Here is a 52588-nt window from a genome sequence, read left to right on the forward strand (position 1 = left end):
ATCTGGGCGCGGGCTTCCCCCTCCGAGACCACCGCATGTGCCGGGGTTCGGCTCGTCGGGGGCGGTGGGCGCCGGGGGGGCCGCGGGGGGGTGCGGGCGCGCGCCCGCACCACCGCGTACGCGTACGAGGTGGATGCGCCCGGCGGCACTCACCTCGGCCCGGGACGGCTTGACGCCGAATTGACGGTGGTTGACGTGCGGTTTCGGAGATTTTCACTTTGTTGTCGAAGCATTGCACCCGGAGCGCGGGGGATTGCGGAGGCGGCGCGCAAGGATGGAAACCGTACGCCGCGTATCGGTATCCATCCATGGGAGTCGAGCATGCCCCACTCTGTCGACCATCTTCCTGTAATAGACCGTGCGGACATCACCGTCGCGCTTGTCGAGATGGTTTCCACCGGCGGACCGGAGGAGCAGCGGTCCCTGGCGGAGGCCACGGCTTCGCATTGGCGTGCCGATGAGTTCCCCGAAGGTCTCGTCTCGCTGAGTTGCTATGTGAGCAGTGACGGAAAATCAATCCTGATCTACGAGCAATGGGCGGAGGTTCCGCCTGGAGGCGGCGACCGTTCGCCCGGCTCCGTGCCTTTCCGTCTTTACAGGGTTGTCCGGCAGCTCAGCCCGCTCGGCCTGCGGCTTCCCTCTCCGGGGCTTCCCCCGTCGGTGATGCCCCCGCCGGTGCGGCGGCCGGTGCCTCCGGGCGGCCTGGGAGCAGCGGGGTGGCGAGGAGGATGACCACGGAGACCGCGGTCACGAACCAGTACACCCCTTGGAACCCGCTGACCGCGTCGGCGGTGGAGCCCTTGTCCGCGTTCATGGTGGCCAGGATGAGGGCGACCACCGCGACGCCCAAGGCGCCGCCGAGCTGGTTGAGGTTGTAGAGCACCGAGCTGCCCTGCGGGACCTTCTCCGGGGGGAGCGTGCGGTAGAGGGCGCCCATGGTGGGGGCGCCGACCGCACCGAGGCCCAGCCCGATGGCGAAGGTACCCGCCGCCGAGAGGAGTTCGCCGCTGGACGCACTGATCTGGGTCAGGGCGAACCCGCCGAGACCGGCGATGACCGCGCCGCCCGCTGCCAGGTTCCTGGCCCCCGTACGGTCGCTGAGCCGTCCTGCAAGGGGCATCGCCAGTGCCGAGCCGAGCCCCAGCGGGGCGACCAGCAGTCCGGCGGCGCGCGCGTCGTGTCCGTGCAGCAGCTGGTAGTAGAGCGGCAGCGCGAACAGGCCCGCATAGGTGGCGAGCCCGACAAGGCCCTGGACCGTCACGCTCGCGGCGAAGCTGCGACTGCTGAAGAGACGGACGTCGATCAGGGGCGGGGTCCGCCGGGCCCGCAGAGCGTGCAGCACGTACGCGACGAGCAGCACCAGCCCGATGCCGAGCGGCACGAGCACGGTGGGCGTGCCGAAGGTGGCGTGCTCTCCGGCCTGGGTGAGACCGAGCACCATGGCGGCGAATCCGGGGGCCATCAGCGCGAAGCCCAGGACGTCGAGCCCGGTGCCGGACTGCTGTGCGGCCTTCGGGTCCGCCGGGATGACTCGGGTGGCCAGGAAGAAGGCGACGATGCCGATGGGCAAGTTGATGAAGAACATCCAGCGCCAGTCCAGGGCTTCGAGAACCACGCCGCCCAGGACGGGACCGAGCACCGGGCCCAGGGAGAGCACGACGCCCATCATGCCCATGACGCGTCCGGCTCGGCTGGGACCCGCCGCGCGGGCGAGGATCACCAGCACGAGCGGATCGAGCACACCGGTCCCGAGGCCCTGCAGGACGCGGAAGGCGATCAGGCTCTCCACGTTCCAGGCGAGGGCGGAGGCCAAGGAGCCGACGAGGAAGAGCACGAGGCCGAAGAGCCACAGCTTCTTGACGCCGAACCGTCCGATCGCCCAGCTGGTGACGGGGATGGTGACGGTGAGGGTCAGCAGGTAGGCGGTGGAGGCCCAGCTGATCGCGGTCAGGGAAGTGCTGAACTCCTCCGAGAGGGTCTCGGCGGCCACGGTCACCATCGTGCTGTCGAGGATCCCCATGATCCCGCCCAGCAGGACCACGCCGATCAGCCGCAACAGCCTGGGATCCAGGCGGTCGTCCTGAGCTTGAGACATGAGGCAACTCCATAGCGAACGCAGCGAAAGCTCTTTTGAACCAGACGGTTCAAGCTAGCGGCCTCCCCCGGCGCTGTGCAACCAGGCGGCCCAATGACTTGGACTGATCGGTTCATCCAGAAGGCTCCGGCGGTAGAATGATTTGGTGACTGAAGTCAGAACGTCCGAGCCACCCCGACGCAATGCATCACGCGGCCGCATCGACAAGCGACGAGCGATCCTCGACGCGGCCTTCCGCGTCTTCGCGCGGGAGGGCTACGGGCAGTCCTGCGTGCAGGAGATCGCCGCCGAGGCAGGCGTCGCGAAGCCCACCATCTACAACCACATGCACGACAAGGAGTCGCTGTTCCGCGAGGCGATGGAGACGGTGGCCGTACGCACGGCCGACCACAACCTTGCCGCGCTGGATCCCCTGCGGGAGCCCTCGGGCGACGTCGGGAACGCACTGACGGAGACGGGCCGGCTGCTGCTGCGGTGCCACTGCGCCGACGAGTCCTGGGCGCTGCGACGACTCCTGTACGCCGAGGCCGCCAGATTCCCCGACCTGCTGGAGTCCGTGCAGCGCCAGGTCGGCCAGCGTCTGGCGGAGACCCTGGCCGACCGCCTTGCCCGGCTGGCTCTGGCGGGGCGGCTGCGAAACCAGGATCCGGACGTGGCGGCCGAGCAGTTCCTCGCCCTGCTCACCGGTCCGGCGGAGGCCCGGTCCCTGCTGGGCACCCGCCCCGTGCCCGAGGGTGAACTGAACGACGTGGTCGAGGCGGCGGTACGCACGTTCCTCCACGCGTACTCCTCGGCGGCACCCACGCCCGGTGTCCGGTTCAGTGATGCCGGCGGTGCGGATGCGGCAGGGGGGCGCGGATGACCACCACCCTGATCACCGGCGCCAACAAGGGGCTCGGGCTGGAGAGTGCCCGTCGCCTGGTCGCCCTCGGGCATACGGTCTATCTCGGAGCCAGGGACGCCGGGCGCGGGCAGCGGGCGGCCGATGAGATCGGTGCGCACGCTGTGCATATCGATGTGACGGACGATGACGCCGTCGAGTCGGCCGCGCGCGATGTCAGGGAGCGTTCGGGGCACCTCGACGTCCTCGTCAACAATGCCGGCATCATCGGTCCGCTCAGGGCGGCCTCCGATCTCACCGCCGACGACGTGCGCACGGTGTACGAGACCAATGTGTTCGGGGTCGTACGCGTCACCCAGGCATTCCTCCCCCTGCTCGAGGCCGCCGCGGCCCCGGTCGTGGTGAACGTCAGCAGTGGCCTCGGTTCGCTGGCGATCGCCGAGGAGCCCGCGAAGTACGAGCACATTCTCCCGGTGTACTACGCCGGCCTCGGCTACAACTCCTCCAAAGCGGCCCTCAACATGCTCACCGCGCAGTACGCGCACGCGCATCCGACCATCCGTTTCAACGCGGTGGATCCCGGCTGGACGGCGACCGACCTGAACGGCCACCGGGGTGTGCAGACGGTCGAGGAGGGCGCGCGGATCATCGTCGATATGGCGCTGACCGGCTCCGGAGGACCCACGGGTGGCTTCTTCGGTAACTCCGGGCCCGTCCCGTGGTGACGCGTCCCGGTGGGTCTGCGAGGTGACCGACAACAGAGAACCCAGGGTTTCTGATTCATGCCCCCCGATGACCGCCTGAAATAACGGCGAGCCTGTTCACGTTCTCGCCAAATCTGTATCGGCTCGACCCCGCCTCACCCTGCAGCGAAACCTGTTGACAGGCGGACCCGTCGGTTTGGTAACGTCTCTGCGTTCTTTCTGTAGATGCCGTGGGAACTATAATTGGGGGAATTGTGGCCGACGTTGACGAAGTCAGGAAGAGCTTAACGGGAATACTTCAGAGCGGATTCGAGAAGAGCCCTCATGGCCTGTCCTCACCGTGTTCCACCCGCGACCACCTGCCGATCGGCGGCAATCCGGACAGGTTGACAAGGGGCCCCGGGGGGCCCATCCGAATAGTTTTCGCAGCCCATCATGCATTAGTGCGGGATTCGGTCGCCGGAATACTCCATGCGCAGGATGACATTCTTCTCGTGGGGGTCACGCTACACAGGGCCGAGGCTTTACAACTGGCCGCCGAGCGAAGTCCCCATGTCATCGTTCTGGAGCCTTCCGAAATTCTGGACGATTCGGTCCGCACGGTCAGGTCCCTGCGCCGCACCTCCCCTCGTTCGTCCCTGCTGGTCATTCCGCCCTTCCGGGCGGGCGACCGGACGGCTCTGCTGGAGGTCGGAGCGCACATCGTTCTCGCCGGGGAAGACGGCGCGGGCGCGCTGCTGGCCGCCGCACGGTACCTCGCGACTCCGGCGAGGACCGACGCTGCCAGGGAGAGCCCGATCGCGCTCTCCCCGCGTGAACTGCAGGTGGTGCGCTGTGCGGCCGCCGCCATGACCAATCAGCAGATTGCCAGCAGGCTGGGTATCACCCTGGGGACGGTGAAACGTCACCTGCACTCCGCGTTCCGCAAGCTGGGGGCTGTCTCCCGGCTCGACGCCGTGCACAAGGCGTTGACGGCGGGGCTCCTGGGGGTCCCCGCTCCCGTCGCCCTGAAGTACGCGGTGCGGGCCCACCGGCTGCCGCCCAAGCGCCGAGACACCGCGAGTGCCACGTAGCTCGCGTCGTTGTCCGGGCTCCTGGCACTCCGGCCGTAGGTCGTGATCTTGCTGGTGGGGCGGCCGGGAGGCGATGCGACGGGTGGTGGCGATGCGCTGTCCCACCCCGCGCGTCGTGGTGGACGTGAGGCGAGGTGCCGAGGACGGGCGCCCCTCGTGGCGGCACGTGAGCCCGTTCGGGTCCCCCGGTGGCGGCTGTGGCGCCTACCCCGTGGGGCAGGTCCAGCCGTCAGCGCCGTTCGCGCCCGCCTTGCCACCGGCCCTGTTCCCGCCTGCCGGTCCGGCGCTTACGCGCGCTCTGCGAGCCACCTTCCGATGTGCGCCTGACCAGCTAAAAGGCCCTCCGGGGTGGAGGGCCTCGAAATGGTGCGCACTGTGTGCCCCCGGCAGGACTCGAACCTGCGGCCAAGCGCTTAGAAGGCGCCTGCTCTATCCACTGAGCTACGGGGGCCGGGTGTCGGCCTGCTGCCCCGGAGGGCCTGGTTCAAGCCATCCGTGACCTTGCCGGGACAAGGATAGGGCTCAGATCACCTCGTCCTGGTTGCTTCACCTGCGTGGCACGATGTGGAGGTTCGGTGAAGCGAACCGATAATCGCAGGTAGGTGCGATTCATGCATCGCTTTTGGCGGCTCACGCCCCGGGTGTTGTGCACTCGTTATGCCTGCGCCCCACTCGTCCCCTCTGTCCCCGGGGCGGATCCGCCGCGCAGAGGGGGCTTATACGCTTCAAAAAGCCGCCAAAATTGGGCATTCTTCACATGTGGTAACCATGGATGTACGGCCCCAGCTCATCGACGCACTTTCCGCCCTGCGCGACCGTGTCGCTGCCGTGCGTCTTCCACTCCCGCTGCCGGGTGCCCCGCGGGCCCGGCAGACGCGGACCGAACTGCTCGCCCAGCTCGACGACTACCTCGTACCCCGTCTGAAGGATCCCGAGGCACCGCTGCTCGCCGTGATCGGGGGATCCACCGGCGCGGGCAAGTCGACGCTCGTCAACTCGCTGGTGGGGTGCCGGGTCAGTGAGGCCGGTGTGCTGCGCCCGACCACCCGGACCCCCGTACTCGTCTGCCACCCGGACGACCACCACTGGTTCGCCGGGGTGCGGGTGCTGCCGCAGCTGACCCGGGTGTGGCTGCCCCCGGGACAGGTCCCGGACCCGGACGGGCTCGACCACCTCGGGGCCGAGGGGGGCGACGACACCGTGCTGCGGGTGGAGACCGCGGCGACGCTGCCCCGGGGGCTCGCGCTCCTGGACGCCCCCGACATCGACTCGCTGGTCGTACGCAACCGGGTCCTGGCCGCCGAACTCATCTGCGCCGCCGACATCTGGGTCATGGTGACCACCGCGTCCCGCTACGCGGACGCCGTGCCGTGGCATCTGCTGCGCACCGCCAAGGAGTACGACGCCTCCCTGGTCACCGTCCTGGACCGGGTGCCGCACCAGGTGATCGCCGAGGTGTCCCGGCAGTACGCCGCCCTGCTCACCCGGGCCGGTCTCGGCGAGGTCCCGCGCTTCACCATCCCCGAGCTGCCCGAGTCCGCGGGTGGTGGCACGGGGCTGCTGCCCACCACCGCCGTCGCCCCGCTGCGTGCCTGGCTCACCCACCGGGCGCAGGACCCGGCGGCCCGTCAGCAGGCCGTGGGGCGTACGGCGTCCGGGGTCATCGACTCGCTCAACGTGCGGATGCCCGAGCTGGCCGGGGCGGTCGCCGCGCAGTACGCCGCGGCCGTGCGGCTGACCGGCGGGGTCGAGGAGGCGTACGGGAAGGAACTGTCGCGGGTGCGGCGGCGGCTCAGGAACGGTGCCGTGCTCGCCGGCGGTGCCCGCACCAGATGGCGCGGATACCCGCTCTACAGCACGGCGGGAGAGCTGCTGGACGCACTCGTGGAGAGCCTGATCGCCCTGTTGCAGTGCGCCGTCGCTGCCTCCGACGAGCAGATCCGCGCGACCTGGCAGCGTGAGCCCGCCGCTGGGATCTTCCGCTTCGAGGACGCCGGCCGGGAGGACGGCGGATGGGGCCCCGCCGAAGACATCCAGGGCCGGATCGCCATGGCCGTACGCCGCTGGCGGCGCGTCCTGGAGGAACTGGCCGAGGAGGAGGCGCGGCTCCTCGAACGCAGTGCCGCGCCCGACGCGGAGACGGTGGCGGCCCTGCTGGCCGCCGCACTCCTCGGCGGGCGCCGCGCCAGGGGCGCCGGGGAGCAGCTCGCCGAACGCATCGGCGCCCAGGGGGCGCTGCGGCTCCGTGACAAGGGCGGGGCCCTGCTCACCGACTGCCTGGACCAGGTCATGCACGGCGAGCGTGACCGGCGGCTCGCCCCGCTGGACGTGCTCGAAGTCGCCCCCGAGCCGCAGGCCGAACTCATCGCCGCGCTGTCCGTACTGCAGAAGGAGAGGTGGCAGCGATGACTGCCGTCACTGACCAGGGCCGGGACCACGGACAGGGGCCGGAGCCCGAAGGCCCGGCGGAGACCCGGGAGGAGAACGTACGGCGCTGGGACGACGGGCTCATCGCGCGGCGTGCCGCGGAGGCGGCACAGGAGGGCCCCGAGGACGAGCGGGCCCCCCAGGAGGACGATCCGGCGCTCCAGGTCGAGGCGTACGGACTGCCCGGCAGCCCCTTGCGGCCACGGCTGGACGCGCTCCGGGAGCTGGTCGGGCTCTCCCGCGCCCGGCTCGACGGGGACACGCTCGCCGAGGCGGGGCGGGTGCTCGACGAGGCGTCGGCCCGTCAGAGGCTCTCCTCCCGGCACACGGTCGTCGCCATCGCTGGGGCCACGGGCAGCGGGAAGTCCACCCTCTTCAACGCGCTGGCCGGCGTCCAGATCTCCGACACCGGACTGCGCAGGCCGACCACCTCGGCCCCGATCGCCTGCAGCTGGACCGACGGCGCAGCCGGGCTGCTCGACCGGCTGGCCATCCCCGGCCGGCTGCGGCGCAGGCCCGTGCAGGGCTCCACGGCCGTCGACGAGGCGTTGCAGGGCCTCGTCCTGGTGGACCTGCCCGACCACGACTCGGCGGCGACCGGGCACCGGGAGCAGGTGGACCGGGTGCTGGCCCTGGTCGACGCGGTGATCTGGGTCGTCGACCCGGAGAAGTACGCCGACGCGGCCCTGCACGAACGCTATCTGCGGCCGCTCGCCGGGCACGCCGAGGTCTCCTTCGTCGTCCTCAACCAGATCGACCGGCTTCCGGGAGAGGCCGCCGATCTGGTCCTGGACGATCTGCGCAGGCTTCTCGACGAGGACGGGATGCCGGTGGGTGAGCACGGCGAGCCGGGCGCCACCGTCATGCCCCTGTCCGCGCTCACCGGAGCCGGGGTGGGTGACCTGCGGGAACTGCTCGGCAGGTTCGTCCAGGCCCGTACGGCGGCGGCGCGCAGGCTGTCCGCCGACGTGGACGCCGCCGCCGCGCGGCTCCGGCCCGTGTACGTCGCCGAGGGGCGGCCGGGGCTCGGCGAGCGGGCTCGCGAGGAGTTCACCGACCGGCTCGCGGACGCCGTGGGAGCGGGGGCCGCGGGGCAGGCGGCGGAACGCGAGTGGCGCAGGAACGCGGGACGGGCCTGCGGGACGCCCTGGCTGCGGCTGTGGCGCTGGTACGAGTCCACCCGGCAGCTCGGCGGCCTCGACCTGATGGCGCAGGTGCTCGCGCCCCCGGAGGAGGAGATCACCGCCCGGCAGCGGGTGGAGCAGGCGGTGCGGAAACTGGCGGACGACGCGGTGGACGGGTTGCCCGCACCCTGGGCACAGGCCGTGCGCGAGGCCGCGGTGAGCGGGGCGAAAGGGCTGCCGGAAGCGCTGGACGAACTGTCCCGGAGGGCTCAGGCAGAGGCCGGCGGCCGGTCCCGGGGGAGGAGCGGGAGCGGGGACACGGGGTCCGCACCGGTGGGTCGGGGTGGACCGGCGGGCGTACCAGGCGCGCCCGCCGCCGAGGCCCGGGGCGGCGGCCGTGGCGGCAGGCCGCCGAGGCCGGCGTGGTGGCCCGCCGCGGTGCTCGCGCAGGCCTCGATGACGCTGCTCCAGATCTTCGGCGGGCTGTGGCTGCTCGGCCAGATCGTGGGCGTGCTCGAACCCGGCCTGCTCGTCCCGGCCCTGCTGATGCTGGCCGGAGTGGTCGGCGGTCCGCTCGTCGAGTGGTCGTGCGCGGCCGCGGCACGGGGGCCCGCACGCCGGTACGGGCAGGAGGCGGAACGGCGGCTCCGCGAGGCAGCGGCGGGCTGCGGCAGGGCCAGGGTCCTGGACCCGGTGGCGTCGGAACTGGCGCGCTACCGAGAGGTGCGGGAGCGGTATGTGGCGGTGACGGAGTTGTCCACAACCGGCGGGTAATCCACAGGCCGCACAGGATTCCCGGTTTCCGTCCAGCATGGTGTGCGACGGAATCAGGCAGACGCACCGGACCGTGCGCCGTCGCGCCGCGTCGTGCCGCATCGGCGCAGGGCGGACAGCGGGACGGAAAGCGGACGGAATGCGGCAGGGAAACGGGGGACGGGACATGAATGAGACCTTGGTGACGCTGGTCGGAAACGCCGCGACCGCGGTGGACTTCCGCGAGACGGCGACAGGGCCGACGGCGCGATTCCGCCTCGCGGTGACACCCCGGCGGTGGGACCGGGAACAGCAGGCCTGGACGGACGGCCGCACCGGTTTCTACACGGTGTGGGCGCGGCGGACGCTCGCCGCGAATCTGACCGGCTCGGTGTCGGTCGGGGAGCCGCTCGTCGTGCACGGCCGGCTGAAGGTGCGCGAGGAGGAGAAGGACGGGGTGTGGAGGACCTCCGTGGACGTCGAGGCCACGGCGGTGGGACACGATCTGACCAGGGGCACGGCCGCGTTCCGGCGGGTGGTCAGGGGCGACCCCACCCTGACCGCGCCCACGCATCGTCAGAAACCGGCCACGGAAATGGCATCGGTGTCCTGAAGTGGAGGAGGCGCGCCGAACGCGGCTATAACGATTACGAGTCGGAATGCTTATCTGACGGCATGACGGGGGATTCCCCTTGGCTCGCTCCTTACGATTCCCCCGTACTCATGCGGCACTTGAGTTTGCTGGCGAGGCCCCTCCCACACGCGCATCATGCGTGAAGGTCTCGCCCGGAGGGGAATTCTGTGTTTTTTGTGTCTTCAGCATCCACTTCGTCGTCGACGGCGGCGACGGAGGGCTCCACAGGGAGCCGGAGCGGGAGCGGACAGCGGCGGCCCGGCCGGGTGACTGCCAGGGGCGGACGGGGCCACGGTCCGGTCAGAGCGGCAGCCGCGATGCTGGCCGCAGGGCTGGTCGCCGCGGGAACACTCGTGGGCGCGACGCCCGCGGCCGCGGACGGGACGGGCCAGCACCAGGGCGGAGCGACCGCCGTCCTGGACGGGCTGAAGACCTACGACACCGCGGTGCTGCGCACCGGTGGTGAGGGCGGCGAGGCGGGCGCGACGCAGGAGCTGCCCGCCGGTCTGTTCGAGCTGGACGTCGACGGTGGCGGCCAGCTGAAGACGTACTGCATCGACATCCACAACCCCACGCAGGACCGGGCGAAGTACCTGGAGACCCCCTGGGACCAGACCTCGCTCGGCGCCAACGAGGACGCCGGCAAGATCCGCTGGATCCTGCAGCACTCCTACCCGCAGGTCGACGACCTCGCCGATCTCGCCGCCGAGGCCGGCACCGGGCCGCTCACCGCCAGGACGGCGGCCGCGGGCACCCAGGTCGCCATCTGGCGCTTCTCGGACAAGGCCGACGTCGAGGCCAAGGACGGGCAGGCGGAGAAGCTGGCCGACTGGCTGGAGAAGAAGGCGGAGAGCGTCGCGGAGCCGAAGGCCTCCGTGGCGCTGGAGCCGGCCGCGGTCTCCGGCAAGGCCGGTGAGCGGGTCGGCCCGGTCACCGTCCGCACCGACGCCGGCCAGGTCTCCGTGACCCCGCCGGCCGATGCCGCCGCGAGCGGGGTCCAGGTCACCGACAAGGACGGCAAGCCCGTCACCGAAGCGGCCGACGGCACCGGCCTCTACTTCGACATCCCCCAGGACGCCGCGGACGGCTCCGCGTCGCTGACCGTCCAGGCCACCACGTCCGTGCCCGTCGGCCGGGTCTTCGCCGGGCTGACCAAGAGCCAGACCATGATCCTCGCCGGCTCCAGCGAGTCCACGGTCACCGCGACGGCGAGCGCCACCTGGGCCGAGAAGGGCGCGGTCCCCGCGCTCACCGCGCGGAAGAACTGCGCCAAGGGCGGCGTGGACATCACGGCGGCCAACAAGGGCGACGAGGCGTTCACCTTCGAGCTGGCCGGCACCGAGCACACCATCGCCGCGGGCGAGACCCGCACGGTGACGATCCCGGTCGCCGAGGACCAGGCCTACGACTTCACGATCACCGGGCCCGGCGGCTTCAGCGAGAACTTCAAGGGCGTCCTGGACTGCGCGACCGCGGGTGCCCCCGGACTGGGTGATGGCGTCGGCACCCAGAGTGGTGCCGAGCCCGTGCCCGCCCAGACCGGCACCAGCTCCACCGGTGCCACCGGCGCCGAGGGCGACCTCGCCGCGACCGGCGGTTCCAGCGCCACCCCGGTCATCGCGGGTGTCGCCATCGTCCTCGTCGTCCTCGGCGGCGGCGCGGTCTTCCTGCTCCGCCGGAAGAAGCCGCAGGACAGCGCTGAGTGACTGAGCACGGGCGCGGCGGGAACGCTCGCCGGTGAAGTGTCGCGAAGAGCCCGGTACGGACCTCCGTACCGGGCTCCTCGCGTGCCCGGGGCGGTACCGGGGACCGGACGGGTTTCCGTCCGGGTGCGGACGTCAGGCAAGATGGGTGTATCTGCCCACACCTCTATTGCTGCCGGACGGTTTCTCTTGGCTGAGTACATCTACACCATGCGCAAGACGCGCAAGGCGCACGGCGACAAGGTGATTCTCGATGACGTCAATCTGAACTTCCTGCCCGGCGCGAAGATCGGTGTCGTGGGACCCAACGGCGCCGGTAAGTCCACGGTGCTGAAGATCATGGCGGGCCTGGAACAGCCGTCCAACGGTGACGCGTTCATCTCCCCCGGGTTCAGCGTCGGCATCCTCATGCAGGAGCCGAAGCTCGACGAGAGCAAGACCGTCCTGGAGAACGTCCAGGACGGCGCCGCCGAGATCATGGGCAAGCTCAAGCGCTTCAACGAGGTGGCCGAGCTCATGGCGACCGACTACTCCGACGCGCTCATGGACGAGATGGGCAAGCTCCAGGAAGACCTGGACCACGCCAACGCGTGGGACCTGGACGCGCAGCTGGAGCAGGCCATGGACGCCCTGGGCTGCCCGCCCGGCGACTGGCCCGTGACCAACCTCTCCGGTGGCGAGAAGCGCCGTGTGGCGCTCTGCAAGCTGCTGATCGAGGCCCCGGACCTCCTCCTCCTCGACGAGCCCACCAACCACCTCGACGCCGAGTCGGTGAACTGGCTGGAGCAGCACCTCTCGAAGTACGCGGGCTGCGTCATCGCCGTGACCCACGACCGGTACTTCCTGAACAACGTCGCCGAGTGGATCCTCGAGCTCGACCGCGGCCGCGCCATCGCCTACGAGGGCAACTACTCCACGTACCTGGAGAAGAAGCAGGCCCGTCTCAAGGTCGAGGGCCGCAAGGACGAGAAGCGCCAGAAGCGGCTCAAGGAAGAGCTGGAGTGGGTCCGCTCCAACGCCAAGGGCCGTCAGACCAAGTCCAAGGCACGTCTCGCCCGTTACGAGGAGATGGCGGCCGAGGCGGACAAGATGCGGAAGCTGGACTTCGAGGAGATCCAGATCCCGCCGGGCCCGCGGCTCGGTTCCATCGTCGTCGAGGTCGAGAACCTCTCGAAGGCCTTCGGCGACAAGGTCCTCATCGACGACCTGTCGTTCACGCTGCCCCGCAATGGCATCGTCGGCGTCATCGGTCCGAACGGCGCGGGCAAGACCACGCTGTTCAAGATGATCCAGGGCCTGGAGACGCCGGACTCCGGCGCCATCAAGGTCGGCGACACGGTCAAGATCTCCTACGTCGACCAGTCCCGCGCCAACATCGACCCGAAGAAGACCCTCTGGGCCGTCGTGTCGGACGAGCTGGACTACATCAACGTCGGCCAGGTCGAGATGCCCTCGCGGGCCTACGTCTCCGCGTTCGGCTTCAAGGGCCCGGACCAGCAGAAGCCGGCCGGTGTCCTCTCCGGTGGTGAGCGCAACCGCCTGAACCTGGCGCTGACGCTCAAGGAGGGCGGCAACCTGCTGCTCCTCGACGAGCCCACCAACGACCTCGACGTCGAGACCCTGTCCTCGCTCGAGAACGCGCTGCTGGAGTTCCCCGGAGCAGCCGTGGTCATCTCCCACGACCGCTGGTTCCTGGACCGCGTCGCCACGCACATCCTGGCGTACGAGGGCGACTCCAAGTGGTACTGGTTCGAGGGCAACTTCGAGTCGTACGAGAAGAACAAGGTCGAGCGCCTCGGTGCGGACGCGGCCCGCCCGCACCGTGCCACCTACAAGAAGCTCACGCGAGGCTGATCGACTTGGCCCGTCACATCTACAGCTGCCCACTGCGCTGGTCGGACATGGATGCCTTCGGCCACGTGAACAACGTGGTCTTCCTCCGCTACCTGGAGGAGGCGCGCATCGACTTCATGTTCCGGCTGGCGCCGGGGGACGGCTCGCCGTCCTTCTCGGGCGGTTCCGTCGTGGCCCGGCACGAGATCGACTACGTGCGCCCGCTGGTCCACCGGCACACGCCGGTGACCATCGAGTCCTGGGTCACGAAGATATCCGCGGCGTCGCTGACGATCGCGTACGAGGTCAAGGACCCCGACCAGGTCTACGTACGGGCATCGACGATCGTCGTGCCCTACGACCTGGCCGAGGAGCGGCCCCGGCGCATCACAGCCGAGGAGAAGCGCTTCCTGCAGGAGTACCTCGATCAGGAGCCCGCCGTCGCATGACCGTGCCACTGAGGTCGCCGCGGTTCGCCGACGCGAGAGAGGCCGCGGACCTCGCCGCCTTCCTCGGCCGGCTGCTCCACTACGACCGGGCCGCCGCCGTCCGCCTCCAGGCGGGCGGCGGCGCGCTGGCCGTCTTCGGCCGGCCGCCGTCGTTCGAGGTCCTCGCGATCCGCACCGTCCGCCTGTCCGGCACCCATGACTTCGACGTCACGGTCTCGGCCGGTGAACTCCTCGAAGCGCTGAACACCGAAGGGCCCGACGACGCGGCCGGCCTGAGCGCCCTGCCGACGCCCGTCACCGGACCACCGTGGGCCGGCCTGCTGCCGCCGCGCGGCGGCTGGCAGGAGCGCCCCGGGCTGCCCGGCCCGGTCGAGCTGCGCGACCGGCTCACCGACGCCGTCGCCGAATTCCGGGCCCGCGACGCGGCACTGCCCGAGGACCGGCGCACCCGGGCGGAACGCGATCTGATCGGCCACGACATCTGGTCCCGGACGGTCGGAGACACCGCACTCCCGCTGCGCGCCGTCCACGCCGCCCAGTCCCTCGGCTTCCTGCGCCCGGCCCCCGACTTCCCCGTCGCGCTGCTCACGACCGGTTCCTGGCTGCGGCTGCGCACCCCGTACGGCTCGATCGCCCTGCGGGGCGCGGGCGGTGGCCTCGGCACGCTCGCCGTGACGGTCGGGGCCGTCTGAGGAACACCGGGCCGGGGCCTACGCCTCCGGCGCGGCCGGGTGCACCCCTACGAGGGACGTACGCCCGTGGCGGATCGCCGCCGCACGGCGTACGAGCACCGGACTCCGCAGCTGCGTCAGCCCTCGGTGTTGATCATCGAGGCGGCGGCGTAGGTGAGGTAGTCCCACAACTGCCGTTCCTGCTCGGATGGGAGCCCGAGCTCGTCGAGGGCCGCCCGCATGTGGCCGAGCCAGGCGTCGTGCGCCGCCCTGTCCACCTGGAACGGCGCGTGCCGCATGCGCAGCCGGGGGTGCCCCCGCTGGTCGCTGTAGGTACGCGGGCCGCCCCAGTACTGCATCAGGAACAGCGCGAAGCGTTCCTCGGCGGGGCCGAGATCGGCCTCCGGGTACATAGGCCGCAGCAGCGGGTCGTCCGCGACGCCCTGGTAGAAGCGGTGGACCAGGCGCCGGAAGGTCTGCTCGCCGCCGACCTGCTCGTAGAAGGTCTGCTCCTGCAGCGTGTCGCGCGGAATCTCTGTCACCCGTCCATCGTCGCAGACGCACCGGCCGAGGTCCGGGGTCCTAGGACCCCGGACCTCGGACCCAGGCCCGGAACCGTACGTTTTCCCGGTCCCGCCGGATCAGCCCCGGCGGACCGTGATGGTCGTCCACGCACCGACGTGCACCTGGTCGCCGTCCTGGAGCGGGACGGGGACGTAGGGCTGGATCGGGTCCTCGGCGCCGTTGAGCGTGGTGCCGTTGGTGGAGTTCTGGTCGACGACCGCCCAGCTGCCGTCCGGCTGCCCGACCAGCACGGCGTGCTGGTGCGAGACACCCGGGTCCTCCGGCGGCACGGAGAGGTCGATGTCGGGGGACTCACCGGTGCTGTGCCGACGGCGGCCGATGGTGATCTGGCTGCCGGTGAGCGGCAGGTGCTGCTCCGGGGAGTACGCGGGCAGGTTGAGCCCGGTTGCCTCGGGGCCGCTGCGCTGCATCATCGCCAGGAAGTAGTCGCGGTCCGGGCCGATGACGGCCTTCCAGCTGCCCGGCCCCTGGTCCCGTCCGCCCTGGGCGGGACCCTGATCAGGACCCTGGCCGGGGAAGTGCTGCTGCGGAGGCTGCGGAGGCTGCGAGGACTGCGGGGCCGGCGGGGCCTGGGACGCCTGCGGCCCCTGCTGGAAGGCCTGCGGAGGCTTCTGCTGCGAGGAGGGCGGCGGCAGCATCCAGTCGTCGCCCCCGCCGGGCTGCGGAGCCTGAGGCCGCTGGGGTGCGGGCGGCGCCGACTGCTGCTGGAACGAGGGCGGAGGAGGCGGACCAGGCCGCTGCGGCTCGAACGGCGACGGCGGGCCCTGCTGCCCGGGAACCTGCCGGCCCGGCTGCTGTCCCTGCGCCTCGAAGGGCGACGGCGACTGCTGCTGGAACGACGGGGGCGGCGGACCCTGCTGGAAGGAGGGCGGGGGCGGCGGCGGACCGGGGCGGCCGCCACCCTGCTCGGGCGAGAGCGGCTCGGCAGGCCGGTTCACCTGCGAGGGCCGGGAGCCCTGGTATTCGAACGGGTCCTGCCGCTGCGGGTTCGGCGGCGGTGGGGGACTCTGCTGCGCCTGGAAGCCGGGCGGCAGGTTGAGGCCGGGAGCCGCGCCGCCCGCACCACCCGGGCCGCCCTGCGGCGCCAGCGGGGTGTACGACGTCGCCGTGTTCGTGAGGAAGTTCCAGCGGCACTCCTCGCAGTACGGCGCGTTCGCCTCACGCGGGGTGCGGCACTGCGGGCAGAGCTCGGCCTGTGCGGTCGGCCGCCCGGCGCCGGGCGCCGGCGGCGGGTAGCCGTAACCGGGTGCCGGAGGAGGCGGCGGCGGGGCCGCGCCCGAGGGCGCGCCCGTCCCGGCCATGCGATGTCCGCAGACCTCGCACCAGTCCTCGGAATCCGACTGGTGTCCGTTCGGGCAGGTCGGCATGTCGGCGCTTCCCCCTCTCCTCGTCCGGCCCGGAGGCCGCCATGCTGGTCGGTGCGCCGTCCGGTGGCCCCGGGACGGCTAGTTCTTGACGCGAACTGTCTTGGTCGAGCGCGTTTCGAGTGTCATCTCGTCCGCTTCCGCGACCCTCGCTTTCAGTCGCACAGTACCTGTCGCCGCATCGACGACGTCGACCACCTTCGAAAGCAGTTTCGCAGTATCCGCGTTTCCGGAGGCCGACGCGAGCTGCACCGCACGGCCCAGTTTCGCGGTCGCGCCGTCGAAGTCTCCGGATTTACGCGCATCAAGCCCCTGTTGGATGACTTGTGCGAGTTCGGCCTGCCCTGTGTAGTGCGCCACCTGGGGGTTGATCGAGGTCGACGCGACCATGTCGTCCGTCCACACGGCCCGTACGAGGCCCTGGGAGAGCGTGTGCGGGGGGCCGCCGTCCGACGGCGACGGCAGGATCAGCGAGGCGCGTGCCGCCAGCATCTCCTGGCCGATCGCGGCCTCCGGAACCCTCACGCACACGTGGTAGTCACGGGACTCGTCGCCCCAGGAACCGGTCGGATAGTCCCCGGCGCGCGGCCCCGCCTCGGTGCGGCGGCCGGTCAGTTCGGCGACCGTGGGAGCCACCTGCTTGACGAACACGACCTCGGCCCCGAGGGGCGTCCAGAGCCGCAGCGCCACATCCGCGACCTCCTTGCCCATCGCGTTCTCCATCATCTGTGTGAAGTCCGCGGCGAGCCCTGACGGATCGGCGACGATGTCCGCCGTCCCGAGCAGGGCGGAGGCGATCGCTGTGACCTCTTTCACTTCCCAGTCGGTGCCGACGCCTCTCGCGTCACAGGTGAAGCGGCCCGCGCAGGCGTCCAGGGCGGCCCGCAGATCCTCCGGCGACTCGTGCTCGTTACGCCCGTCGGTGAGCAGGATCCCGTGCCGGATCGCCACCTCGGCGGACCCGAGCAGCCGGTCGGCCAGCCGCAGCCAGGTCCCGATCGCGGTGCCCCCGCCCGCGCTCAGCCGACGCAGGGACTCCTTCGCCCAGGCCTTGGTCTGCGGGCCGGCCGTGGCGAGCTGCCCGTTGCCCGGGTACACGTCCTCGGCCTTGTGCGTTCCCGCGACCACGGCGAACCGCGTGCCGTCACGCAGGGTGTCGATGGCGGCCGCCGTCGCGTCGCGCGCGTTGCGCATCTTCGTCGGCGGATAGTCCATGGAGCCCGAACAGTCCACCATCAGCACCACGGCGGCGCCCGGGGCACCACCCGTCAGCGGCACGCCACCGGTCGTACCCCCGCCCGTGGACGTGACGGTGACGATGGCGTTGACCTCACGGCCGCCCTCGGGCAGGAACGCGTTCTGGTACACCTCGACGGAGAACTGCGGCACGCTGGACTTGGAGAAGTTGGCCATCTGATCGGCTCCTCGATGCTCCACGTATGTCAGACGAAGGCTGGTGCACGGGCGGTCGGTGCGGGGCGTGGAACTCCGGCGGACCGGTCGGGGCTCAGGCCGATCCTGCCCCCGGGGCCGCCACCGCGAACGGCAGCAGCGCCACTGTTACGTTGTCGTGGCCCCCGCCGTCGAGCGCGTGACCGACCAGCACCTGGGCGCCGTGCAGGGGTCGTTCGTACGCCTCGGGCGGCACGGCGGCGGCCATCTCCGCCGCCGACTCCGCGTAGTTCCACAGGCCGTCGGTGCACACCACCACCAGGCCGGGCCGGTCCGGCTTGAACGACGCGGTGTGCGGCTCCAGTTCGTAGGCGTCGGCGCCGAGCCAGCCCGTGATGGCGTGGGCGCGCTCGTCGGCGTACGCCTCCGCCTCGTTCATGAGGCCGGCCGCCACCATCTGGGCGGCCCAGGAGTCGTCCTCCGTCAGCCGGGCCGGCGGGTGGGAGCGGTCCTCGGGGATCCAGTAGACACGACTGTCGCCGACCCAGCCGACGACCAGCAGACCACCCGCCATGATCGCGCCGACCAGGGTGCAGGCCGGGGCGTTCTGATGGCGGTGCTGATCGTGCTCCAGGGCCTGACCGGTCTCCTGCCCCAGCGCGTTGACCGCCTCGGACGCGGCCACGATCGCCTCGTGCATCGCCTGCTGCGGATGCGTGCCACGCGGCAGCGACTCCAGCAGCGCCTCGTTGGCGCCGCTCGCCGCGGCGGCCGACGCCTCGTCGGGGCGGCTCGCCGACGAGACGCCGTCGCACACGACGGCCACGACGGCCGGCGAGCCGTCCGGCAGGGCGGTGCACGACACCGCGAACGCGTCCTCGTTGCGGTGGTGGCGCAGACCCCGGTCGCTGACCGCCGCCACCGAACCCAGCTCCTGCTCCATGTGGTCGCGCTCGCGGGGCTGGGCGTGGCCGCAGTTCTCGCAGTAGCCGTCGTCGTCCACACGGCCCGAGCGGCAGGCCACGCAGACCTTGGCGCCGACCGCCGGGGCACCGGCTGCGGCGTGCTCCGCGACACGGGGGTCGGGCGCGGCCAGCTCGAAGTCGCCCGAGGCGTCCGGGCCGTCCTGGGCGGCGGCCTCCGGAGCGTCCGGCCCGTCGAAGCGGAACGCCGTCCGGTCCGCCGTGGGCAGCGGCTTGCCGCCCGAGTCCACACCCGGCAGGTCGGCCGGGCGGTGCGTGGGCGCCGACGGGTCGGAACTGTCCGTCCCCGAGGCGGGAGGCCACTCCACCGGGCGGGCGGCGGCAGGTGCCGGCGCGCCCTGCGCGGGCACCGTGATGGCGACCGTCGGGCGGTCACCGGGCGGCGCCGGCACGGCGGAGAGGTCGTACCCGCACGCTCCGCAGAACAGGTCGCCCGACTCCAGCGGTTCCTCACAGCTGGGGCACCCCGGCAAGGAGGCCTGCTGGTGGATCTGTGACATCTTCACACCCAGGTCCGGGGGCGGAAACGGTTGGCCCGCTCCACCAGTTCGATCCTCTCGTCGCCCCGCTGCGCGAGCCGGGCGAGCATCCGGTACGAGCGTTCGAGACCGAACCTGAGGCCTCGCTCGTCCAGCTCGTTGCCCAGTACCGTCCTCGGTCCCGCGGATGCGGGGGAGGGCTGAACCGCCGGCTGAGCCGTGGGACTACCGGAGAGTACCCAGTCGAGTGCCGTACCCAGTACCTCGGCCGACAACTGTTCACGTCTCACCGCGTCCAGGCCGTAACCCCGCAGCGCGGTCACCTGGTCCGCGGCGGCCGACAGATCGTCGATCAGCGGCTCGTGCGGGGCCCGTTCGCGGAGCCGGGCCCGCACCGCGGCCACCCGGGCCGCCGTGTAGTGGATCGACGACTCGGGTACGGACTCCAGGGTCCGCACCGCCGCCACCCGGTGTCCGGCGGCCACCTGCACCCGGGCCAGACCGAACGCCGAGCTGACGAAGCCCGGGTCCGTCGCCCACACCAGGTGGTAGTACTCCGCGGCGTTGTCCAGCTGCCCCAGCACCTCCGCGCAGACACCCAGGGCGAGCTTAGGCGCGGGCTCGCCGGGAAAGGCGTCGTACACCGCGTCGAAGGACAGCGCGGCGTTCCGGTGGTCACCGGTCACCAGCGAGGTGATCCCGCGGTACCAGACGACCCGCCAGTCGTCCGGGTGCTGCGCCTCCACCGCCGTCAGGGCCCGTACGGCGGAGTCGAGTTCGCCCGACTCCAGGCGGGCGCGCAGCTCACACAGCCGGGTCTCGAGCGAGGGGGCGGGCACGGAGTGCAGGGCGGCGATCAGCTCCGCGGGCGCCGAGGTCATCACCCCGGCGAGGAACCCGGCGTTGGGGTCGTTCGGGTCGACCCGGGGGACCGGCAGGGCCAGCGAGGCCGCCCGCGCGTCGAGCGCGGCGAGCCGGGGGACGACGGCCGGGTACGCGGCGGGGGCGGCAGCCGGCCCCGGGACCGACGCGCGAGGAGCGGGCACGACCGCCGCCGGGGCCCCCGGATGTGCCACCGTGCCGCCCCGGACATGGGTGTCAGGCACGTGCAGCGGCCCGGCGCCCATGCTCTGCGGCGCCGCGACGGCATGGGCGGTCACGGGAGCGGCCGGCGGGGCCTGGACGGCCGGAGGAGCAGCGGCGGGGGGCGTGGTGGCCGTCCCGCGGCGGCGTCCGAAGCGCCCCGTGCCGCCGGAGCGACCCGTCCGGGCGCCGAGCCGCGACACCTCGCCGGCCAGCTCCGCGAACAGCTCCGTGTCCGTCACGCGCGTCTCCACTCCGAACAGGGTCGAGAGCGCCGAGCGCGGCCGTCCCGTCTGCAGGGCGACCACCTCCCGCAGCACACCCGTCAGCTGCTCCGCCATCTCCGCCGCCGAGGAGAAGCGGCGGTCCGGGTCCGGGTCGGTGGCCCGCACGAGCAGCCGGTAGAACGACTCGTACGTCCGGAACACCTCGATGTTGTCCGGATCGGGCAGCGAGTCCACGAAGACGTTCGTGTACCCCTGGAAGTCGAAGGTCAGCACCGCGAGCGTCCGCGCGACGGTGTAGAGGTCGGAGGCCACGGACGGGCCGGCCTCCGCCACCTCGGGCGCCTGGTAGCCGACGGTGCCGTAGATGGCCGACTCGGCGTCGTCCGTCCTGCGCACCGCGCCCATGTCGATGAGCTTGAGCTGGCCCTCGGTCTGGATCGCGTTGTCGACCTTGAAGTCGCAGTACAGCACGTTGCGGCTGTGCAGGTGCCCGAGCGCCTCCAGCGCCTCGATCCCGTACGCGCAGGCCTGCTCGACGGGCAGCGGATCCCGCCTCCCGGCCGGGGTGCGGCGCTCGTTGGCGATCTCCTTGAGCGACTTCCCGCCGACGTACTCCATCACGATGTAGCCGTCGAGCGACCCGGTGCGCTGGTCGAGGTGTTCCACGAAGTTGTAGATGCGGACGATGTTCGAGTGCTCGATCTCCGCGAGGAAGCGCCGCTCGGAGATGGCCGCCGCCATGGCGTCCTGGTCCCCGGTGTCCAGCAGGCCCTTGAGGACCACCCAGCGGTCGGAGACCGCGCGGTCCACCGCGAGGTAGACCCAGCCGAGCCCGCCGTGCGCCAGGCAGCCCGCCACCTCGTACTGCCCGTGCACGATGTCGCCGCCGCGCAGCTTGGGCACGAAGGAGTACGGGTGACCGCACTTGGTGCAGAAGCCCTCGGTACGGCCCGGCCGTTCGCCACGGGACCGGCCCACCGGCGCACCGCAGTCCGAACGCGAGCAGAAGCGCTTCCGCTCGGGGACCTCGGGATTCGCCATCACCGCGGTGTGCGGATCGGGCCGCGGCACGTCCGGGACGAGCACCAGGCCCGCGCCGAGCCTGCCGCGCCCGGAGGAGGAGCCCGTCGAGGCGCCCGAGGAACGCACCGACACCGAGGGGGAGGTGGAGCCTCCGGACAGGGAGCGGGACAGCCGTCCGGAGACGGAACGCCGGGAGGTCGACGAGCGGGACGAGGCGCGCGAGGACGCCTGGGAACCGGTCCGCTGCGAGGTGCTCCCGCCTCCCCGGCCGTCTGCCGCCCTGCCGCCGCCCGCGATGCCGGTGGGCGGTGAACTCACCATGCCCGTCGGCGACACGACCGGCGCGAGGCCGCAGGTGTCGCAGTACAGCTCGCCGCCGCCCATGTCCTCGTAGCGGCCCTCGCACGTGGGGCGCTGGCACCGGTCGCTCATGATGTCTCCCCCTGTCCGTCGTACTCGGCCCGACGGCGTTGTGTCAGCAGATCGGTGACGGCGTGCTGATAGCGCAGCACCGCCTGTCCGGCGACGCGCAGATCGCACGGCGCGCTCCACAGCATCCGGCGGGCCGCGCCGTACCGCTCGATCAGCAGCGGGTCCTCGGCCAGACCGTGCCGGGCCACCTTCGCCTTGTAGGCGTCCAGCCTGCCGCGCAGCTCCGCACGGACCGCGAGGGGCGCCGTGACGGAGGTCAGCGACTCGCGGGCGCGCAGCAGCTCGTCCTCGGCCTCCCGCTCCAGCGAGTCGAGCAGCGGGGACAGCCTGCTCCACTGGGCGTGCCTGCGGTAGTCGGAGGCGGCTGCCAGCCGCTCCTGCAGCGCGGTCGGCGGCCCGCTGACGGCGGGCACCTCCGACGCGGCGATCTTCGCCAGCACCTCGCCGCGCGCCAGCCGGGCCTCGGCGAGCGTACGGTTCGCGCGCGACAGCAGGTCACGCACCTGGAGCAGGCGGTGCTCGGAGTCCTGCCGGACCTGCAGCACCGCTTCGATCTCCCGGCGTACGTCCTCCAGGGCACGGGCCGCCCGGTCGTAGCGCGAGGTGTCGGGGCGCCCACCGCCGGGTGCCGAGCTGCCGGGGCCGGGCAGCCAGAACGCCAGGGGGTCGGAGATCACCTGCATCCGCAGGGTGGCCAGCTCCTCGGTGATCGACTCCAGGTCGTCCCCCGCCGGGTGCTCCCCGGGGCGTACGCCGACGGAGTGCGCCAGCGAGGCGGTGCGGCGCAGCTCGGCGGCGAGCATGTCGATCCGGGCGGGCAGCGCCGTCCACACCGAGTCGGCGGAGACGACCATGTCCAGCGAACGCGCGTACAGGTCGTTCATCCGGGCGACCAGCTCCTCCAGCGTGAACCGCTCGGAGAGCCGGGCCGGGCCGGTGACCGAGGAGCCGGCCGCTCCCTGGTGCGCCAGGGTCACACCGTCGCCGCGCAGCAGGTCGGTCAGGGCCATCAGGTCGCTCCTGCCGGGGTAGCGGCGTCTGCCCCGTATCTCGCGGGCCGATGCCAGCGCCGCGGCGTAGGCGTCGAAGTACGTCCAGAGCCGCGTGATCGACTGCTTGGCGGAGGCCCAGCGTTCCTTCGTGACACCCGTCAGATCGGCGCCCTCCAGGAGCCGCCGCCCGGCGTGTTCCTCCAGGGCGAGGAGCGAGGTCTCGATGGCCTCGTGTTCCGCGCCGAGCCGGGCCAGCGTACGGTCCGCCTCGTCCCGGTCCATGACCGGGTCGGGGGGCCTCCCCGCGAAGCCGGGAAAGGATCCCGCCACGCCCATCGATCACCTCTCCGTTCGTGCCGCCGGGCCTGGAGCCGGGCAGGTTCAGTTACTGCTGCGGTACTTCGGCGCCGGGGGGCCCTTGATGCCGGGCAGCCCCTCCTCGAGCCACGTGCGGTACGACGTCATCCAGTCGCTGTCCGCCCCGCCCGCGCGGTACTCCTCCAGCACGTGGTTGACCCGGGCCACCAGGTCGTCGGCGCCCAGCTTCGCCGCGACGCCGTAGTACTCGGTGGTGAACGGCCCGTCGCCCTTGAGCTCCACCGCCGGGTCCTGGGCCGCCTGGCCGGCCGCCAGTGCGTTGTCCGTGACCACCGCGTCGACCTCACCGAGCTGCAGACGCACCAGGCAGTCCAGCTGGTTGGGGACGGTCAGCTGGTCCTCGTCCCGCGCGGTGTCGTCGTGCTCGTCCCTGAAGACCGCGCCGAAGGACTTCTCCGCCAGTGCGTCGTACGCCGTCGAACCCTCGGCCGAACAGACCCGCTTGCCCTTGAGCGACGCGTTGTATCCGTCGATCGTGGACGCCTTGGGGGCCAGGACCTGCTGACCGGCCTGGAAGTACGCCGTGGAGAACGACACCTGCTCCGCACGCGCGCAGTTGATCGTCATGGTGCGCACGACGACGTCGACCCTGTCGTTCTCCAGCGCGGCGATGCGCTGATTGGTGGGAATGGCGCGGAAGATCACCGCGTCGCGGTCGCCCAGGATGTCCTGCGCGATCGCCCGTACGAGATCGATGTCGAAGCCTTCGAGCGTGCCCGTGCCGGTCTCCGGATTCCGGTAACCCCACCGGAAGCTGTTCTGGTCGACACCGGCGATGAGCTTCCCGCGCTCCCTGATCCTCCGGATGCTCGGGCCGTCGGCGTCCCGGGCCGGCACGCTCGCCTCCGGGTCCTCGCACTCCTCGGCCTTGGCGGGCACCGCGGAGGTGGCGCCGTGGCCCGTGCTCTGCCCGCCCCATGTCCCGTCGCCGTGCGCCAGCGGCAGCAGGGTGAGCGCCGCCGTGACGGCACAGGCCACCGCCATGCCCGTCACACCGCCCCAGCCACGCAGCCTGCCGCCCGTGGACCGGCCTTCCGCCCTGGTCATCGCTCGTCCCCTCACCGGTACTCCGAGAGCCTGCGGTTGACCCCGGCCGTCGCGGCCACCGCACCCAGTACGGCGAGGACGGCGGCCCCGACAGGCAGCCCGCCCAGCGCCCCGCGCCCGTCCTCGGCCGCCGCGTCGAACTCGTCCTGCTCATGGGTGAGTGCCCGCTCCAGGGCGTCGTCGACCTGCTCGAAGGATTCACCCGTGGAGCCCTTCGGGCCGATGACCTGCGTCAGGGCGCTGTCGTACTCGCCCCGGTCGTCCGTCGTCCGAGCCTTCTTGTGGCGTTCCTGCCACTCGGACACGCTCTCGATCGCGGCATCCACCGGCGCCCTCCCCAGGGAGTCGCCGCCGGCGAGCTTCCGCGCGCTCTCGAGCTGTGTGCCGAGTGCCTTCATGCCCGTGCCGTAGTCGGTCTCGTACTTGTCGCGCGTACCGTCCGGGGTGAGGACCGCACCCCGGGCGACCAGCGTGAGGTTCTCGTTCGCGCGCGCCTTCAACGAGTTGATCCGGGCCTTGTTGAGGACGTCGAGCGACTCCTGCCCGTGCACCATCGCGCTGCGCAGCTCGGTCCTGGCCACCGTGTGGCCCACGGCGAGCCACAGCAGCAGCACGGCGGCCGCGGCGGTCGCGGCGAGCAGCCCGTGGTTGAAGACGCGGTTCGTCCTGCGGTAGGTGCGCCGCTGCGTCCACACCAGTGCGGCCAGCGCCACGACGCCGGCGGCCAGCGAGAGGAAGGGCCACTGCCGCGCGTCGGCCGAGTCGGTGCCGAGCCGGCCGGTCTCCGCCGCGTACAGCCGCTCGGCCGCCGGGAGGATCTCGTTCGTCATCTTCTGGTTGGCGTACCGGAGATAGGCGCCGCCGAGCGGCAGCCCCTGCCGGTTGTTGGCCCTGGCGCGCTCGATCAGGCCCGTGTACTCGGGAAGCAGCTCGCCCAGGGTGAGGATCTCCCGGTGCGACGAGGTCGAGGCGTCGGTGCTCGCCGCGGCCTCGACCAGCAGCCGGGAGGCCTCCTTGATGTCCGCCTCGTACGTGGCGAGCACATCCGGGGGCTCCTGCGCCCCCGCCAGGAAACCGCTCGCCGCCATCGTGTCCGCGTCGGCCAGCGAACGGTAGATGCCCGCCGCGCCCGCGCTCAGCGGCTGACTGCGGGTCACCACGTCGTCGGCCGACGAGGCCCGCCCGGAGATCTCCAGGAAGGTGACCCCTCCGAACACCACGACCAGCAGGGCCAGCGCGGCGCCGATGATCTGCAGCCTGCCCGGTTCGGTCGTCGCCGCGGCGCGCAGCCGTTCGGCGGCCACGGACGGGACACCACGGCGCTGCGCGGGTACGGTCACGGGCGCGGACGACTGATCCGGCCCGGGCTCACGCAGCGCGGTCCCGCTCGGCGGGTGTGTCACTTGACCTCCCCCTCGGTCACCGACGTCGGCCCTGGCCCCGGCCGATCGGGGGACGACGAGTCATGGCCAGAATTATGGCCCCATGGAACCCGGTCCACCAGGAATGCCCAAATCCCGTGGTGTCCCCCCGTATTCGATCAGTATGAGCGCAAGGTGATCAAGGTGAGCGGCCGGGCGTGCCCTCGAGCGGACCTGGCTCCCCGTCATTCTCCCCGTCATTCTCCCCACCATGGACACGATCGGAACGGCGGATCGGTTCCCGAACCCGCCGGTTCCCGGACGCAACGGACGTCCCGCCCGGCGCCGCGCGGGAGGCCCGTCACGTCCGGTGAACCTCAGGCGTACTGTGCCCGCAGCCTGTTGTGCGCCGCCGGAGCGGCCCCCGTGTGGTCCAGGCCCAGCAGTCCGGCGCCCAGCACCGGCGGCGCGGAGACGACCCGGACAACCGCCTTCGGGGCGCGTACGGCGAGGAGTTCGGCGATCCGGCGGTCCAGGGCCGGGTGGCGTGCCGCCAGCACGCTGCCCCCCAGCACCACCGGCACCTCCTCCTCCAGCAGGCCGAGCCGGGTCAGCGAGACCGCGGCCATCGCCACGACCTCGTCGCCGAGCCGGTCGACCAGATCACGGGCGATCCGGTCACCGGCCGCGGCGGTGGCGAACAGCACCGGCGTCATCTCGTGCCGGCGCGCGTACGGGACGTGCCCCAGGTGCAGCGCCTCGATCAGCGCGTACATCGAATCGAGCCCGAAGTGCCCCGGCAGGGTCCGCGCCAGCTCGGTCGGTCCGCCGCGGCCGTCCTCGGCCCTCGCCGCGAACCACATCGCCTCCTCCGCGAGCCCCGAACCGCCGCCCCAGTCACCGGACATCCGGCCGATCGCGGGGAAACGGGCGGTGACTCCGTCCGGCCGCATGCCGACGCAGTTGATCCCCGCCCCGCACACCACGGCCACCCCCCGGGGCCCGTCGACCCCGGCGCGCAGTATCGCGAAGGTGTCGTTGCGGACCTCCACGGTCCGGCCCCACGCGCGGGCCTCCAGGGCCCTCGCCAACTCCTGCTCCTCGACCGGCAGATCGGCGTTGGCCAGACAGGCCGACACATGCTCGACACCGTCCACCCCGGCCCGCGCGAGGGCGGGACGGACCGCCTCGGCCAGTCCGTCCACGGCCGCGCCGACCCCGACGACCGGCGGCTGGAAGCCGCCACCCCGCGCGGCGCCGAGGACCGTGCCGTCGGCGCCGATCACGGCCACGTCCGTCTTGCTGTTACCCGCGTCGATCGCGAGCACATGTGCGGTCAGGCCCACGCCAGGTGCTCCCGGTTGTGCGCGATCAGCTTGTCGGTGAGCGCCTCGGCGTACTCGAACTGCCCGATCAGGGGATGGGCCATCAGCGCCTTGAACACCCGGTCCCGGCCACCGTGCAGCGCCGCTTCCAGAGCCAGGTCCTCGTACGCGGTGACGTGCCCGATCAGCCCGGCGTACAGCGGGTCGAGCGCGGGCACGGCGAGCGGTGCCGCGCCCGTGCCGTCGACCCGGGCCTGCACCTCGACCACCGCGTCGTCCGGCAGGAAGGGCAGCGTCCCGTTGTTGTACGTGTTGACCACCTGGACGGCCGAGCCGCCCCCTCCGAGCAGCGAGGAGGCCAGGTCCACGGCCGCCTCCGAGTAGAAGGCCCCGCCCCGCTTGCCCAGCAGCGCGGGCTTCTCGTCCAGCGTCGGGTCGCCGTACATCGCCAGGAGTTCCTTCTCCATGGCGGCGACCTCGGCGGCGCGGGAGGGCTTCGTGCCCAGCTCCCTCACGACCTCGTCATGGGCGTAGAAGTACCGCAGGTAGTAGGAGGGGACGACGCCGAGCCGGTCGACGAGCCGGCGGGGCATGCGCAGGTCGCCGGCGATCGTGTCGCCGTGCTCCGCGAGCAGCCTCGGCAGGACGTCCTCGCCGTCCGGGCCGCCCAGGCGCACCCCGAGCTCCCACGTCAGGTGGTTGAGCCCGACATGGTCGAGGTGCACCTCGGAGGGCGTCACGTCGAGCAGCGCGGCGAACTTCCGCTGGAAGCCGATCGCCACGTTGCACAGGCCGACGGCCTTGTGACCGGCCCGCAGCAGCGCCCGGGTGACGATCCCGACCGGGTTGGTGAAGTCGATGATCCAGGCGTCGGGATTGGTGCGGCGTACCCGCTCGGCGATGTCCAGGACGACCGGGACGGTGCGCAGTGCCTTCGCGAGGCCGCCCGCCCCGGTGGTCTCCTGCCCGACGCAGCCGCATTCGAGCGGCCACGTCTCGTCCTGGTTGCGGGCGGCCTGGCCGCCGACGCGGAGCTGGAGCAGCACCGCGTCGGCCCCCGCGACGCCGGCGTCCAGGTCGGAGGTGGTGACGATCTTCCCCGGGTGCCCCTGCTTGGCGAAGATCCGCCGGGCGAGGCCGCCGACCAGCTCCAGCCGGTCGGCCGCCGGGTCGACGAGCACGAGCTCCTCGACCGGCAGGGTGTCCCGCAGCCGGGCGAAACCGTCGATCAGTTCGGGGGTGTAGGTGGACCCGCCACCAACTACTGCGAGCTTCATGGATCTCAGCCCTTTACTCCGGTGAGGGTGACGCCTTCTACGAAGGCCTTCTGTGCGAAGAAGAACACGATGATGACCGGCGCCATGATGAGCAGCGTCGCGGCCATCGTCAGGTTCCAGTTGACCGCGTGGGCGCTCTTGAAGGACTCCAGGCCGTAGCTCAGCGTCCAGGCGCCCGGGTTCTGCGCCGCGTAGATCTGCGGGCCGAAGTAGTCGTTCCAGCAGTAGAAGAACTGGAAGAGCGCGACCGCCGCGATGCCCGGCTTGGCCATCGGCACGACGATCTTGAGCAGCGTGCGGAACTCGCCGCAGCCGTCGACCTTCGCCGACTCGATGTACTCCTGCGGAATGGTGAGCAGGAACTGCCGCAGCAGGAAGATCGAGTAGGCGTCGCCGAACGCCATGGGGATGATCAGCGGCCACAGAGATCCCGACAGGTGGAACTGCTGGGCCCACACCAGGTACATCGGGATGATGATGACCTGGGGCGGCAGCATCATCGTGGAGATGACGAGGACCATCGCCGTACGTCGGCCGCGGAAGCGGAACTTGGCCAGGGCGTAGGCGACCGGTACCGACGAGCACACCGTGAACACGGTGCCCAGCAGTGCGTACATCAGCGAGTTGCGCCACCAGTCGAGGAATCCCGGGGTGTGGAAGACCGCCGAGTAGTTCGACCAGTTCCAGGAGTCCGGCCACAGGTCGCCGCTCATCGCCTGCGCGTCGCTCATCACCGAGGTGAGGAGGACGAAGACGAACGGCAGGACGAAGAACAGGGCGAGCGCGACGGCCACGGAGTGCACCGCGATCCAGTTCAGGACGCGCCTGCGCCGGTGCCTGGCCGCGTCCGGGCCGCTCGGGCGACTCGTCACGGCGGTGTCCGGCCTGGTCAGGGTGGTGATGGACATGAGGGTCTAGTCCTCCGCCGGGATGAGGCCGACGCTCTTGCGCATCAGCAGAAGGGTGACGGCCATGGCGATGGCGAAGAGTACGAGGGAGAGCACGCACGCGGCGCCGGTGTTGAAGTTCTGGAAGCCCATCGAGTACACGAGCTGCGGCACCGTCAGGGTGGAGTGGTCCGGATATCCGGGCTGGATCACCGTGCCGGGGCCGATGGAGACGCCCGAGGCGAGCTTCCCCGCGACGAGGGCCTGCGTGTAGTACTGCATCGTCTGCACGACACCGGTGACGACGGCGAAGAGCACGATCGGGGTGATCGCCGGCCAGGTGACGAAGCGGAACTTCGTCCAGGCGCCCGCGCCGTCGAGCTCGGCGGCCTCGTACTGCTCCTTCGGCACGTCCAGCAGCGAGGCCATGAAGATGACCATCAGGTCGCCGATGCCCCACAGGGAGAGCAGCACCAGCGAGGGCTTCGACCAGTTCGGGTCGTTGAACCAGTTGGGGCCCTGGAGGCCGATCCACGAGAGCACCTCGTTGACCGGGCCCGTGGACGGGTTGAGCAGGAAGACGAAGGCGACCGTGGCCGCGACCGGCGGCGCCAGGTACGGGATGTAGAAGGCCGTGCGGAACAGCCCGACCCCCGTCCTGATCTTCGTGATCAGCAGGCCGACGCCGAGGCCGAACACCACGCGCAGCGCGACCATGACGACGACCAGCCACAGCGTGTTCCACAGCGCCGGGCCGAACAGCGGCATCTGCTCCAGCACGTACCGCCAGTTCCGCAGCCCGACGAAGGTGGGCGCCTTGATCTGGTTGTAGTGCATGAAGGAGAAGTAGACGGTCGCGATCAGCGGGTAGCCGAAGAAGACCGAGAATCCGACCAGCCAGGGCGAGAGGAACCCCAGGGTGCGCAGTCGCGCACGGTTCCGCTTGCGCCGCAGCGGGGAGTTGCGGGGAGCCGGGTCGGTCACCCGCCCGGCGGACTTCGCCGGGGTGGAGAGGGACAGTGCCATGACTCGGCTCCTCAGCTTTCCGACTGGAGGTTGTCGGCGTCGATCTGTTCGTCGAGTTCCTTCAGGGCCCGGTGCAGGTCCTTGGTCCTGCCCGCTTCGACGGACTGGGCGAAGTCCTTGAACGAGGTGATGTACTGACCGCCGTTGTCCGAGGGCGGCACGGCCTGGCTGTGCGGGTTCCGCGCGATATCGATGAACGTCCGGAAGGCGGGATCGGCGTCCAGGTCGGGTGACGAGAGCGCCTCGAAGGTGGACGGCACGTTGTGGATCGCGTTGGCGAAGCGGACGACCGGCTCGGTGTCGACCGTCAGGTACTTCACCAGCTCCCACGCCGCGTTCTGGTGCCGGCTGCTGTGCGCGATGCCGGCCACGGTGCCCGTCAGGTAACCGCGTCCGTAGGTGTCCGCCTGGTCGTCGGGGACCGGCAGCGGGGCGACACCCCAGTCGAAGTCCGCCCCGGCCTCGTCGAGCATCAGCCCGCGCCACTCACCGTCCAGGTGCATGGCGAGCCTGCCGGTCAGGAAGCCGTTCTGGGAGGACATCTCGTCACCGAAGCGGGCGCGGAGCCGCTCCAGGGCGTCGTGCCCGCCCTGCGCCTCGGTCAGATCGCGCATGGTGGTGAAGAAGTCCTCGGTGCGGGGCTCGTCGGCGAGCTTCGCCCTGCCCTCGTCGTCGAAGTACTCCGGCCCCCACTGCGCGAACATCCGGTCGGGGGAGTTCTGGTAGAGCTGGAAGTTCGGCATGAAGCCGGCACGCTCCAGCGAGCCGTCCTCGCTCTTCCGCGTCAGTTCGACGGCGGTCGCCTTCAGTTCGGACATCGTGCGCGGAGGCCGGCTGATCCCGGCAGCCGCGAAGGCGTCCTTGTTGTAGTACATGCCGAACGCGTCGGCGAGCAGCGGTGTCGCGCACTGGACGCCCTCGTACCGCGTGTAGTCCAGCAGCGTCTTCGGGAAGACCTTCGTCTTGTCGACCCCGGTCTTCTTCATGAAGGGGTCGAGGTCGACCCACATGCCGGAGGAGCAGTACTGGCCGACGTTGTTTGTGGTGAAGGACGTGACGACGTCGGGTGCGTCGTCGCCACCGGCGCGCAGCGCCTGGTTGACCGTCTCGTCGCTGACGTTGCCGGTGGAGACGACGTCGATGTTGGGGTGGAGCTTCTCGAACCGGGCGATGTTCTCGTCGATCGCCTTGACCTCGCCGGGGGCCGACCAGCCGTGCCAGAACTTCAGCGTGACCGGTTTCGTGGGGTCGTCGGTGTCGCTGCCCGTGCTCGGACTGGCGCAGCCGGACAGCAGCACGGCGGCTGCGCCGAGCGCCAGGGGCACGCGGGTACGAATGCGCCGTGGCGCCATGGCGGACTTCCTTTGCGGGGTGCGGGGAGACATCGGTGCGGGAGCCCGGGCGCGTGGGGTTCGCCGGGCATGGCGGTGCCGTCCGGGCCGCGGGGGGACGGGCGGCACGGCAGGGGCGGTTCGGGTGGGTCAGGCGGTGTCGAAGACGCTGTCGCGCGCCTGGGCGAGGGCGGTTCGCAGCGCGCCGGTCAGGATCGGATCGCCGTCGATGTCGCTGGTGCGGAGCAGCGGTCTGGGCAGCGCCAGGCCCGTCATCTCGGCCTCGACCCGTCGGCGGAGGTCCTCCCCGCCTGCCTGGGCGACGAGGCCCGAGAGGACGACCAGTTCGGGATCGACCACCGCGACCACGGACGCGAGGCCGGTGGCCAGCCTGCGGGCGATCTCGGCGCACACGGCCTCGTCGGCGAGGGCCTCGGCCGGCGGCCTGCCTCCGGCGAGGGCGCGCACTGCGGGGCCGGACACCTGGCTCTGGAAGCCGCCTCCCGCGTCCGGGCCGGCCCACGCCGCGGTGCCGCCGCGAGCGAGCGGGGCGCCGGGCAGCGGCATGTAGCCGATCTCCCCGGCGCCGCCCGTGGCGCCGCGCAGGAGGGTGCCGCCCAGCACGATCGCGGCGCCCACGCCCTCGTCGATCCAGACCAGCACGAAGTGGTCGTGGTCCTGCGCGGCGCCCTCGTACTGCTCGGCGACGGCCGCGAGGTTCACGTCGTTCTCGATGACGACCGGTCTGCCGAGCACCTCGGCGAGGTCGGCGGTCAGCGTGCGCGAGTGCCAGCCGGGCAGATGGGGTGCGTAGCGCAGCCGTCCGGTGTGCGGGTCGATCGCGCCAGGGGTGCCCACCACCACGGCGGCGAGGTCGTCATGGCCGAGCCCGGACGGACGCAGGGCGCCGTCCACGGCCTCGGCGACGAGCTGCGCGGTGCGGTGGCGTACGTCCTCCGCGACCGCGTCGGCCTCCACCCGGCAGGTGCCGACCACCGTTCCGGTGATGTCGGCGACCACGGCGTCGATGCCGGTGGGGCCGACCGAGAGCGCGGCGACATGGCCGGCGGACGGGTCGATCTCGTACAGCACGGCGTTGGGCCCGGGGCGCCCGCTCTGGCTGCCCGTCGAGCGGACCAGACCCGCCTCCTCCAGCCGCGCCAGCAGCTGGGAGGCGGTGGGCTTGGAGAGTCCGGTCAGCTCGCCGATGCGGGTGCGGGTGAGGGGCCCCTGGGCGACCAGGAGATCGAGCGCGGCCCGGTCGTTCATGGCGCGCAGGACGCGGGGGGTGCCCGGTGTGGTGCCTGCCATGAGCGACGCCCGCCTTCTGTTAGGAAACTTTCCTATCGATGAGAGGAAGGTAGAGGTGCCGTCACGGAGCCGTCAATGGGAAGCGCCCCCGAGGCAACCAAAGCGTTACCTCCCCCGCGACGGAGAGGCGGGGGAGGCCGTTACCTGCGGGGGCGCGGTCCGTGTCGGCTGTTCGGTCGGAAGCCGTGTCACTTCGCCAGGTTCGGCGGCGGTATCGGGGTCGCCGCCAGCGACTGCGGCGACGTCGCCGAGGCGTACGCCGACGGGGCGGCCATGCCGGCCGTCGGGTCCGGGGTCGCGGAGCCGTCCGCCTCGACGGCGAGCGGGCCGACCATCCGGATGCCGGCCGCGTCCAGGGCCTGCTTGATCCGCCAGCGCAGCTCGCGCTCGACCCCCAGCGACTTGCCCGGCATGGTCTTCGCCGTGACCCGTACGGTCATCGAGTCCAGCAGCACCGCGTCCAGGCCGAGGATCTCCACCGGGCCCCACAGCCGCTCCGACCAGGGCTCCTCCTTGGTCATGGCCCCGCCCGCCTCGGCGATCGCGGCGCGCACCCGGTCCAGGTCCTCCGTCGGACGGACCGTGACGTCCACACCGGCCGTGGACCAGCCCTGGCTGAGGTTGCCGATGCGCTTCACCTCGCCGTTGCGGACGTACCAGATCTCGCCGTTGTCGCCGCGCAGCTTGGTGACGCGCAGGCCGACCTCGATGACCTCGCCGGAGGCGACGCCCGCGTCGATCGAGTCACCGACGCCGTACTGGTCCTCCAGGATCATGAAGACACCGGAGAGGAAGTCGGTGACGAGATTGCGCGCACCGAAGCCCAGGGCCACACCGGCCACCCCGGCGGAGGCCAGCAGCGGAGCCAGATTGATCTGGAAGGCGCCCAGGATCATCAGGGCCGCGGTGCCGAGGATCAGGAACGACGTGACCGACCGGAGGACGGAACCGATGGCCTCCGAGCGCTGGCGGCGGCGCTCGGCGTTCACCAGCAGGCCGCCGAGAGCCGTGCCCTCCACCGCCTGGGCGCTGCGGTTCATCCGGTCGATGAGATTGGTCAGGGCACGCCGGATCAGATAGCGCAGCACGATCGCGATGGCGGCGATGAGGATGATGCGGAGGCCGGTGTTCAGCCAGGTGGACCAGTTCTCCTCGACCCAGCTCGCGGCGTTCCCGGCCCGTTCGGCGGCTTCGTCCAGCGAGTCCGCGGCACCGGGAGACGGAGCCGCGGCCAGGAGGGCGGACAGGGACACGGCGGGGACCTCCAGGTGGGGCGACAGCTGACCAACCACAGTAACGAAGCGGGGGAAGCGGTTCGTTGCCGCTGAGGGAGGAGAGACACGTCTCACCCGCGGAGGCGGTGTCCACGGCCGGACCCACGGTGGTGCCGGCCACCCAGGTGGCACACGGGTTCCGGGACGTCCGTGCCGTTCGGGCGGCCGGCCGGTGAGAAAAATCCCTTCGGCCCGTTACCCGTACGTGGTGGCGCTCGGACCAGGCATGAGGGGAGACTGAGACCGGATCGTCCCGGCGCGAGCCACGCGTCGCCGGCGTACAAGGAGGCATCCGCGTGCCGCACGTCCTGGTTCTCAACGCTTCGTACGAGCCGCTCGGCGTCGTACCTCTCCGCCGCGCGCTCGTCCTCGTCCTCGAGAACAAGGCCATCTGCCTCGAGGAGTCGGGCTCCTTCATGCACAGTGCCACCCGCGCCGTGCCCGCGCCCAGCGTCGTCCGCCTCAAACGGTTCGTACGGGTCCCCTACCGGGGGCCCGTTCCGCTCACCCGCCGGGCGCTCTTCGCGAGGGACGGTGGCCGCTGCATGTACTGCGGGGCCGCCGCGACCAGCGTCGACCACGTCATCCCGCGCAGCCGTGGCGGGCAGCACGCCTGGGACAACGTGGTGGCGGCCTGCCGCCGCTGCAACCACGTCAAGGCGGACCGCCATCTGCCCGAGCTGGGCTGGCGGCTGCGCCACCAGCCGGCGCCGCCCAGCGGTCTCGCCTGGCGGATCATCGGGACCGGGCACCGGGACCCGCGCTGGCTGCCCTACCTGCAGCCGTTCGGCGCGGACGACGTGATGGCCCGGATCGACGGCGTCTCCGCCTGAGAACCGGGCCATCGGTGTCCGGGGCCTCGGCCCGGGGCCATCAGTCCTGCTCCTGGTCCTGCTGCTGCTCCTGCTCCTGCTCCTGTGCGGCGACGGCGTAGGCCTCGACCGACCAGAGCGAGTAGCCGTACGGCGTGGCCCGGCCGTCTCCCTGGACCCTGATGAAACGGGTGTCCTTCGCGTCCATCCGGACCGACTCGCGCCCGCCCCCGCCGTCCGGCACGGTCGCCGCCGTACGCCAGATACGGCCGTCCGAGGAGACCTGTACGCGGTAGCGGGAGGCGTAGGCGTCCTGCCACCGCAGGACCACCCGGCCCAGTCGCACCGGCCGGGGCAGCTCGGCCTGCCACCAGGCTCCGTCCTCGACGGGTGAGGACCAGCGGGTCTCGGGGTCGCCGTCGGAGGCCGCCGCGGCGGGGAAGTCCGGAGTCTCGTCGCCGGACGAGGACGCCACGGCCGTACGCATCAGATCGGGGCCCGCCGTGCGCGGGAAGGCCCGGACGGTCAGGGTGCTCTCCTCGCCCTCGAAGCGCAGCGGAACCTCGTACTCGCCGGCCGGGGTGCCGTCGGGCACGGTGATGTCCACGGGGACGTCGGTGCGCGAGCCCCGTGTCACCGTCGCCTGCTTCGGAACCTTCACCTCGATGCCCTTGGGGGCCTTCGCCGTGAGTGCGCCCTTCACCTTGCCCGGACGCCCGCCGGCCAGCCGCGCCTCGACCCGCTGCGTGCCGCCGCCGATCACGGCGTCCGTCCGGTCACGGACGAGGCCGAGCCGGGCCGCGGGCTCGTCCGCGAACCACGGGACGAGTGCCCGCACCTCCGGGGCGTCCGATGCCCCGGGCGTGCCCATGACCCCCGGGGCCGGGAGGTCGAAGAAGACGGGACGGGCGGAAGGACCGGTGACCCGCAGCGCGTCCACGCGCAGACCCTTCACCGCCGTCTGCGTCCAGCCCGCCGCCGAGAGGGGGCCCAGACCGCGCCAGCCCTCGCCCGGGACATGGGCTTCCAGGACCCCGTCCGCAGCCGTTTCGCCGGGCCGGGCCAGCGTGGTGACGGCCGCCAGCGGGCGGGCGCCGTCGAGCCGGAGCGTGTAGCCCCGCGCGTCCCGGCTCGCCGTCCCCGCGTCGCGGTCGGTGCCGTTCCAGGCGCCGGCCTCCTTCAGGACCCTGTCCAGGAACGGGTCGAGGACGCCCTTGCCGACCGTCGCCGTGCTCGCCCGGATCTTCTCGCGCAGCGGTTCGAGCGCCAGCTGGGCCTGCCAGGCGGCCGCCCCGTCGCCACGTCGCTGTGCCCCCAGCAGGTCGACGGCCAGCTCACCCGCCCTGCCGTACCGGGCCAGCTGCTCGGTCCACGGCCGCACCTCGTCCTGGAGCCGGCCGCTCGCGGGGGCTCCCAGCCGTGCCTGGGCCTGCCGCATCACACCGAAGGCGGCCCGCAGCTCCCGGGACGCCGCGTCGCCGCCCGCCGCGTCGCCGTCCGCCGCGTCCGCGGCCGCATGCGACGCCCAGAACGCCTTCAGCAGCGGCCGGAGGTACGCGGACTCGTCGCCGCCCAGCACAGAGGTGGCGCTGTTGCCCGCCAGGGCGCCCAAGGCCGCCCGGGTGGCGGCGTCGCCACCCGCCAGGTCGTCCACGGCGGCCCGCCAGGAGTCCTGCGGCCGGTAACCCTTCGGGTTCCAGGCGAAGTCGGCGGCCGTGAACAGGGGGATGCGGGACGCCGAGGGCTGCTGCATGGCATTGGCGAGCAGCGCCGCCGAGCCGCCGGCCACCGCCGGGTCACGGCCGGTGTACGGGCCGAGGAAGATCCGGTCCTGCGCGTAGTCGTTGACCGGGTAGTTGTCCATGGTGACCAGCGGGCGCCGGAAGACCGCCCGCGCGTCCGCCAGCTCGCTCCCGGTGATCGTCTTCGGCACGACACCGACGCCGGTCCAGCCCACCTGCACCCGGTCGTCCAGCTCCTCGGCGAGCGCCGTGCGGTAGGCGGTGGCGCCGTCCTGGTAGAACTCGGTCGGCATGACCGACAGCGGCTCCGCGCCCGGGTGCCGCTCCGCGAGGTGCCGGGCGACCGCGCTCGCGACCCGGGCCTGCGCCCTGGCTGCCGCCTCCGGTCCGCTGCCGAACGTCTCCGCGTCCCGGTCGCAGTGCCACTCGCTGTAGCTGACGTTCTGGAACTGCAGCTGGAAGACCCGCACGCCCAGGGCCCACATCGCGTCGATCTTCCGGGTGAGGGCCCGGAGGTCCGTCCCGGAGGACATGCACATCGCCTGCCCGGGCGAGACGGCCCAGCCGAGCGTCACGTGCTCGGCCCGCGCCTTCGCGGCCAGCGCGCGGAAACCGTCGCGCTCGTCGGCCGGGTAGGGCTCCCGCCAGCGGGTCTGCCGGTACGGGTCGTCGCCGGCGGCGTAGAGATAGCGGTTCTGCTTCGTGCGGCCCATGAAGGTGAGCTGGGCGAGCCGTTCCTCGCGGGTCCACGGCTGCCCGTAGAAGCCCTCGGCCATCCCGCGCACGGCGGTGCCCGGCCAGTCGCGGACCACGGCTCCGGCGACGGTTCCGTCCCGCACGAGCTGGCGCAGCGTCTGGACGGCGTGGAACAGGCCGTCCTCGCCGACACCGTCCAGCGCGACCGTGGGCCGGTCCGAGGTCCTGCCGACGGCGAGGCGGTAGCCCCCGGACGGCAGGTCGGAGCGTTCGGGTGAGCCGAGCGCCCGCAGCGCCCGGCCCGCGTCGGTGCCGCCGAGCCGGATCACCGGGCCCCTGCCGGGCAGGGCCTCGTGCACCGTGCGCACCCCGGCGTCGCGCAGCAGCGCCCTGAGCGCCTCCACGGCGTACGGATCGGCTGCCGCGTCGGCGACGAGGGTGGCCTCGGTGCCCAGGGCGACGGCCCGGCCGGTCGCCTCGATCGACTGCGGCCGGGGCCAGACGGCGGGCAGCGGGGTGTCGCCGACGCGGTCCTCGGCGGTCGCGGCGGGGGTGACGGGCGCCGCGACCGCGGCCGGGGCGAGCGGGCCGAGCAGCCCGCCGATCACCGCCACTGCTACGGCCGTCGCATGCCTCCTGCGCCCGAGCTGCACGCCGCACTCCTTCGAAAGATCCCCGCCCGGCCATGGACGTCCGAGCCCACCACCGGGGCGCGGGGGTGTCAATGCGCATGGCCGTTTCGACGTAAATGCACGAAATGTTGATCGGTGCGGAGTGTGGGCGTCCGAGGGTGAGGCGCCGGATGGCCGAAAACCACCCATACGCCACGTACGGCGGAACGGAATGTGACTTACGGCACGTTGGGCTCGTTGTCATAACGCCTATGTCACGTCCACGCCTGCTCCCGCGCCCGCTGGGTAGGCCTGCTGTGTCCTGTTGTCCATGGCCAGGAGGCCAACGTGCCCGCTTCCGCGCAGCTTCTGCTCTCCGCCCTCTCCAAACAGGTACCGAGCCCCACGGGTCCCGCTCCGCTGGCAGGCGAGAAGTCCCCGACCCTCACCGTCCCTCCGATGATCAGTGAACTCCCGCTCGCCGATGTGACCCACCTGACCGGTGAACCCGCCTTCGCCGACAGCGCACCGCTCACCAGCGAGCCCCCGCTCGCCGACGCCACACCTCTCACGAGCGAGCCACCGCTCGCCGCCGTCGCCCCTCTGACCAGCGAGCCGACAGCACCCGGCACCGCAGGGGGCATGGAGTCCCCAGGAGTCTGAATGGGCTTGTCCCGGCTCGCCGCACTGCACGGCGTCGCCACCTCCTTCTCCCCGTCCGCGGATCTCACGGTGTCCGTCCCCGACGACACGGTCACGGCCGTGCTCGCCGCGCTGGGCGTCGACGCCGCCACTCCCGCGGCCGTACGGAGATCCCTCGAAGCCGCCGAATCGGCGGCGGCCTCCCGACTGCTCCCGCCGACGGTGGTGGCCTGGTCGGGAGAGCCGCTGCCGACGGTGCTCACCGCGCTCCCGTCCGGCGCGGTCCTGACGGTCGACCCCGAACCCGGCACCGCCGATCCGTCCCCGCCCCTGCGCATGCGCGTGCTCCCCGTCCCGGCCACGCCCGCGCCGGACGCGCGACAGACGCCTTCCTGGTGGACCGAACCGCCCCTCGGCGTCCACCGGCTGACCGTCCGCACCCTGGACCACCGCTACGCCACCGCCACGCTCGTCGTCGCGCCGGACCGCGCACCCCAGCCGCCCGCCCGCGCGCACGGGTTCCTCGTCCAGCTCTACTCGATGCTGTCCGAGCGTTCCTGGGGCATGGGCGACCTCGCGGACCTGGCCGACCTCGCCGCCTGGGCGGGACGGACCCTGGGCAGCGACTTCGTCCAGATCAACCCGCTGCACGCCGCCGTACCGGGCAGGCCGACCGACCCCTCGCCGTACCGCCCCTCCTCGCGCCGATTCCCCGACCCCGTGCACCTGCACATCGAGTCGATCCCCGAGTACGGCCATGTCACGGAGCCCGGCAGGGCGGCCTTGGACGACCTGCGCGAGCAGGCCGCCGCACTGCGCGAAGCCGTGCTGAACAAGGGCGCGCTGATCGACCGGGACGCCGTCCGGGATCTCAAGTACCAGGCCCTGGAGATCGTCCACGAGGTCCCGCTGACGCCCGGCCGCCGCGCCGCCTACTGCGACTTCCTCGCCGAGCAGGGGCAGGCCCTGGAGGACCACGCCCTGTGGTGCGCCCTGGCCGAGGTGCACGGCCCCCGGTGGCGCGCCTGGCCCGAAGGGCTCCACGACCCCCGCTCCCCGGAGAGCGCGCGGGCCCGGGGCGCGCTGCTCGACCGGGTCGACTTCCACTGCCGGCTGGCCTGGCTGACGGACACGCAGCTCGCCACCGCGCAGAGCTCCGCCCTGGAGTCCGGGATGGCCGTCGGAGTCGTCCACGACCTCGCCGTGGGTGTCCATCCCGACGGCGCCGACACCTGGGCCCAGCAGGACGCCTTCGCTCACGGCATGTCCGTCGGCGCGCCGCCCGACGCCTTCAACGCCCAGGGCCAGGACTGGGGCCTGCCGCCCTGGCGGCCCGACGCCCTCGCGGCGTCCGGCTACGCCCCCTACCGCTCCCTGCTGCGCGGCCTCCTCGCCCACGCCGGAGCGCTGCGCATCGACCACGTCATGGGGCTCTTCCGGCTCTGGTGGGTGCCGGAGGGGCACCCGCCCACCGAGGGCGCGTACGTCGGTCAGGACGCCGAGGCGATGCTCGCGGTCCTCGTCCTGGAGGCGCACCGGGCCGGTGCCGTCGTCATAGGGGAGGACCTGGGCACCGTCGAACCAGGCGTGCGCGAGGCGCTCGCCCGGCGCGGGGTGCTCGGCACCTCCGTGCTCTGGTTCGAGCGCGACTGGGACGGCACCGGCCGCCCGCTCGCCCCCGAGAAGTGGCGCCAGGACTGCGTGGCCACGGTGACCACCCACGACCTGCCGTCCACCGCCGCCCGGCTGACGGGGGAGCACGTGACGCTCCGCCACCGGCTCGGCCTGCTCTCCCGGGGCATGGAACAGGAGCTGGCCGAGGACGCCGCCGACACCGCCGAGTGGCTGGCCTACCTGGCCCGCCTCCGGCTGCTGCCCGAGGGTGACGGCGACGAGGAGGCGGCCGTCCGTGCCGTCCACCGGTTCCTGCTGCGGACCCCGGCCCGGATGGCCGGGGTCTGGCTCCCCGACACCGTCGGGGACCGCCGCCCCCAGAACCTCCCCGGCACCTGGGACCAGTACCCCAACTGGCGCCTGCCCATCGCCGATGCGGAAGGCCACCCCGTCACGCTGGAGGAGATCGCCGCCTCGCCCCGGCTGCACCGGCTGATGGCCGTCCTGCGGGACGGCCCCGAGGTCCGTACGGCACCCCCGGGCGCGCGCCCGTCGTAGGCGTTCGCTACGTTTGCACCGTGGACAAGAAGAACGCTATGCGCGCCGGCGCCGTCGCGGCCGGTACGACGCTGATGATGCTGCTCATGTCGTCCCCCGCGCTCGCGCTCACCCGCGACGACGGCGACGACCCGGGTCCGGGCCTGAACATGATGGAGACCCTCGGCCTCTTCGTCGTGGCCCCGATCGTCCTGTTCCTGGCGATCGCGGCCCTCGTCATGGTCCTCGACAAGTCCAAGAAGCAGGCCTAGTCAGGCGCCTGACGTGCGCCGCCGGTACGACGTACCGCGCGGCGCACCGTCATGTCCGGGCGCCCGGTAGGTTTCGGCCATGACCGAGTGGGACGTCAAGAAGCTCCGCATCCTGCGCACCCTGCGCGACCGCGGCACGGTCACCGCCACGGCGGAAGCCCTGCTCATGACCCCGTCCGCCGTCTCGCAGCAGCTCACCAACCTCGCCCGGCAGCTCGGCGTCCCGCTGCTGGAGGTGCAGGGCCGGCGCGTCCGGCTCACCGACGCCGCGCATCTCGTACTGCGCCACGCCGAGGCGGTCTTCGCCCAGCTGGAGCAGGCGGACGCCGAGCTGACCGGCTATCTGCGGGGTGAGGCGGGCGAGGTGCGGGTCGGTGCCTTCTCGACCGCGGTGCCCGCGCTCGTCGTACCCGCCGTGCGGCTCCTGGAGGCCGAGGACCGGCCCGGGCCCCGGGTGCGCGTACGGGAGGCGGAGGCGGCCCAGGCGTACGAGCTGCTGTCGGCCGGAGAGGTGGACCTGGCGCTCTCGCTGGCGGCGCACGCCCCGACGGCCCAGGACCCCCGCTTCACGCTGCTGCCGCTCCTGGCCGACCCGCTGGACGTGGCTCTGCCCGACGGCCACCGCCTCGCCGGGGCGCCCGGGCTGCGGCTGGCCGACCTCTCCCGGGAGGCCTGGATCTTCGGCGGGTCAGGCCCGTGGTCGGAGATCACCACCGCCGCGTGCGAGGCCGCCGGTTTCGTTCCCGAGCAGGCCCACAGCGCCTCCGGCTGGACGGCGATCCTCGCCATGGTGCGGGCGGGCATGGGCGTCGCGCTGATCCCCCGCATGGTCTCGGCCTCCGACCGGCCTCACGACGGCGTGGTGATGCGGGTCCTGGAGGCGGACCGGCCGTACCGCCACGTGGTGGCGGCCGTACGGCAGGGCGCGGAGAGCGGCCCGGCGCTCGCACGGGTACTGGCGGCGCTGCGGCGGGCGGCCGACCAGAACGTTCAGCAGAACTGAAGGAACCGTACGAAAACTTTCGCTGGACCTGATCGGTCGGGTGGCGGCACAGTGGGAGGCATGCCCACCGACAAGATCCAGACGGAGCCCGATTCCACCGACCCGCACGCCAACGACGCGGCCCCCTACGGCGGCGGTGACCCCTACGCCGACTACCGCGCGGGCGACTTCCCCTTCACCGAGCTGGTCGATCTCGCGGACCGGCGGCTCGGCGCGGGCGTCATAGCGGCCAACGACGAGTTCTTCGCCGAGCGGGAGAACCTCCTGATCCGCGAACCCGCCGTCTTCGACCCCGAGCGCTTCGGCCACAAGGGCAAGATCATGGACGGCTGGGAGACCCGCCGCCGCCGGGGCACCGACGGGGACCACCCCTTCCCGGCTCCCGAGGACAACGACTGGGCGATCGTGCGGCTGGGCACGCCCGGGATCGTCCGTGGCATCGTCGTCGACACCGCCCACTTCCGCGGCAACTACCCGCAGCGCGTCTCCGTCCAGGCCACGGCCGTGGAAGGCGCTCCCGGGCCGGAGGAACTCCTCGCCGACGACGTGAAGTGGGAGGAGCTCGTCCCGCCGACGCCCGTACGCGGTCACGCCGCCAACGGCTTCGAGATCACCGGCGGGCGCCGCTACACGCACCTGCGGATCTGCCAGCACCCCGACGGCGGAATCGCCCGCCTCCGGGTCCACGGCGAGGTCGTCCCCGACCCGGCCTGGCTCGCGGCCCTGGGCACGATCGACCTGATCTCGATCCTGAACGGCGGGATGTACGAGGACGCCTCCGACCGCTTCTACTCCTCGCCGGCCCAGATCATCCTGCCGGGCACCTCCCGCAAGATGGACGACGGCTGGGAGAACCGCCGCCGCCGGGTCCGCGACACCAACGACTGGGTCCGCTTCCGCCTCCCCGCGCAGGGCGCGGTCCGCGCGGTCGAGATCGACACGGCCTACCTCAAGGGCAACGCGGCAGGCTGGATCAGCCTCCAGGGCCGCGACGGCGAGTCGGGCGACTGGTTCGAGATCATCCCCCGCACCCGGCTCCAGCCCGACACCCCGCACCGCTTCCTTCTCGACACCGAGGCCGTGGTCACCCACGTACGGCTCGACACCTTCCCCGACGGGGGAGTGGCCAGGATGCGCCTGCACGGCTCGCTCACGGAGACGGGCACGACCGAACTGGCCCGGCGTCACCGGGAGTCGGCCGGGTAACACCGGATCGCTTCACCACAGGGCTCCCGCCCGGCGGACGGCTGCGCGACACGCGCCCGCCCGCCGGGCGGTTCTCATGCCCCGGTCACGCGGTCGCCGCCGCCGCGTCCGCCGCCTGGGCCCTGAGCGCGCGCTCCACGCCCGCCCGGGACTCCGACATCAGCCGGCGCAGGGCCGCGCTCGGCTGCGCCGAGTCCAGCCAGGCGTCCGTGGCGTCCAGGGTCTCCTGCGAGACCTGGAGAGCCGGGTACAGGCCGACCGCGATCTGCTGGGCCATCTCGTGGCTGCGCGAGTCCCAGACGTCCTTGACCGCCGCGAAGTACTTCTCCGTGTACGGCGCCAGCAGCTCACGCTGGTCGGTCTGCACGAAGCCGCCGATGACCGACTCCTGCAGGGAGTTCGGCAGCTTGTCCGACTCGACGACCGAAGCCCACGCCTCGGCCTTCGCCTCCTCGGACGGCTGGGCCGCACGCGCGGCAGCCGCGTGCCGCTCACCCGCTGCCGTCCTGTCGCGCTCGTACTCGGCGGCGATCTCCTCCTCGTCCAGCAGGCCCGTCGCGGCCAGGCGCTGTACGAACGCCCAGCGCAGCTCCGTGTCGACGGCCAGCCCCTCGATCTCCTGGGTACCGTCCAGCAGCGACTGCAGCACGTCCAGGTGGAGCGGGCTGCGCGCCGTCGCGGCGAAGGCGCGGGCCCACGCCAGCTGGTGGTCACCGGCCGGCTCCGCGGCACGCAGATGCGCCAGCGTCGCCTCGGTCCACTGGTTCAGACCCGCCTCGCGCCACTCCGGGGCGGCGTAGAGGTCGAGCGCCAGCTTCACCTGGCGGTGCAGCGACTGCACGACGCCGATGTCCGTCTCCTTGCCGATCCCGGAGAGGACCAGGGCCAGGTAGTCACGCGTCGCCAGTTCGCCGTCACGCGTCATGTCCCAGGCCGAGGCCCAGCTCAGGGCGCGGGGCAGGGACTCGGCGAAGTCGCCCAGGTGCGCGGTGACGACGCGCAGCGACTCCTCGTCGAGGCGGACCTTCGCGTACGACAGGTCGTCGTCGTTGAGCAGGACCACGGCAGGGCGGGCCGTGCCGGACGGGAACGGCACGGTGGTGCGCTCGCCGTCGACGTCCAGCTCGATGCGGTCCGTACGGACCAGCTTCCCGGCCCCGTCGAGGTCGTAGAGGCCGATGGCGATCCGGTGCGGGCGCAGCGTCGGCTCGCCCTTCGCCCCGGCGGGCAGCGCGGGGGCCTCCTGCAGCACGGTGAACGAGGTGACGTGGCCGTCGCCGTCGGTCTCGATCTCCGGGCGCAGGATGTTGATGCCGGCCGTCTCCAGCCACGCCTTCGACCAGGTCCTCAGGTCACGGCCCGAGGTCTCCTCCAGGGCGCCCAGCAGGTCCGACAGGCGCGTGTTCCCGAAGGCGTGCGCCTTGAAGTACGCCTGCACGCCCTTGAAGAACGCGTCCTTGCCGACGTACGCCACGAGCTGCTTCAGGACGGAGGCGCCCTTCGCGTACGTGATCCCGTCGAAGTTGACCAGGACGTCGTCGAGGTCCTGGATGTCCGCCATGATCGGGTGCGTCGACGGCAGCTGGTCCTGCCGGTACGCCCACGTCTTCATGGAGTTGGCGAACGTGGTCCAGGAGTGCGGCCACTTCGACCCCGCGGCGTCCGCCTGGCACGCGATGGAGGTGTACGTGGCGAACGACTCGTTCAGCCAGAGGTCGTTCCACCACTCCATGGTGACCAGGTCGCCGAACCACATGTGGGCCAGCTCGTGGAGGATGGTCTCGGCGCGCGTCTCGTAGGCGGCGTCGGTGACCTTCGAACGGAACACGTACTGGTCGCGGATGGTGACCGCGCCCGCGTTCTCCATCGCCCCGGCGTTGAACTCCGGGACGAAGAGCTGGTCGTACTTGGCGAACGGGTACGCGTAGTCGAACTTCTCCTCGAACCACTCGAAGCCCTGCCGGGTGACCGCGAAGATGTCGTCCGCGTCGAGGTACTCGGCGAGCGACGGCCGGCAGTAGATGCCGAGCGGCACGGACCGGCCGTCCTTCTCGTAGCTGCTGTGCACCGCGTGGTACGGACCGGCGATCAGGGCCGTGATGTACGTGGAGATCCGCGGCGTCGGCTCGAACGACCAGACGTCGTCCTGCGGCTCCGGCGTCGGGGAGTTGGAGATCACCGTCCAGCCGGACGGCGCCTTCACGGTGAACCGGAAGGTCGCCTTGAGATCGGGCTGCTCGAAGCTGGCGAACACCCGGCGGGCGTCCGGCACCTCGAACTGGGTGTAGAGGTACGCCTGCTCGTCGACCGGGTCGACGAACCGGTGCAGGCCCTCCCCGGTGTTCGTGTACGAGCAGTCGGCCACGACCTTCAGCTCGTTGGTACCGGCCAGGAGGTGCTTCAGCGTGATCCGGGAGTCCCGGAAGACGGCGGCGACGTCCAAATCCTTGCCGTTGAGCACGACGTCGTGCACGGCCGGGGCGACCAGGTCGATGAAGGTCTCCGCACCGGCCTCGGCGGAGTCGAAGCGCACGGTGGTGACGGACCGGTAGGTGCCACCCTCCTGCGCGCCGGAGAGGTCGAGATCGATCTCGTACGCGTCCACGGTCAGCAGGCGCGCCCGCTCCTGTGCCTCTTCGCGGGTCAGATTCGTGCCAGGCACGCGGTCATCTCCTTGATATGCGACGTTTTTGGTCATCCTTCCACGTGGGGCGGGTGCGGCGCGATGTCCGCCACCCAGGGTAGGGCTGGGTCGGCGCCATCCGGTAGCTACGCTGTTCCTACTTTGGTAGGATGGACGGCATGAAGATCAGTGTGAGCTTGCCGCAGGAGGATGTCGCCTTCGTGGACGAGTACGCCGCGAAGACCGAGGCGGACTCCCGGTCGGCGGTCATACACGCCGCTATCGAGCTGCTGCGCGAGGCGGGGCTCGAAGCCGAGTACACCGAGGCCTTCGAGGAATGGGACGCGAGCGAGGACGCCGCGCTCTGGGAGCGCACGGTCGGGGACGGAATCGTCGATGCGTAGAGGCGATATCCATCTGGTGGACCTGGAACCCGCCCGCGGCAGTGAGGCCAACAAGGTCAGGCCCGCGGTGATCGTGTCCAACAACGCGGCCAACCAGTCGGTCGTCACGAACGGCCGAGGAGTGATCACCGTGGTCCCCCTGACCTCGAACACCGCACGTGTCCTCACGTTCCAGACATTGCTCAGGTCCACCGAGAGCGGCCTGCCGAGGGACTCGAAGGCGCAGTGCGAGCAGCTCCGGGCTGTCTCCCCGGAGCGGGTGCTGAAGCGCATCGGTACGGTGCCGCGCCGGCGCATGAGCGACATCGACGCAGCGCTGAGGCGTCACCTCGCGCTCTGAGGCATGCGAAAGGGCGGCCCCCGGGCATCGGGGGCCGCCCTGCCAGGTGTGGGGTCAGGCCTTGAGCTCCGCCGCCACCAGCTCCGCGATCTGGACCGCGTTGAGCGCGGCGCCCTTGCGCAGGTTGTCGTTGGAGACGAACAGCGCGAGGCCGTGCTCGACGGTCTCGTCGGACCGGATGCGGCCCACGTAGGAGGCGTCCTTGCCGGCCGCCTGGAGCGGGGTCGGGATCTCCGAGAGCTCGACGCCCTCGGCGTCCTTCAGCAGCTCGTAGGCGCGCTCGACGCTGATCGGACGGGCGAAGCGGGCGTTGATCTGGAGGGAGTGGCCGGAGAAGACCGGGACGCGCACACAGGTGCCGGACACCTTGAGCTCCGGGATCTCCAGGATCTTGCGGGACTCGTTGCGGAGCTTCTGCTCCTCGTCGGTCTCGAAGGAACCGTCGTCGACGATCGAGCCGGCGAGCGGCAGCACGTTGAAGGCGATCGGGCGCTTGTAGACGTCCGGCTCGGGGAAGTCGACCGCGTCACCGCCGTGGGTCAGCTTGTCCGCGTCCGCGACGACCTTGGAAGCCTGGCCGTGCAGCTCCGCGACACCGGCGACACCGGAGCCGGAGACCGCCTGGTAGGTGGCGACGGTCAGCGCGTCGAGCTGCGCCTCCTGGTGGAGGGGGCGCAGCACGGGCATGGCGGCCATCGTGGTGCAGTTCGGGTTGGCGATGATTCCCTTGGGGCGGTTCCTGATCGCGTGGGCGTTGACCTCGGAGACCACCAGCGGGACCTCGGGGTCCTTGCGCCAGGCCGAGGAGTTGTCGATCACCACGGCGCCCTGGGCGGCGACCTTCTCGGCCAGCGCCTTCGAGGTGGCGCCGCCCGCTGAGAACAGCACGATGTCGAGCCCGGTGTAGTCCGCGGTGGAGGCGTCCTCGACCGTGATGTCCGTGCCCTCGTAGGTGAGGGTGGAGCCGGCGGAACGCGCGGAGGCGAAGAGGCGCAGCTCGGCGACGGGGAACTTCCGCTCGGCCAGGATCCTGCGCATGACTGTGCCGACCTGACCGGTGGCGCCGACGATTCCGACCTTCACAGGAACTCCCTCACACGTACGAACGGGCACGGTTGCCGGTCCATGATGCGTATGTCCACGGCTTCCTTGTCCAATCCATTGTCCGGCAGGCGGACGGGGCGCGCACGGAGCAGTGGGGCGGGTGCCTTGTGCGCACCCGCCCCACTGGTGTCCGGTGTCGTACGGATCACACCGCCGTACGGATCACACCGCCGTGACGGCTACGGCGCGACCTTCCCGATCACGACGCTGCCGGTGCCCGCCGCGGTGCCGCGGCTGTTCACCAGCTGGACCTCGCCGAAGAACTGACGGCCCTCGGGAGCCGCTCCGGCGACCACGACCTCGGCGTCGACCTGGGCGGACGCGCCGTTGGCCAGGTTCACGGCCTTCGACTCGTCGACCTTGATCTCGCCGAGCGACGGCGCGTAGTACACGTCGCGGTAGTCGTACTCGGTGGTCCCGGCCGGGACCGCGTAGCCCTCGATGACGACGGTGTACGTGCCGGCCGCAGGGTTCACCAGGCTGACCGACTCCTCGGAGCCGGCCGTCGTGGAGGCGCCCACCTCGGTCGAGCCCCTGAGGACCCGCAGATCGATGTCGGCGTTGGCGTCCGAGGTGTTGCCGATGGCGACGTCCAGCCTCTCGACGCCCTCACCGATGGTGACCGTCTTGGTGTACTCGCCGCCGGTGGAGATCGACGGACGCTCGACGTCGGCCGAGCCCAGCGAGCCGCCCTTCAGGGCGCCCTCCAGGTCACCGGCGTTGTTGGTGACCGTCCAGTCCACCGCGGCCGGGGTGCCGATCTTCGCCTCGGCGATGGTCTGCACCGCCGGGTCGAAGGAGGCACCGAGCAGCGAGACATCCAGCTTGTACGGGTTGTCCAGCAGCGGCGACGTACGGCGGGACTCGACCTCGATCTCCCAGACGCCGGGCTGCGGGTCCTTGTAGGAGCGCGTGTCCGGGCGGCAGGTGTTGGCCGGGTTCTCGTAGTTCGGGTAGCAGTAGACCGTGGAGCTGTCCTCCACCGCGACCCCGTAGGGGTGCAGGGAGATGAACCGCGTCTGGCTGCCCGAGCGCAGGGCGCTCATCGCGACCTCAAGGGTCTCGGCGCCCTCCGGGACGTTCAGGAAGTACGACGTGGTGCCGTTGCGCTGCACCGAGCCGGTCGTCGAGAACGCGTAACCCGGCTTCACCAGGTCCTTGGCGACGACCACCGTGGAGAGGATCTGCTGGTCCACTCCCGTGGTCTTCCTGTCGTCCACGACGAGGATCGCGCTGTGGACGCCCGCAGTGCGGGGCTTCGCCTCGACCTCGACGGTCACCGGCTTGCCGAGCGGCAGCGAGACGGTGCTCGAACCGGCCAGCTTGAAGGTGCCGTCGTTGTTCTTCCAGGACAGCTTGTGGCTGACGGCCTTGTCCGGACCCGTGGTGCGGGTGACGGTGACGTCGTACGACTTCTTCTGGCCGGCCTTCAGGCCGCCCTCACGGTCGTACAGGCCGGTGCCGAAGCCCGGGGTCTTCAGCGCGAAGTCGATCGCGGTGTCGACCGGGGCCTTCACGGTGTACTCGTGCGCCGAGGCGCCCTTCTTCTCGATCTGCTTCCAGGCGCCGACGATGTCCATCAGACCGGCACCCTGGGCGTGCGCGGGCACGTCCTTGATGTGGGTGGCCGTGCTGGTGAGCGCGGACCGCAGGTCGGCCGGGGGCAGCTCGATGTGCTTCTGCTCCGCGGCGGACAGCAGCAGTGCCGCCGCGCCGGCGGCCTGCGGCGAGGACATCGAGGTGCCCTGCAGCATGGAGTAGCCGGCGGGGAGCGAGTAGCCCGCCTCCTTGACCGGACCGCCGGGGATCCAGGTCTGGGTGGTGTTGATGGAAGCGCCCGGAGCCGTCAGGATCGGCGCGAAGCCGCCGTCCTCACGCGGACCGCGCGAGGAGAAGGGCAGCATGTCGTACTTCTTGGTGACGTTCGAGCCGTAGTTGGCCGCCCACGTCTCCTTGGAGATGGACGCGCCGACCGAGATGACGTGGTCGGCCAGGCCGGGGTCACCGATGGTGTTGACACCCGGGCCGTCGTTGCCGGCCGAGATGACCAGCTGGACGCCGTAGATGTCGATGAGCCGCTTGTAGAGCTCGGCGCGGGCGTTGTTGCCGTCGTTGAGCGGCGGCAGGCCGCCGATCGACATGTTGACGACGTCGACGCCGCGGTTCACGACGAGGTCGATCATGCCCTCGGTCAGCGCGATGTTGGTGCAGCCGCCGGACCAGGTGCAGGCGCGCGAGGAGACGACCTTGGCGCCGGGCGCCGCGCCGTTCATCTTGCCGCCGAACAGGCCGTTGGCCGCCGTGATGCCGGCGACGTGCGTGCCGTGCTCGCTCTGGATGACACCGATGTTGACGTAGTCGGCCGTGTTGCCGGCCGCGTCGAAGACGACGTCCTCACGGGTCTCGACGACGAAGGGGATGCGCTCGACGACCTCGGTCCGCGGGTCGTCCGTACCGAAGTAGGAGACCTGGTGCTTGTCCTTGTACGGCTTGAGCACGGCGTCGTTGCCGAAGTCCGCGTCGCCGTTCAGGTCGACGCGGGTGGTGCCGGTGACCGGGTCGTAGAGCACACCCCACTGGTCGGTGGTGTCACCGTCGCGGTTGAGGTCGCCCGCCATGTCGCCGCCACGGGTGGCGGACTCCCGGAAGAGGCGGAAGCTGTACGAGCCCTCCGGCGCGGAGTACGTCGTGCCGCCGTTCGTGAACGTCGGCCCGGAGACCTTCTGGTCCATCCGCAGCCAGGTGCCGTCCCCGTCGCCGACGGGGTCGGTGGCCGTCACCCAGTCGACGATCTTGCGTTCGCCGGTGGTGGTCTTCTGCAGGGCGGGGTGGCCGAGGTCGACACCGGAGTCCAGGACGCCGATGGTGATCCCGCGGCCGTCCGCCTTCGGGTGCTGCTTGACGAAGTCCACCGCGCCCGTCTCGAAGGACGGGTTGTACGGGTTCTTCGCCGGGGTGTTCTTGCCGGGGGCCGGGTAGCTGCCCGTGGCCTTCAGCTGCTTCGCTCCGGCCACCCGGTCGCCCGCGGGCGTCGGGTCGTCCAGCTTGATCTCCTGCTTGAGATCGATGCCGTGGACGGACGACAGCTTCTGCGCCGCCTTGATGGTGGCCTCGGCCGTCGCGGTCGGCACGGTCGCCCGGACGTAGCCGAGCTTGTCGTACGTCTGCCCCAGCACGGACCCCTTGACGGAGTCCAGCTGTTCGGCGACCTGCTCGGTCGCGCCCGGAGCGGTGGCGACCATCATCGTGATGTTCTTCTCGCCCTTGGCCTCGGCCTTCGCCAGTACGTCGGCGTCGGCCTCGCCCAGCTTGTCGCCCTTCGCGCTCGCGGCGGCGGGCTTCACGGGGGAGGCCCCCGGGTCGTCGGCGGCGAAGACCGGGGCGGCGCCGGTGGCGGCCAGTGCGGCCGCCAGACCGGCTGCGGCCGCGATGCGCGCCGCGCGTCTCGCCCCGGGTATGGAGCTGGGGGATTCCTTGGTCATCAGCATCCCTGTGGGTGAAAGAAAGAAAGAGTCCGGAATTCGGTACCCGATGACCGCTCAGCATTTCGTAAAAGACAGGGGTTTGTGGAGAGTTGACGGGGGCGAGAAGCGGACATGGCGTACATCCGCCACCGGTTCCATCGCGCCACGCAAGCCCCCGGTAGGCCGTTACCGGGGCAGGACCACCACGTACGCGGCCGGATCGCGGTCCTCGGCCGCCATCATCGCCGTACGCAGCACCACCGACAGCTGTGCCGCGGAGTCACGGAGCTGCTTCGGCGTCACCCGCACCACCGTGATGCCGAGTCGTTCCAGATGCTCCCGCTCGACGGTGTACACGACGCGTTCCTCCCGGGGGGAACGCGTGCCCAGTTCGAGCGCGACCGCCTCTTCCGGCCAGTACGCGTCCACGCCACCCAGCCGACTGCCGCCCGGCAGGGCCAGCTCCACGTTCCACAGCGGCTGGGGCAGACCGTGGGCGCGCACCATCCCGTACAGCCGCTCCTCCGCCAGGGCGCGGCCCTCGACGAGCAACGCCTCGACGGCGTCCCTCACGTGGGTGCGGCCCAGCAGCTTGGCGGCGTTCAGCTCCCGTACGACGGAAGCGGGTTCGCAGTGCCCGCCGCGCACCGCCTCGGTGAGGATCCGGCGCACCGTCGAGGCGTCCGTGAGCGAGCCCGCCGCGTCGGCCAGGGCCCGCTCCACCGGGGCCAGCGGCGCCCCGAGCCGGTGTTGGGGCCGGGGCAGACCGGCGGCCCGGGTCACCTGGACGAAGCCGGCGGAGCGCAGCCGCCTGGTGCGGGGGACCAGCACGTCGATGCGGTGCAGCGCGATCACCGGGGGAGCGGAGGTGAAGCCGTACAGGGCCAGGGCCGCCAGCCCCGTGACCATGGCCTCCCCGTAGCCGGGCACGGACCGGTCCGGCACGGTCCGCCGGGCACCGGCCGGGGGCCGGCCGGCGTAGAGCAGGGCGCCGCGCACCCGGTCGTCGTTCGTGGGCGGTCCCGGGCGCAGGAGGTACACGCCGGGGAGCAACTGCTGCCACGGACCGCCGGGCAGGCACTGCGCGGCGGCCTGCGCGGCGGTCACACCGTGGGCGCGGAGCTGCGCGGCGGACTGCACGCGGTGGCTCACTTCGTGGACGGGGCGCGGGGACAGCGGGGTGTTCCGGTTCATGCCGGGGAGGATTCCGCAGCCCCGCCGTGCGATGCCCCGTGTTACAAGCCCGTCGACATTCCGGGACAACACCGTCCTAAAGTACGGCAGTTCGATTGCCGAAAAGGGCGGTCACGCCACGGATTGTGCGGCGCGTCCCCCGCACGCGTGTGCTGCCGTTCCGACCGCCCAGGCGGCGGTCGACGGTGCGACGCCCCTGGTGCCCGCGCTGGCTCACCTGGGCGCGGCGGAGCGGCAGGC

Annotated in this window: 39 protein-coding genes and 1 tRNA gene; 18 read left to right on the forward strand and 22 right to left on the reverse strand. The window is 71.7% G+C overall.

All coding sequences use genetic code 11. The features are described from left to right. Window positions 1–613 precede the first annotated feature (613 nt). Window positions 614–2095, reverse strand: coding sequence for a DHA2 family efflux MFS transporter permease subunit (locus ABT001_RS30900; RefSeq protein WP_351284395.1), 1482 nt, complete (start codon window positions 2093–2095; stop codon window positions 614–616). Between the two features lie 145 nt (window positions 2096–2240). Between ABT001_RS30900 and ABT001_RS30905 the strand changes: the two genes are divergently transcribed. The 3 genes from ABT001_RS30905 to ABT001_RS30915 all read left to right on the forward strand — a co-directional run bounded on the left by ABT001_RS30905 (window position 2241) and on the right by ABT001_RS30915 (window position 4713). Further along, window positions 2241–2957, forward strand: a complete 717-nt coding sequence (locus ABT001_RS30905; protein WP_351284397.1) for a TetR/AcrR family transcriptional regulator — start codon at window positions 2241–2243, stop codon at window positions 2955–2957. After that, window positions 2954–3661 carry an SDR family NAD(P)-dependent oxidoreductase gene (locus tag ABT001_RS30910; RefSeq protein WP_351284399.1) on the forward strand — a complete coding sequence of 236 codons (708 nt, stop codon included), beginning with the start codon at window positions 2954–2956 and terminating at the stop codon, window positions 3659–3661. Before ABT001_RS30905 ends, ABT001_RS30910 begins: the two co-directional genes overlap by 4 nt. Before the next feature lie 473 nt (window positions 3662–4134). Continuing rightward, window positions 4135–4713 (forward strand): helix-turn-helix transcriptional regulator, encoded by a 579-nt coding sequence (locus tag ABT001_RS30915; protein ID WP_351284402.1) that lies wholly within the window; start codon window positions 4135–4137, stop codon window positions 4711–4713. A gap of 378 nt (window positions 4714–5091) precedes the next feature. On the opposite strand, the gene ABT001_RS30920 is transcribed toward ABT001_RS30915, so the two are convergent. Further along, window positions 5092–5164: transfer RNA gene (locus ABT001_RS30920), tRNA-Arg, on the reverse strand. A gap of 317 nt (window positions 5165–5481) precedes the next feature. Between ABT001_RS30920 and ABT001_RS30925 the strand changes: the two genes are divergently transcribed. The 7 genes from ABT001_RS30925 (at window position 5482) to ABT001_RS30955 (ending at window position 14328) form a co-directional block, all read left to right on the forward strand. Next, the gene (locus tag ABT001_RS30925) at window positions 5482–7122 is read left to right on the forward strand and encodes an ATP-binding protein (RefSeq protein ID WP_351284403.1); all 1641 of its coding nucleotides are present in this window, start codon (window positions 5482–5484) and stop codon (window positions 7120–7122) included. After that, the gene (locus ABT001_RS30930; protein ID WP_351284406.1) at window positions 7119–9038 is read left to right on the forward strand and encodes a YfjP family GTPase; all 1920 of its coding nucleotides are present in this window, start codon (window positions 7119–7121) and stop codon (window positions 9036–9038) included. The genes ABT001_RS30925 and ABT001_RS30930 overlap by 4 nt, the downstream gene beginning before the upstream one ends. Before the next feature lie 166 nt (window positions 9039–9204). Beyond that, entirely contained in the window at window positions 9205–9630 is a 426-nt protein-coding gene (locus ABT001_RS30935; protein WP_351284409.1) for a single-stranded DNA-binding protein, read from the forward strand. Between the two features lie 338 nt (window positions 9631–9968). Continuing rightward, a complete protein-coding gene (locus ABT001_RS30940) occupies window positions 9969–11357 on the forward strand; it encodes a Cys-Gln thioester bond-forming surface protein (RefSeq protein WP_351284491.1) in 1389 nt (462 codons plus the stop codon). Window positions 11358–11543: 186 nt separating this feature from the next. Then, window positions 11544–13208 carry an energy-dependent translational throttle protein EttA gene (gene ettA, locus ABT001_RS30945; RefSeq protein ID WP_351284412.1) on the forward strand — a complete coding sequence of 555 codons (1665 nt, stop codon included), beginning with the start codon at window positions 11544–11546 and terminating at the stop codon, window positions 13206–13208. A gap of 5 nt (window positions 13209–13213) precedes the next feature. Then, entirely contained in the window at window positions 13214–13636 is a 423-nt protein-coding gene (locus tag ABT001_RS30950; protein ID WP_351284414.1) for an acyl-CoA thioesterase, read from the forward strand. Beyond that, window positions 13633–14328: a DUF8010 domain-containing protein gene (locus ABT001_RS30955; protein ID WP_351284416.1), complete on the forward strand. Its 696-nt coding sequence runs from the start codon at window positions 13633–13635 to the stop codon at window positions 14326–14328. The genes ABT001_RS30950 and ABT001_RS30955 overlap by 4 nt, the downstream gene beginning before the upstream one ends. A 116-nt stretch (window positions 14329–14444) precedes the next feature. On the opposite strand, the gene ABT001_RS30960 is transcribed toward ABT001_RS30955, so the two are convergent. The 15 genes from ABT001_RS30960 to ABT001_RS31030 all read right to left on the reverse strand — a co-directional run bounded on the left by ABT001_RS30960 (window position 14445) and on the right by ABT001_RS31030 (window position 34063). After that, window positions 14445–14849: a globin gene (locus ABT001_RS30960; protein WP_351284419.1), complete on the reverse strand. Its 405-nt coding sequence runs from the start codon at window positions 14847–14849 to the stop codon at window positions 14445–14447. A 99-nt stretch (window positions 14850–14948) separates the two neighbouring features. Then, window positions 14949–16259 (reverse strand): FHA domain-containing protein, encoded by a 1311-nt coding sequence (locus tag ABT001_RS30965; RefSeq protein WP_351284422.1) that lies wholly within the window; start codon window positions 16257–16259, stop codon window positions 14949–14951. 78 nt (window positions 16260–16337) lie between these two features. Continuing rightward, complete coding sequence (locus ABT001_RS30970; protein WP_351284425.1) at window positions 16338–17669, reverse strand: vWA domain-containing protein; 1332 nt, start codon at window positions 17667–17669, stop codon at window positions 16338–16340. A 94-nt stretch (window positions 17670–17763) separates the two neighbouring features. Next, window positions 17764–19131 (reverse strand): PP2C family protein-serine/threonine phosphatase, encoded by a 1368-nt coding sequence (locus ABT001_RS30975; RefSeq protein WP_351284428.1) that lies wholly within the window; start codon window positions 19129–19131, stop codon window positions 17764–17766. A 2-nt stretch (window positions 19132–19133) separates the two neighbouring features. After that, a complete protein-coding gene (locus ABT001_RS30980) occupies window positions 19134–21875 on the reverse strand; it encodes a serine/threonine-protein kinase (protein WP_351284431.1) in 2742 nt (913 codons plus the stop codon). Continuing rightward, entirely contained in the window at window positions 21872–23203 is a 1332-nt protein-coding gene (locus tag ABT001_RS30985; protein WP_351284433.1) for a coiled-coil domain-containing protein, read from the reverse strand. The genes ABT001_RS30980 and ABT001_RS30985 overlap by 4 nt, the downstream gene beginning before the upstream one ends. Window positions 23204–23248: 45 nt before the next feature. After that, complete coding sequence (locus ABT001_RS30990) at window positions 23249–24292, reverse strand: glutamate ABC transporter substrate-binding protein (RefSeq protein ID WP_351284435.1); 1044 nt, start codon at window positions 24290–24292, stop codon at window positions 23249–23251. Window positions 24293–24303: 11 nt separating this feature from the next. Then, a complete protein-coding gene (locus ABT001_RS30995; protein ID WP_351284437.1) occupies window positions 24304–25695 on the reverse strand; it encodes a GlnX family signal transduction membrane protein in 1392 nt (463 codons plus the stop codon). A gap of 335 nt (window positions 25696–26030) precedes the next feature. Next, complete coding sequence (locus ABT001_RS31000) at window positions 26031–26999, reverse strand: N-acetylglucosamine kinase (RefSeq protein ID WP_351284440.1); 969 nt, start codon at window positions 26997–26999, stop codon at window positions 26031–26033. Beyond that, window positions 26990–28255, reverse strand: a complete 1266-nt coding sequence (locus ABT001_RS31005) for a 6-phospho-beta-glucosidase (RefSeq protein ID WP_351284443.1) — start codon at window positions 28253–28255, stop codon at window positions 26990–26992. Before ABT001_RS31005 ends, ABT001_RS31000 begins: the two co-directional genes overlap by 10 nt. Window positions 28256–28260: 5 nt before the next feature. After that, window positions 28261–29163: a carbohydrate ABC transporter permease gene (locus tag ABT001_RS31010; RefSeq protein WP_351284446.1), complete on the reverse strand. Its 903-nt coding sequence runs from the start codon at window positions 29161–29163 to the stop codon at window positions 28261–28263. Between the two features lie 6 nt (window positions 29164–29169). After that, window positions 29170–30168, reverse strand: a complete 999-nt coding sequence (locus ABT001_RS31015; protein WP_351284449.1) for a carbohydrate ABC transporter permease — start codon at window positions 30166–30168, stop codon at window positions 29170–29172. Between the two features lie 11 nt (window positions 30169–30179). Next, on the reverse strand, window positions 30180–31520 hold the full coding sequence (locus ABT001_RS31020; RefSeq protein WP_351284451.1) for an ABC transporter substrate-binding protein: 1341 nt from the start codon (window positions 31518–31520) through the stop codon (window positions 30180–30182). 129 nt (window positions 31521–31649) lie between these two features. Then, window positions 31650–32810, reverse strand: a complete 1161-nt coding sequence (locus ABT001_RS31025; protein WP_351284453.1) for an ROK family transcriptional regulator — start codon at window positions 32808–32810, stop codon at window positions 31650–31652. A 188-nt stretch (window positions 32811–32998) separates the two neighbouring features. Continuing rightward, complete coding sequence (locus ABT001_RS31030) at window positions 32999–34063, reverse strand: mechanosensitive ion channel family protein (RefSeq protein ID WP_351284455.1); 1065 nt, start codon at window positions 34061–34063, stop codon at window positions 32999–33001. A 317-nt stretch (window positions 34064–34380) separates the two neighbouring features. On the opposite strand from ABT001_RS31030, the gene ABT001_RS31035 reads away from it, so the two are divergent. Then, window positions 34381–34917 carry an HNH endonuclease gene (locus ABT001_RS31035; protein WP_351284458.1) on the forward strand — a complete coding sequence of 179 codons (537 nt, stop codon included), beginning with the start codon at window positions 34381–34383 and terminating at the stop codon, window positions 34915–34917. Window positions 34918–34957: 40 nt separating this feature from the next. Here the strand turns inward: ABT001_RS31035 and ABT001_RS31040 are convergent, their stop codons facing one another. After that, window positions 34958–37987 carry a beta-N-acetylglucosaminidase domain-containing protein gene (locus ABT001_RS31040; protein WP_351284461.1) on the reverse strand — a complete coding sequence of 1010 codons (3030 nt, stop codon included), beginning with the start codon at window positions 37985–37987 and terminating at the stop codon, window positions 34958–34960. A 306-nt stretch (window positions 37988–38293) separates the two neighbouring features. On the opposite strand from ABT001_RS31040, the gene ABT001_RS31045 reads away from it, so the two are divergent. From ABT001_RS31045 to alc, 5 genes are all read left to right on the forward strand, one after another. Further along, window positions 38294–38608: a hypothetical protein gene (locus tag ABT001_RS31045; protein ID WP_351284464.1), complete on the forward strand. Its 315-nt coding sequence runs from the start codon at window positions 38294–38296 to the stop codon at window positions 38606–38608. Further along, window positions 38609–40759, forward strand: a complete 2151-nt coding sequence (gene malQ, locus ABT001_RS31050) for a 4-alpha-glucanotransferase (protein ID WP_351284467.1) — start codon at window positions 38609–38611, stop codon at window positions 40757–40759. Window positions 40760–40779: 20 nt separating this feature from the next. Beyond that, window positions 40780–41010 carry a hypothetical protein gene (locus tag ABT001_RS31055; RefSeq protein WP_502967550.1) on the forward strand — a complete coding sequence of 77 codons (231 nt, stop codon included), beginning with the start codon at window positions 40780–40782 and terminating at the stop codon, window positions 41008–41010. A 79-nt stretch (window positions 41011–41089) separates the two neighbouring features. Then, complete coding sequence (locus ABT001_RS31060; RefSeq protein ID WP_351284469.1) at window positions 41090–42013, forward strand: LysR substrate-binding domain-containing protein; 924 nt, start codon at window positions 41090–41092, stop codon at window positions 42011–42013. Between the two features lie 60 nt (window positions 42014–42073). Beyond that, window positions 42074–43219, forward strand: a complete 1146-nt coding sequence (gene alc, locus ABT001_RS31065) for an allantoicase (RefSeq protein WP_351284472.1) — start codon at window positions 42074–42076, stop codon at window positions 43217–43219. An 85-nt stretch (window positions 43220–43304) separates the two neighbouring features. On the opposite strand, the gene pepN is transcribed toward alc, so the two are convergent. Next, window positions 43305–45881, reverse strand: coding sequence for an aminopeptidase N (pepN, locus tag ABT001_RS31070; RefSeq protein WP_351284475.1), 2577 nt, complete (start codon window positions 45879–45881; stop codon window positions 43305–43307). Window positions 45882–46021: 140 nt separating this feature from the next. Between pepN and ABT001_RS31075 the strand changes: the two genes are divergently transcribed. Together ABT001_RS31075 and ABT001_RS31080 are read left to right on the forward strand one after the other, a co-directional pair. Continuing rightward, window positions 46022–46246: a ribbon-helix-helix domain-containing protein gene (locus tag ABT001_RS31075; RefSeq protein WP_351284478.1), complete on the forward strand. Its 225-nt coding sequence runs from the start codon at window positions 46022–46024 to the stop codon at window positions 46244–46246. Continuing rightward, window positions 46239–46586 carry a type II toxin-antitoxin system PemK/MazF family toxin gene (locus tag ABT001_RS31080; RefSeq protein ID WP_351284481.1) on the forward strand — a complete coding sequence of 116 codons (348 nt, stop codon included), beginning with the start codon at window positions 46239–46241 and terminating at the stop codon, window positions 46584–46586. The genes ABT001_RS31075 and ABT001_RS31080 overlap by 8 nt, the downstream gene beginning before the upstream one ends. Window positions 46587–46640: 54 nt before the next feature. Here the strand turns inward: ABT001_RS31080 and ABT001_RS31085 are convergent, their stop codons facing one another. From ABT001_RS31085 to ABT001_RS31095, 3 genes are all read right to left on the reverse strand, one after another. Beyond that, entirely contained in the window at window positions 46641–47669 is a 1029-nt protein-coding gene (locus ABT001_RS31085) for an aspartate-semialdehyde dehydrogenase (protein WP_351284483.1), read from the reverse strand. 200 nt (window positions 47670–47869) lie between these two features. Next, entirely contained in the window at window positions 47870–51178 is a 3309-nt protein-coding gene (locus tag ABT001_RS31090) for a S8 family serine peptidase (RefSeq protein ID WP_351284486.1), read from the reverse strand. A gap of 162 nt (window positions 51179–51340) precedes the next feature. After that, window positions 51341–52348, reverse strand: a complete 1008-nt coding sequence (locus ABT001_RS31095; RefSeq protein ID WP_351284488.1) for a hypothetical protein — start codon at window positions 52346–52348, stop codon at window positions 51341–51343. Between the last annotated feature and the right edge of the window lie 240 nt (window positions 52349–52588).

It is taken from the genome of Streptomyces sp. NPDC002793, assembly GCF_040295485.1.
Taxonomy (GTDB): domain Bacteria; phylum Actinomycetota; class Actinomycetes; order Streptomycetales; family Streptomycetaceae; genus Streptomyces.

What these genes read in the sequence shown, in the direction of transcription:
- ABT001_RS30900 (WP_351284395.1), bottom strand. Translation starts at nt 2,095, where the DNA reads ATGTCTCAAGCTCAGGACGACCGCCTGGATCCCAGGCTGTTGCGGCTG.
- ABT001_RS30910 (WP_351284399.1), top strand. Translation starts at nt 2,954, where the DNA reads ATGACCACCACCCTGATCACCGGCGCCAACAAGGGGCTCGGGCTGGAG.
- ABT001_RS30925 (WP_351284403.1), top strand. Translation starts at nt 5,482, where the DNA reads ATGGATGTACGGCCCCAGCTCATCGACGCACTTTCCGCCCTGCGCGAC.
- ABT001_RS30930 (WP_351284406.1), top strand. Translation starts at nt 7,119, where the DNA reads ATGACTGCCGTCACTGACCAGGGCCGGGACCACGGACAGGGGCCGGAG.
- ABT001_RS30935 (WP_351284409.1), top strand. Translation starts at nt 9,205, where the DNA reads ATGAATGAGACCTTGGTGACGCTGGTCGGAAACGCCGCGACCGCGGTG.
- ABT001_RS30940 (WP_351284491.1), top strand. Translation starts at nt 9,969, where the DNA reads ATGCTGGCCGCAGGGCTGGTCGCCGCGGGAACACTCGTGGGCGCGACG.
- ABT001_RS30955 (WP_351284416.1), top strand. Translation starts at nt 13,633, where the DNA reads ATGACCGTGCCACTGAGGTCGCCGCGGTTCGCCGACGCGAGAGAGGCC.
- ABT001_RS30965 (WP_351284422.1), bottom strand. Translation starts at nt 16,259, where the DNA reads ATGCCGACCTGCCCGAACGGACACCAGTCGGATTCCGAGGACTGGTGC.
- ABT001_RS30970 (WP_351284425.1), bottom strand. Translation starts at nt 17,669, where the DNA reads ATGGCCAACTTCTCCAAGTCCAGCGTGCCGCAGTTCTCCGTCGAGGTG.
- ABT001_RS30975 (WP_351284428.1), bottom strand. Translation starts at nt 19,131, where the DNA reads ATGTCACAGATCCACCAGCAGGCCTCCTTGCCGGGGTGCCCCAGCTGT.
- ABT001_RS30980 (WP_351284431.1), bottom strand. Translation starts at nt 21,875, where the DNA reads ATGAGCGACCGGTGCCAGCGCCCCACGTGCGAGGGCCGCTACGAGGAC.
- ABT001_RS30985 (WP_351284433.1), bottom strand. Translation starts at nt 23,203, where the DNA reads ATGGGCGTGGCGGGATCCTTTCCCGGCTTCGCGGGGAGGCCCCCCGAC.
- ABT001_RS30990 (WP_351284435.1), bottom strand. Translation starts at nt 24,292, where the DNA reads ATGACCAGGGCGGAAGGCCGGTCCACGGGCGGCAGGCTGCGTGGCTGG.
- ABT001_RS31005 (WP_351284443.1), bottom strand. Translation starts at nt 28,255, where the DNA reads ATGAAGCTCGCAGTAGTTGGTGGCGGGTCCACCTACACCCCCGAACTG.
- ABT001_RS31010 (WP_351284446.1), bottom strand. Translation starts at nt 29,163, where the DNA reads ATGTCCATCACCACCCTGACCAGGCCGGACACCGCCGTGACGAGTCGC.
- ABT001_RS31015 (WP_351284449.1), bottom strand. Translation starts at nt 30,168, where the DNA reads ATGGCACTGTCCCTCTCCACCCCGGCGAAGTCCGCCGGGCGGGTGACC.
- ABT001_RS31020 (WP_351284451.1), bottom strand. Translation starts at nt 31,520, where the DNA reads ATGGCGCCACGGCGCATTCGTACCCGCGTGCCCCTGGCGCTCGGCGCA.
- ABT001_RS31025 (WP_351284453.1), bottom strand. Translation starts at nt 32,810, where the DNA reads ATGGCAGGCACCACACCGGGCACCCCCCGCGTCCTGCGCGCCATGAAC.
- malQ (WP_351284467.1), top strand. Translation starts at nt 38,609, where the DNA reads ATGGGCTTGTCCCGGCTCGCCGCACTGCACGGCGTCGCCACCTCCTTC.
- ABT001_RS31060 (WP_351284469.1), top strand. Translation starts at nt 41,090, where the DNA reads ATGACCGAGTGGGACGTCAAGAAGCTCCGCATCCTGCGCACCCTGCGC.
- alc (WP_351284472.1), top strand. Translation starts at nt 42,074, where the DNA reads ATGCCCACCGACAAGATCCAGACGGAGCCCGATTCCACCGACCCGCAC.
- ABT001_RS31075 (WP_351284478.1), top strand. Translation starts at nt 46,022, where the DNA reads ATGAAGATCAGTGTGAGCTTGCCGCAGGAGGATGTCGCCTTCGTGGAC.
- ABT001_RS31080 (WP_351284481.1), top strand. Translation starts at nt 46,239, where the DNA reads ATGCGTAGAGGCGATATCCATCTGGTGGACCTGGAACCCGCCCGCGGC.
- ABT001_RS31090 (WP_351284486.1), bottom strand. Translation starts at nt 51,178, where the DNA reads ATGCTGATGACCAAGGAATCCCCCAGCTCCATACCCGGGGCGAGACGC.
- ABT001_RS31095 (WP_351284488.1), bottom strand. Translation starts at nt 52,348, where the DNA reads ATGAACCGGAACACCCCGCTGTCCCCGCGCCCCGTCCACGAAGTGAGC.